General features: G+C 66.5%; 49 protein-coding genes and 1 tRNA gene (1 of these 50 running past the window's edge). 30 read left to right on the top strand and 20 right to left on the bottom strand.

Going from position 1 to position 57,671, the window contains the following annotated elements:
* Window positions 1–390 precede the first annotated feature (390 nt).
* Window positions 391–921: a dihydrofolate reductase family protein gene (locus tag D2E24_RS05520; protein ID WP_125968331.1), complete on the top strand. Its 531-nt coding sequence runs from the start codon at window positions 391–393 to the stop codon at window positions 919–921.
* 349 nt (window positions 922–1,270) lie between these two features.
* Here D2E24_RS05520 and D2E24_RS05525 read toward each other — a convergent pair whose 3' ends face one another.
* Entirely contained in the window at window positions 1,271–2,077 is an 807-nt protein-coding gene (locus tag D2E24_RS05525; protein WP_125968332.1) for an Abi family protein, read from the bottom strand.
* 258 nt (window positions 2,078–2,335) lie between these two features.
* Between D2E24_RS05525 and D2E24_RS05530 the strand changes: the two genes are divergently transcribed.
* On the top strand, window positions 2,336–2,674 hold the full coding sequence (locus D2E24_RS05530) for a hypothetical protein (protein ID WP_125968333.1): 339 nt from the start codon (window positions 2,336–2,338) through the stop codon (window positions 2,672–2,674).
* A 118-nt stretch (window positions 2,675–2,792) separates the two neighbouring features.
* On the opposite strand, the gene D2E24_RS05535 is transcribed toward D2E24_RS05530, so the two are convergent.
* The 5 genes from D2E24_RS05535 to D2E24_RS05550 all read right to left on the bottom strand — a co-directional run bounded on the left by D2E24_RS05535 (window position 2,793) and on the right by D2E24_RS05550 (window position 7,456).
* Complete coding sequence (locus D2E24_RS05535) at window positions 2,793–3,224, bottom strand: protein-(glutamine-N5) methyltransferase (protein WP_125968334.1); 432 nt, start codon at window positions 3,222–3,224, stop codon at window positions 2,793–2,795.
* A 390-nt stretch (window positions 3,225–3,614) separates the two neighbouring features.
* On the bottom strand, window positions 3,615–4,307 hold the full coding sequence (locus D2E24_RS05540; RefSeq protein WP_125968335.1) for an ATP-binding protein: 693 nt from the start codon (window positions 4,305–4,307) through the stop codon (window positions 3,615–3,617).
* The gene (locus D2E24_RS10300; RefSeq protein WP_164521030.1) at window positions 4,304–4,441 is read right to left on the bottom strand and encodes a hypothetical protein; all 138 of its coding nucleotides are present in this window, start codon (window positions 4,439–4,441) and stop codon (window positions 4,304–4,306) included. Before D2E24_RS10300 ends, D2E24_RS05540 begins: the two co-directional genes overlap by 4 nt.
* Before the next feature lie 85 nt (window positions 4,442–4,526).
* Window positions 4,527–4,600, bottom strand: a tRNA-Pro gene (locus D2E24_RS05545).
* A gap of 258 nt (window positions 4,601–4,858) precedes the next feature.
* On the bottom strand, window positions 4,859–7,456 hold the full coding sequence (locus tag D2E24_RS05550; protein ID WP_164521034.1) for an excinuclease ABC subunit UvrA: 2,598 nt from the start codon (window positions 7,454–7,456) through the stop codon (window positions 4,859–4,861).
* 203 nt (window positions 7,457–7,659) lie between these two features.
* On the opposite strand from D2E24_RS05550, the gene aroA reads away from it, so the two are divergent.
* Complete coding sequence (gene aroA, locus D2E24_RS05555) at window positions 7,660–9,054, top strand: 3-phosphoshikimate 1-carboxyvinyltransferase (RefSeq protein WP_206430934.1); 1,395 nt, start codon at window positions 7,660–7,662, stop codon at window positions 9,052–9,054.
* Between the two features lie 108 nt (window positions 9,055–9,162).
* On the opposite strand, the gene D2E24_RS05560 is transcribed toward aroA, so the two are convergent.
* The 3 genes from D2E24_RS05560 to D2E24_RS05570 form a co-directional block, all read right to left on the bottom strand.
* Window positions 9,163–10,392 (bottom strand): acetate/propionate family kinase, encoded by a 1,230-nt coding sequence (locus D2E24_RS05560; protein ID WP_125968337.1) that lies wholly within the window; start codon window positions 10,390–10,392, stop codon window positions 9,163–9,165.
* A gap of 293 nt (window positions 10,393–10,685) precedes the next feature.
* Window positions 10,686–12,365: a phosphate acetyltransferase gene (gene pta / locus D2E24_RS05565; protein WP_125968338.1), complete on the bottom strand. Its 1,680-nt coding sequence runs from the start codon at window positions 12,363–12,365 to the stop codon at window positions 10,686–10,688.
* A gap of 296 nt (window positions 12,366–12,661) precedes the next feature.
* Entirely contained in the window at window positions 12,662–14,143 is a 1,482-nt protein-coding gene (locus D2E24_RS05570; RefSeq protein ID WP_125968339.1) for a DUF1846 domain-containing protein, read from the bottom strand.
* A 133-nt stretch (window positions 14,144–14,276) separates the two neighbouring features.
* On the opposite strand from D2E24_RS05570, the gene D2E24_RS05575 reads away from it, so the two are divergent.
* Window positions 14,277–15,038, top strand: coding sequence for a class I SAM-dependent methyltransferase (locus D2E24_RS05575; protein WP_241222878.1), 762 nt, complete (start codon window positions 14,277–14,279; stop codon window positions 15,036–15,038).
* Window positions 15,039–15,059: 21 nt separating this feature from the next.
* Here the strand turns inward: D2E24_RS05575 and D2E24_RS05580 are convergent, their stop codons facing one another.
* On the bottom strand, window positions 15,060–16,010 hold the full coding sequence (locus D2E24_RS05580) for a restriction endonuclease (RefSeq protein ID WP_125968340.1): 951 nt from the start codon (window positions 16,008–16,010) through the stop codon (window positions 15,060–15,062).
* Between the two features lie 26 nt (window positions 16,011–16,036).
* Complete coding sequence (gene fic / locus D2E24_RS05585) at window positions 16,037–16,645, bottom strand: protein adenylyltransferase Fic (RefSeq protein WP_125968341.1); 609 nt, start codon at window positions 16,643–16,645, stop codon at window positions 16,037–16,039.
* Between the two features lie 118 nt (window positions 16,646–16,763).
* Between fic and D2E24_RS05590 the strand changes: the two genes are divergently transcribed.
* Window positions 16,764–17,099, top strand: a complete 336-nt coding sequence (locus tag D2E24_RS05590; protein ID WP_125968342.1) for a TfoX/Sxy family protein — start codon at window positions 16,764–16,766, stop codon at window positions 17,097–17,099.
* A gap of 63 nt (window positions 17,100–17,162) precedes the next feature.
* Here the strand turns inward: D2E24_RS05590 and D2E24_RS10810 are convergent, their stop codons facing one another.
* The 5 genes from D2E24_RS10810 to guaA all read right to left on the bottom strand — a co-directional run bounded on the left by D2E24_RS10810 (window position 17,163) and on the right by guaA (window position 20,552).
* The gene (locus D2E24_RS10810; protein WP_420897479.1) at window positions 17,163–17,519 is read right to left on the bottom strand and encodes a DUF7336 domain-containing protein; all 357 of its coding nucleotides are present in this window, start codon (window positions 17,517–17,519) and stop codon (window positions 17,163–17,165) included.
* Window positions 17,503–17,940 (bottom strand): transposase family protein, encoded by a 438-nt coding sequence (locus D2E24_RS05595; protein WP_125968343.1) that lies wholly within the window; start codon window positions 17,938–17,940, stop codon window positions 17,503–17,505. The genes D2E24_RS10810 and D2E24_RS05595 overlap by 17 nt, the downstream gene beginning before the upstream one ends.
* A 116-nt stretch (window positions 17,941–18,056) precedes the next feature.
* Window positions 18,057–18,215 (bottom strand): hypothetical protein, encoded by a 159-nt coding sequence (locus D2E24_RS10305; protein WP_164521031.1) that lies wholly within the window; start codon window positions 18,213–18,215, stop codon window positions 18,057–18,059.
* An 11-nt stretch (window positions 18,216–18,226) separates the two neighbouring features.
* Window positions 18,227–18,649: a hypothetical protein gene (locus tag D2E24_RS05600; RefSeq protein WP_125968344.1), complete on the bottom strand. Its 423-nt coding sequence runs from the start codon at window positions 18,647–18,649 to the stop codon at window positions 18,227–18,229.
* Window positions 18,650–18,989: 340 nt separating this feature from the next.
* Window positions 18,990–20,552, bottom strand: coding sequence for a glutamine-hydrolyzing GMP synthase (guaA, locus tag D2E24_RS05605; protein WP_125968345.1), 1,563 nt, complete (start codon window positions 20,550–20,552; stop codon window positions 18,990–18,992).
* A 455-nt stretch (window positions 20,553–21,007) separates the two neighbouring features.
* Between guaA and D2E24_RS05615 the strand changes: the two genes are divergently transcribed.
* Window positions 21,008–23,485, top strand: a complete 2,478-nt coding sequence (locus D2E24_RS05615; RefSeq protein WP_125968346.1) for a phosphoketolase — start codon at window positions 21,008–21,010, stop codon at window positions 23,483–23,485.
* A 178-nt stretch (window positions 23,486–23,663) separates the two neighbouring features.
* On the opposite strand, the gene D2E24_RS10590 is transcribed toward D2E24_RS05615, so the two are convergent.
* Entirely contained in the window at window positions 23,664–23,885 is a 222-nt protein-coding gene (locus tag D2E24_RS10590) for a hypothetical protein (RefSeq protein ID WP_241222884.1), read from the bottom strand.
* Here D2E24_RS10590 and D2E24_RS05620 point away from each other — a divergent pair.
* The 4 genes from D2E24_RS05620 (at window position 23,779) to D2E24_RS05635 (ending at window position 27,679) form a co-directional block, all read left to right on the top strand.
* Window positions 23,779–24,756, top strand: coding sequence for an inorganic phosphate transporter (locus D2E24_RS05620; protein ID WP_241222880.1), 978 nt, complete (start codon window positions 23,779–23,781; stop codon window positions 24,754–24,756). The two genes, D2E24_RS10590 and D2E24_RS05620, sit on opposite strands and share 107 nt — an antisense overlap.
* Window positions 24,757–24,778: 22 nt before the next feature.
* Window positions 24,779–25,402 (top strand): DUF47 domain-containing protein, encoded by a 624-nt coding sequence (locus D2E24_RS05625; RefSeq protein ID WP_125968348.1) that lies wholly within the window; start codon window positions 24,779–24,781, stop codon window positions 25,400–25,402.
* Window positions 25,403–25,676: 274 nt separating this feature from the next.
* Window positions 25,677–27,059 (top strand): Na+/H+ antiporter NhaA, encoded by a 1,383-nt coding sequence (nhaA, locus tag D2E24_RS05630; protein ID WP_125968349.1) that lies wholly within the window; start codon window positions 25,677–25,679, stop codon window positions 27,057–27,059.
* Between the two features lie 65 nt (window positions 27,060–27,124).
* Window positions 27,125–27,679, top strand: a complete 555-nt coding sequence (locus D2E24_RS05635; RefSeq protein ID WP_125968350.1) for a methylated-DNA--[protein]-cysteine S-methyltransferase — start codon at window positions 27,125–27,127, stop codon at window positions 27,677–27,679.
* 135 nt (window positions 27,680–27,814) lie between these two features.
* Here D2E24_RS05635 and D2E24_RS05640 read toward each other — a convergent pair whose 3' ends face one another.
* Complete coding sequence (locus D2E24_RS05640; protein WP_420897481.1) at window positions 27,815–29,140, bottom strand: nucleobase:cation symporter-2 family protein; 1,326 nt, start codon at window positions 29,138–29,140, stop codon at window positions 27,815–27,817.
* Between the two features lie 134 nt (window positions 29,141–29,274).
* Entirely contained in the window at window positions 29,275–29,853 is a 579-nt protein-coding gene (locus D2E24_RS05645; RefSeq protein WP_125968352.1) for a xanthine phosphoribosyltransferase, read from the bottom strand.
* Window positions 29,854–29,977: 124 nt separating this feature from the next.
* Here D2E24_RS05645 and D2E24_RS05650 point away from each other — a divergent pair, with 124 nt between their 5' ends.
* From D2E24_RS05650 to mltG, 13 genes are all read left to right on the top strand, one after another.
* The gene (locus tag D2E24_RS05650) at window positions 29,978–31,969 is read left to right on the top strand and encodes an acyltransferase family protein (protein ID WP_277594743.1); all 1,992 of its coding nucleotides are present in this window, start codon (window positions 29,978–29,980) and stop codon (window positions 31,967–31,969) included.
* Between the two features lie 55 nt (window positions 31,970–32,024).
* Window positions 32,025–35,099, top strand: coding sequence for an ATP-dependent helicase (locus D2E24_RS10595; RefSeq protein WP_420897480.1), 3,075 nt, complete (start codon window positions 32,025–32,027; stop codon window positions 35,097–35,099).
* A 191-nt stretch (window positions 35,100–35,290) separates the two neighbouring features.
* On the top strand, window positions 35,291–35,716 hold the full coding sequence (locus D2E24_RS05665; protein WP_125968353.1) for a DUF4418 family protein: 426 nt from the start codon (window positions 35,291–35,293) through the stop codon (window positions 35,714–35,716).
* Window positions 35,717–35,737: 21 nt separating this feature from the next.
* Window positions 35,738–36,949, top strand: a complete 1,212-nt coding sequence (locus D2E24_RS05670; RefSeq protein WP_125968354.1) for an ABC transporter permease — start codon at window positions 35,738–35,740, stop codon at window positions 36,947–36,949.
* Window positions 36,949–37,824, top strand: a complete 876-nt coding sequence (locus D2E24_RS05675; RefSeq protein WP_125968355.1) for an ABC transporter ATP-binding protein — start codon at window positions 36,949–36,951, stop codon at window positions 37,822–37,824. The genes D2E24_RS05670 and D2E24_RS05675 overlap by 1 nt, the downstream gene beginning before the upstream one ends.
* Window positions 37,825–38,042: 218 nt before the next feature.
* The gene (gene rpsD / locus D2E24_RS05680; RefSeq protein WP_125968356.1) at window positions 38,043–38,669 is read left to right on the top strand and encodes a 30S ribosomal protein S4; all 627 of its coding nucleotides are present in this window, start codon (window positions 38,043–38,045) and stop codon (window positions 38,667–38,669) included.
* Window positions 38,670–38,904: 235 nt separating this feature from the next.
* Window positions 38,905–42,009, top strand: coding sequence for a family 43 glycosylhydrolase (locus tag D2E24_RS05685; RefSeq protein ID WP_125968357.1), 3,105 nt, complete (start codon window positions 38,905–38,907; stop codon window positions 42,007–42,009).
* A gap of 183 nt (window positions 42,010–42,192) precedes the next feature.
* Complete coding sequence (locus D2E24_RS05690) at window positions 42,193–42,867, top strand: histidine phosphatase family protein (protein ID WP_125968358.1); 675 nt, start codon at window positions 42,193–42,195, stop codon at window positions 42,865–42,867.
* 142 nt (window positions 42,868–43,009) lie between these two features.
* Complete coding sequence (locus D2E24_RS05695) at window positions 43,010–43,393, top strand: DUF948 domain-containing protein (protein WP_125968359.1); 384 nt, start codon at window positions 43,010–43,012, stop codon at window positions 43,391–43,393.
* A complete protein-coding gene (locus D2E24_RS05700) occupies window positions 43,393–43,632 on the top strand; it encodes a hypothetical protein (protein ID WP_125968360.1) in 240 nt (79 codons plus the stop codon). Before D2E24_RS05695 ends, D2E24_RS05700 begins: the two co-directional genes overlap by 1 nt.
* Window positions 43,633–43,742: 110 nt before the next feature.
* Entirely contained in the window at window positions 43,743–46,421 is a 2,679-nt protein-coding gene (alaS, locus tag D2E24_RS05705; RefSeq protein ID WP_125968361.1) for an alanine--tRNA ligase, read from the top strand.
* A gap of 8 nt (window positions 46,422–46,429) precedes the next feature.
* Window positions 46,430–46,897: a Holliday junction resolvase RuvX gene (gene ruvX, locus D2E24_RS05710; protein WP_125968362.1), complete on the top strand. Its 468-nt coding sequence runs from the start codon at window positions 46,430–46,432 to the stop codon at window positions 46,895–46,897.
* Entirely contained in the window at window positions 46,897–48,075 is a 1,179-nt protein-coding gene (gene mltG, locus D2E24_RS05715; RefSeq protein ID WP_125968363.1) for an endolytic transglycosylase MltG, read from the top strand. Before ruvX ends, mltG begins: the two co-directional genes overlap by 1 nt.
* Before the next feature lie 36 nt (window positions 48,076–48,111).
* Here mltG and D2E24_RS05720 read toward each other — a convergent pair whose 3' ends face one another.
* A complete protein-coding gene (locus D2E24_RS05720; protein WP_125968364.1) occupies window positions 48,112–48,573 on the bottom strand; it encodes a prepilin peptidase in 462 nt (153 codons plus the stop codon).
* Window positions 48,574–48,621: 48 nt separating this feature from the next.
* Between D2E24_RS05720 and aroC the strand changes: the two genes are divergently transcribed.
* The 7 genes from aroC to sufB all read left to right on the top strand — a co-directional run.
* Window positions 48,622–49,815: a chorismate synthase gene (gene aroC / locus D2E24_RS05725; protein ID WP_125968365.1), complete on the top strand. Its 1,194-nt coding sequence runs from the start codon at window positions 48,622–48,624 to the stop codon at window positions 49,813–49,815.
* Window positions 49,794–51,440 carry a bifunctional shikimate kinase/3-dehydroquinate synthase gene (locus tag D2E24_RS05730; RefSeq protein ID WP_420897482.1) on the top strand — a complete coding sequence of 549 codons (1,647 nt, stop codon included), beginning with the start codon at window positions 49,794–49,796 and terminating at the stop codon, window positions 51,438–51,440. The genes aroC and D2E24_RS05730 overlap by 22 nt, the downstream gene beginning before the upstream one ends.
* Window positions 51,441–51,526: 86 nt before the next feature.
* Entirely contained in the window at window positions 51,527–51,976 is a 450-nt protein-coding gene (locus D2E24_RS05735) for a type II 3-dehydroquinate dehydratase (RefSeq protein ID WP_125968367.1), read from the top strand.
* Window positions 51,977–52,189: 213 nt separating this feature from the next.
* Window positions 52,190–53,686, top strand: a complete 1,497-nt coding sequence (locus D2E24_RS05740; RefSeq protein WP_125968368.1) for a DUF2142 domain-containing protein — start codon at window positions 52,190–52,192, stop codon at window positions 53,684–53,686.
* Window positions 53,687–53,768: 82 nt separating this feature from the next.
* Window positions 53,769–55,427, top strand: coding sequence for a CTP synthase (locus tag D2E24_RS05745; protein WP_125968369.1), 1,659 nt, complete (start codon window positions 53,769–53,771; stop codon window positions 55,425–55,427).
* Between the two features lie 164 nt (window positions 55,428–55,591).
* Window positions 55,592–57,268, top strand: a complete 1,677-nt coding sequence (locus D2E24_RS05750; protein ID WP_125968370.1) for a L,D-transpeptidase family protein — start codon at window positions 55,592–55,594, stop codon at window positions 57,266–57,268.
* Window positions 57,269–57,465: 197 nt separating this feature from the next.
* Window positions 57,466–57,671 carry the 5' end (the start) of a Fe-S cluster assembly protein SufB gene (sufB, locus tag D2E24_RS05755; protein WP_125968371.1) on the top strand. 1,309 nt of this gene lie beyond the right edge of the window, so 206 of the gene's 1,515 nt are visible here — the first part of the coding sequence; the start codon lies at window positions 57,466–57,468; its stop codon lies off the right edge, out of view.

A 57,671-nucleotide genomic window follows, 5' to 3' on the forward strand; every position in this document is an offset into this window, starting at 1 on the left:
TGCCGCTTCGTCGCCATGCTGATCCTGTCTTCCATAAGACAAGCCAAACAGGACCGATACCGTTCGCGCTCATTCCCGATGAGGCACCACCACACCCTACGCGCTCAAAAAACGTGAGGCACGTCGTGGGTTGACTTTCAAGACTCATAGCGGCTATACTGCCGGTGAATGCCCCGGAACGTCACTCATGCGAAACATCATGAAACCCCGGGGATTTTCTTTTTCCCTGCCATGAATCTGGCTATAGGGGTTAATAGACAAAACGTGGTGAAGTAAAGAAATGTGGGTCTTATCCGGGTGCATCGTGGGCGGGCTGTTATGCCTGTCCGGTCGTTGGGTTCCTGTATTTCCTATAGTTTCCCTGGTAGTCCGAAACCATGCGGGAGGAACATGAGGAACACGGTTCTGTTTATCGCGATGAGTCTCGACGGGTATATCGCGGATGCTGACGGCAACGTGGATTGGCTGTCCGGGCAGGATGACGACGTCGAAGGCGCCGACGGCTATGCGGATTTCATCAAGGGCATGGATACGGTGATCATGGGCTGGACGACGTACCATCAGGTCGTCACGGAGCTGTCTCCCGACCAATGGGTGTATGACGGTCTGCAAAGCTATGTGGTCACGCATCGGGAATGCGTACCGCGTGACGGGATTTCCTTCGTTTCGGAAGACCCCTGCGTCCTCGTCGATCGTCTGAGGCGGGAGCCGGGCAAAGGCATCTGGATCTGCGGTGGCGCCAGCATCATTCACCAGCTCATGCAGGGCGGTCTGATCGACGAATATCGCATCTCCATCATTCCGACGATTCTGGGGAGCGGCATTCGCCTGTTCGACACGCTGAACGAGACCAGACAGCTGCGGCTCGTCTCGTCGACGAACGACAACGGCATCGTGGAATTGACATACCGCAAGCATTGAATGAACGGTATGGGCCCCTCCTCCAAGGAACAGTCCCGGTCGGGCTGACAGGATTCGAACCTGCGACATCCTGTTAGGATTCGAGGGTTCTTGGCTCACACCAGCGGTCTTGGCTCACCTCGGAACCGTTGGAATCAAGCCATTTTCAAGTTTCGAGTTTCTTTGTTCAGACCACCCAGATTGGCGAATCGTGACGGTCATCGTTACTGGTTTGTTACTGGCTTTGAGCATCGGAACGGTGGAATAGCGCGGCGTGTCGACACACGGTCAAAACAATTTGTTACCGCTCTTTCTCCGTACCGTGCCGTCCTTCTCCGAACAGGTGATTGAAGAGAACAGCAGCGGTCGCCTACTCATTGGGTTGCGGCTCGTGTCCGAGCACGAGTTTCATCTTGCTGTTGTCCATCAGCCACGCATACAAGTCCCGGTCCAGGATCATCGCCAGATCGAAGCACGCCTGCACCGCGTCCGCCAACGTGATGCGCCGGTTCTCGCCGGGCAGCGGGATGCCGTTGACGAGAGGCTCGTGATGGGCGACACGGTTACGCAGAGCATGCACGGTCTTGACGATATCCAGCGCAAAGCATCTCGTCCACTTGGCGTTCGCGTCCGATGCGTGCTGACGCCCGCCGGGGAAGGCTTTGACGATGCCTTTGCGCCAAAGGTCGTTCTCGTAGTCGGCGCTGCCCTCGTCCGGCCAGTGCGCGTGAATAGCTCCGCCGTTCTCCAGCAGGTTGCGCCAGAACCCGAACGTCAACGCCGCGACGAGATGTCCGTGCGTGTGCCGTTTCCTCTGCTGGACGGTGAGATGGCCCCATGCCTCGCGGATCTGGCGTTGGGTGCGGTCGTCGAAACGGAGACCCGCCATATACCAGTCCTCGGTGTCGGACTGTTCCAAGGCGATGAGTGGCAACTGCCGGTCCATGTGGTTGCGTAGAGCGACTTCGAGGATGGCGATGTCGCCCATGCAGGCGCTGGCCATGTCGTGATCCCACAGGTACAGTCGCAGCGCCGGGCATGAGCGTCGCCGCGCTTCGGAATCGTAGGATGCGAGCCGTTCGTCGGTGATGTACGCGCGCAACGCCCTCTCCTGCGGGCTTCCCTTGCGAGGGGTCTGCGAGAGGAAAGCGGATACTGGGGTTGGCTGTCGGCTCATGAATCATTATCATATTCCATGAAATCCCCCAATGGGCCTCTCCGGACGGTCTTCGACTGAGCCGTGATGCACTGGGGGTTCTCTTTTATCTGGGAGTATCATCAGCGAGATATGTCACCCTAAGATGACAGATCTCGTTTATCTCTCGACTTTAGTGCTCCTTTCCATGAAGGTATAAGTCATACGTCGGAAACGGCGTAGTCAACCTTTACGGAAAGGGGCTGGCGTGGCAATCCAAAAGTATGGTTGCCGGTAGGTATGAACAAGGACGATTACAGGACCATGCTTCATGAGTTCATGGCCGATCAAGGAACCGTCGATGCCACCAGTATGCCGCAGGACTTCTGGAAGATCGTTGATTGCTTCGCTTATGACTCGAACGGCAATTGGACGATCGGCATATACGGAGCTCTCGATGGAGACACTTTCACTCCATCATGGAACGGTCCCACCTGCGTGTTCCTCTGGACATTGGAGAACGCTACGGCTGCTCAAATCCCCGAGGCGGCCTATTGCATGCAGCCTGATCAGAAACGGGAGTACGTTGAAGAGCAGGTTACGAAACTAGTACAAAACAGCTCAAACAACGGGAACTAACCGACACCCCAGTACAGCAAGAGATTGCCCTCCCCATCCGGCTACGCCGACTTTGTGGAGGGCAATCTATTTAGATTATCTTTGCGAAGCAGCTCATGCAGTAACTTGAAATCAAGAGCTAGTTCTTAGCATCGTCGATGATGATGTCAGCTGTTTCAGCGGTGACGTCTTCCGGCTTGACGAACCTCTTTTCATCGAAGTAAGCAATCGGGTTCTGGCTGCGGTTACGATTCACATGCTTGTGTAGCCACTGCTCGTAACCGGTAGCATCCTGCTTCCCGAGCAGCCAAAGACGATCTTCACCTTTAACGACACCTTCAATCCGACCGATGGCGACGACTTCACTATCATTGTTGAGCACGAGTGCCAGCTTCGCACGAATCGCGCGGCCGGGCTCAAGACGCCACCATCCTTGAGCGGCTTCCCAGCACTGGTCTTCGGTCATACCCTCTTCCCAGCCGTACTGAGAGCGCTTGGCCCCACCGCCGTAAGGAATTTCTTCTACGAAGTTCGTACGACCACCGAGCTTGATTGTCATGATCTCAGCCATTTGCGCCTCCATAATCTTTGGTTCTTAGATGCTTTTATTCTTGCATCTAAGATGGATTGTAGGCGAAAAACGTTCGCCAGGCGAGTGCCGGCGTGTCGGAGACGAGATAAACCAAGACCTCTCCCGGCGAGTTTCCTGTCACTCATCGTGAACGTCGGCTAGTTCGCGTTTAAGCCGAAGGCTCGACTACCGGGCTTCCTTTTGTACAGGGATTCCAGATGGTAGACTTGTGAATATTTGGAGGGTTGGGTACTGAGGTTTATTGCGGGTGGGCACTTCGGTTATTGCGGGTGGGTATCGGTGCGCGTGGTGGTTGCGCGCCGGTGTTTTTTTTATTGTGGTTTATCTGCCGTCCGCGTGTTCGCGCATGTTGTAGTCTCCGGTTTCGATTCAGGTGGTGTTGTGCACGATCTTGTCCATGATGGCGTCGGCGTGGGGTCCTCCGCCGAGTCTTTGGTGCCAGTCCTTCTGCGGGTATTGGGTGGCGAACAGGGTGCTGCCGGTGTCGTAACGGCGTTCCATGAGCTCGAACAGGAAGCCGAGGAACCTGTCGTCGGGCGGGTCGAACAGCCATTCGTCAAGCGCGAGGACCATGTAGCCGCTGTAGCGTTTGAGGAGCCTGGAGCGGCCTTGGGGCTTGTCGGCCCCCTGCCGCCATTCCTCCTCGAGGTCGGGGATGCGGATGTAGCGGGCGCGGTAGCGGTTTCGGCACGCCTGTCGGGCCAGCGCGCAGATGATCCAGCTTTTCCCGGATCCGCAGTAGCCCTGGCATACGATGTTGCGGTGTCGTGCGATCCATGAGCAGTCGGCGAAGGAGGCGACCAGCTCGCGGCTGATGCCGCATTCGTCGAGCATGTCGAGGGTGCGCAGGTCGGCCTGCGGGTAGCACAGGCGGGCGCGGCGGGCGAGCCCGTCGATGCGTTTGTCCACGAACGCCGTGTATGCCTCGTCCACGGCGAGTCTGACGCGCTGCTCCGTGTTCATCGCCATGCACGCGTCGTCGTCCTGATTCGCGAACGCGTCGAGCAGTTCGCCGCATCCCATGTCACGCAGCTGGCGGCGGGTCTGTTCGTCGAGCCTCATCGCGTCGCCTCCCTCGCGTAGTAGTCGGCCCCGCGCACGTAGCCGGCGGACGGTTCGATGCCGATGTCCCTGACGTCCACGTTCTCGCCTTCCGCGACCTCGTGGTCCTGACGGGTGTCGAGGATTGTCTTCAACTGCCGGTATCGGGCTTTTACTGGAGCAGTCGGCGAAAAAAAAACAAAGAAGCCCTACATCCCAAGCGGGAGTAGGGCTTACGGGTCGGGCTGACAGGATTTGAACCTGCGACATTTTGCTCCCAAAGCAAACGCGCTACCAAACTGCGCTACAGCCCGTCGTGCCCGTCGGGCACAAGCACTCATTGTACAATACCGGCGGACCACGCGGACACGCCCACGCGCCGTGGCCTCATGAGTCCGCGGCGGGGAGTGCCGGACCGGCGCCGGACGGTCGGGGAGGGGGGGCGGTCGACGCCGTGGAGTGTGCGTTCGCCGTGCGGGCGCAATCGCGGCGTGACTACGATCGCAGGCCGTTGGCCAGGCTAGGCGTTCCCGATACTCCTCCCCGAGGATGGCGCACTCCAGTTCGTCTGTTCACAGGTATCGTCCGGTGACGGATTCGGGGCAGCGGCGGATGTCGTCGGGCGTGCCGGCGGCGACGATGCGGCCGCCGGATTCGCCGCCTCCCGGGCCCATGTCGATCACCCAGTCCGCTTCGCCGATCACGTCGAGGTCGTGTTCGATGACGACGACGGTCGCGCCCGCCTGCACGAGCCGGTCGAACACGCCCAGCAGGACGCGCACGTCCGACGGGTGCAGGCCGATCGTCGGCTCGTCGAACACGAACAGTGCATCCGACTGGACGCGCCCCATCTCGCCGGCGAGCTTGAGCCGCTGCGCCTCGCCGCCCGACAGGGCCGGCGTCGGCTCGCCGAGCGTCAGATACCCCAATCCCAGATCGTGCAGCGTCTGCAGGCGCGCGTGCACCTTGCGCAGGTCCGCGGTCGCGTCCAGCGCCTCGTCGACGCTCATCGCCATCAATTGCGGCAGGGTGAGCGCGCGTCCGTCGCGGCCCGTCCGGCGGATCCGCGACGCGTCGGCCGCGTAGCGCGAACCGCGGCAGTCGGGGCAGGCGACGTCCACGTCGGGCAGGAACTGCACGTCTAGCGAGATCGACCCGGTGCCGTCGCACGTCGCGCAGCGCAGCCGACCCGTATTGTACGAGAAATCGCCTGCCTTCCAGCCGGCCGCCTTCGCCTCGTCGCAGCGGGCGAACGCGCGTCGTAGATCGTCATGCACGTCCGCGTACGTGGCGACCGTGGACCGCACGTTCGCGCCGATCGGCGTCGCGTCGATGAGATTCGCACGCACGATTCCCGCCGCGTCGACCGAGCGCACATGCGACGGCAGCGGCTCGCCGGCCGCCGCCGCACGCACGGCCGGGATCAGCGTCTCCAACACCATCGTCGTCTTGCCCGACCCGGACACGCCCGTCACCGCCACCAGCCGGCCGCGCGGAATCCGCACCGACAGCGGACGCACCGTATGCAGCGCGTCGCTTTCCAGCACGATCGCACCATAGTCGAACATATGTTCGACGGCGACCTGCTCGCGCACACGCAACACCGACACCGACACCGACACCGCAGACGACGCTGCCGTACCGTCGTTCCCACCATGCCGCCGACCTCGATACAGGAACGGCGCGATGCGACTGTCCGCCGACGCGGCGACCTCGGCCACCGTACCCTGCGCGAGTACGCGGCCGCCGCCGGCGCCGGCGACCGGACCCATCTCGACCAGATGGTCCGCGGCCTCCAGCACGCGCACGTCATGATCGACCACGACCACCGAATTGCCGTCCGCCACCAGATCGCGCATCACGCCCAGCAGACCGTCCACGTTCGCCGGATGCAGGCCGATCGACGGCTCGTCCAGCACATACAGCACGCCCGTCGTACGATTGCGCACCGCACGCGCCAACTGGACACGCTGGCGCTCGCCGGTCGACAGCGTCGCACCCGCACGATCCAACGACAGATACCCCAATCCGAGCTCCAGCAGCCGGCGCGCCACATCGAGGAACGATTCGCCGATGTTGACTGCCATCGGACGCATCGGCTCCGGCAGGCCGGCCGGCACCGCGCGCACCCAGGCGACCGCCTCATCCAACGTCATCGCCGTCGCCTGCGCCAGGTCGATGCCCGCCACCTGCGGGGCGCGCGCCCGGTCGGACAGGCGCGTGCCCGCGCACGCATGGCATGGCCCCTCCCTGAGGAAGCGGGCCACACGCTTCAGCCCCTTCTCGTCCTTCGCCTTAGCCAACGCGTTCTCCACCGTGTACACCGCGTTGAAATAGGTGAAATCCAGTTCGGCGAAATCATCGCCCGTCTTGGGCCGGTACAGGATATGCTTCTTAACCGCCGGCCCCTCGAACACGATCTGCCGCTCCTCGTCGGTCAGCTCACGGAACGGGACGTTCGTGCGCACGCCCATCGCACCGCACACCTGCTTCATCAGATCCCACATGAGCGAACCCCACGGCAGGACCGCACCGTCGTCGATCGACTTCGACTCGTCCGGCACCAACGCGGCACGATCCACCTCACGCACCACACCCGTACCCGAACACGCGGGACACGCGCCGCCCGAATTGAACGCCAGATCCTCCGCGCCCGGACCATAGAACTCCTCGCCGCAGCCCACGCAGCGGATCGGCAGCTCCGCCGCCACGTTCAACGTCGGCTCGCTGCGCGCACCGCACTTCGGACACACATGCGATCCCACGCGCGAAAACAGCAGACGCAACGCGTTCAACAGCTCGCTCATCGTACCGAACGTCGAACGGATGCCCGGCACCGCCGGACGCTGATGCAACGCCAACGCCGCCGGCACATGCCGCACGTCGTCCACCTGCGCGCGCGACGCCTGCGTCAGCCGCCGCCGCGTATACGTCGACAACGCCTCCAGATAGCGACGCGACCCCTCCGCATACAGCACCCCCAACGCCAGCGAACTCTTCCCCGACCCGGACACGCCGGCAACCCCCACCAGCTCACCCAACGGGATGTCGATATCCACATCCTTGAGATTATGCACGCGCGCGCCACGCACCTCGATATGCGACGGACGCGCCGGCTGGGACGGACGCGCCGAATGCGACGACACGGACGGACGGAACGAATCGGTCATGGACATGCCTACCCCTCACCAAACATCGAACTCAAACATCGACACGAACGGACGACACCACTCTATCGCGACTCCACCGCGACTCCACCGCGCAACCCGGCACGGATGCCCTCATCCAGACAACGCCCGACACCGCCCGCCAACGCCCCGCAAACACGGACATGCACCCATACGCCTCCCCGCGAACCGATACGATGGAACCCATGAACGACACGAACACCACGACCCACACCGACCTCTGGCCCGCGCCGACGGCGAGCGGACCGCTCCACGCGACCGTCACCATCCCCGGCAGCAAATCCCTCTCCAACCGCTACCTCATCCTCGCCGCACTCGGACGCCGGCCCGTCACTCTCATCGGCCTGCTGCGCTCACGCGACACCGAACTCATGATGGGGGCGCTCGCCGCCCTCGGCGTGCGCTGCGACGTCGACCCGGACGAGGAGACGACCGTCACCGTCACGCCGCCCGCCGACGGACGCTTCCGCGGCGACGTGGACGTGTACTGCGGACTGGCCGGCACGGTGATGCGCTTCGTACCCGGTCTGGCGTTGTTCGCCGACGGTCCGGTGCGCTTCGACGGCGACCGTCAGGCGTACGCGCGCCCGATGCAGCCGGTGCTGGACGGCCTCGAACAGCTCGGCGCGCACGTCGACTACCACGGCGAGCACGGCTACCTGCCGTTCACCATCACGCCGCCCGCCGATGCCGACGCCGGCGACGCAGCCGACGCGATCGCAGCCGCCGCGGACCCGGACGCGCCGGCGCGCGCGACCGTCGCGATCGACTCGTCCGGCTCATCCCAGTTCATCTCCGGCCTGCTGCTCGTCGGATCGCGTCTGCCGGGCGGTCTGACGCTGACGCATACGGGGGAGCGCACGCCGAGCCTGCCGCACATCCGCATGACCGTCACCGACGTGAACGGTGCCGGCGGCCATGCGACGGCCGAAGAGGCCGCGCGCGTGTGGACCGTCGACGCGGGCGGACTGCAGCTGCCGGAACGAGTCGTCGTCGAACCCGACCTGTCGAACGCGGCCCCGTTCTTGGGCGCGGCGCTCATCGCCGGAGGCACCGTGCGTGTGCCGAACTGGCCGGTCGACACCACCCAGCCGGGCGGGCTCCTGCCCGGATATCTGGAACGGATGGGCGCCACGGTGCGATTCCCCGAAGAGCACGGCACCCGCTACTGCGAGGTGACTGGCGACGGCACGATCCACGGTCTGGGCGACTTCGACCTGACCGCGGCCGGCGAGATCGCCCCCTCCCTGGCGGCGGTGCTCGCGTTCGCCGACGCGCCGACGCGCATGATCGGCATCGGGCATCTGCGCGGCCACGAGACGAACCGTCTGGAGGCGCTGGTCACGGAGATCCGACGCATCGGGGGAGAGGCGCGCGAACTGGACGACGGCATCGAGATCACGCCGGTGCCGCGCGAACGGATGCACGGCGCGGTGATGGAATCGTACGCGGACCACCGCATGGCCACGTTCGCCGCGATGATCGGCCTGATTGTGCCGGGCGTCGAGATCGTGAACGTCGCCACCACACGCAAGACCCTGCCCGATTTCGTCGGCATGTGGACCGGCATGCTGGCCTGACTGGCCGTACCGCACGACCGGCTGGTACGGCCGGATATACGGGAAGAGCCCCGCCGAAACCGGCGGGGCTCTTCCCGTTCACTGACTCAAGCGAAGGTCAGCGTGGACTCACTTGGCGAACTTGTTGCCGTAGGTGTCCTCGCCGGCCTCGGCGATCGCCGCGGACTTGCGGGCGATGGCCAGCTCCTCGTTCGTCGGGATGATGGCGATGACGATGGAGGAATCCGGGGTGGAGATGATGCGCGGCTGCTTGGAGCGCGTGTTGTTCTTCTCCTCGTCGATCTTGACGCCGAACGGGGCGAGCTTGTCGCACACCATCTTGCGCACGATCTCGTCGTTCTCGCCGACGCCGGCGGTGAACGTGATCACGTCCACGCCGCCCATCTGGGCGGTGTAGTTGCCGATGTAGCCGACGATGCGGTGCACGTAGACGTCGAGCGCCAGCTTGGCGTCCTCGTTGCCCTCGGCGATCTCGCGATGGACCTCGCGCAGGTCGCCGTAGCCGGTCATGCCCATCATGCCGGAACGCTTGTTGAACAGGGCGTCCAGCTCGTCCACGTTCATGTGGGCGTTGCGGATGAGATGGAAGACGACGGCCGGGTCGATGTCGCCGGTACGGCCGCCCATCATCAGGCCCTCGAGCGGGGTCAGACCCATGGAGGTCTCGACCGGCTTGCCGGACACCTCGGCGGACGCGGACGCGCCGTTGCCGATGTGCAGGACGATCTGCTTGAGGCCCTCGGCCGGCTTGCCGACGACCTCCGGCACCACGGAGGAGATGAACTCGTGGGAGGTGCCGTGGGCGCCGTAGCGGCGGATGTGGTACTGCTCGGCGATCTCCTTGTTCAGCGCGTAGGTGCTGGCGGCCTTCGGCAGCTGGAAGAAGAAGGAGGAGTCGAACACGAAGACCTGCGGCACGTCCGGCAGCAGCTCGCGCATGACCTCGGCGCCCTTGGCCTCCGGGCCGTTGTGCAGCGGGGCGAGCACGGCCAGGTCCTTGACGGCGTTGATGGTCTTGTCGTTGACGAGGGCCGGGTTCGGGAAGAGGGAGCCGCCCTGGACGACGCGGTGGCCGACGGCCACGATGCCGGCCTCGTCGAGCTTCGGGCCGTACTCGTCGAAGAAGCCGAGCACGCGCTTCAGGCCCTGCTCGTGGTCGTGGATGGGCTCCTCAAGCTCGTGCTTCTCGCCGTTGAACTCGTGCTTGTAGTGGCCGTCGACCGGCTCGCCGATCTTCTCGACCAGACCGGAGGCGAGACCTTCGCCGGTCTCGAGGTCGACCAGCTGATACTTGATCGAGCTGGAACCGGAATTGATGACAAGGACGGTTTTCGCCATTGTGGGCATCCTCCATGATTGATTGTCGTACCGCGAAAACGCGGCTTTCCAAAACCCTAGACTACTCGCTGCTTGCTACAAATCACAACAGTGACGACACCGGATACGACGGTCGTCGCCGTCGCGTCGGTGACCGCTTACGCGAGATCGTCCACGAAACGAGCGTGGGGCCGGATGTCCCGTTCCCGACCGTAAGGACTCGGCCAGAGCGGCCCGGAGCGTGTCGGGAACTGGACATCCGGCCCCACGCGGTCACCACGGACTTTTCCGCGGGAACGGGACGAAATCGCGGACTACTGCGCGGTGACGGCCGTCAGGGCGACGGTGTTGATGATGTCCTGCACCAGCGCGCCGCGCGACAGGTCGTTGACCGGCTTGTTCAGACCCTGCAGCACCGGGCCGATGGCCAGCGCGCCCGAGGAGCGCTGCACGGCCTTGTAGCCGATGTTGCCGGCGCACAGGTCCGGGAACACGAACACGTTGACGTGGCCGGCCACGTCGCTGCCCTTGGCCTTGGTGGCGGCCACGGTGGGCGACCAGGCGGCGTCGAACTGGATGGAGCCGACGACGGCCAGATCCGGATCCTTCTCCTTGAGCAGCGCGGTGGCCTCCTCGACCAGGTCCACGTCCGGGCCCTTACCGGAGCCGAGCGTGGAGTAGGAGAGCATGCCGACCTTCGGCTCGATACCGAACGCCTTGGCGGTCTCGGCCGACTGCAGCGCGATCTCGGCGAGCTGCTCGGCGTTCGGGTTGAGGTTGATCGCGCAGTCGGCGAACACGGCCACATGGTCCTTGAAGCACATGAGGAACGCGCCGGAGACGAGCTTCTGACCGGGCTTGGTCTTGATGACCTGGAGGGCCGGGCGCACGGTGTTGGCGGTGGAGTTGACCGAGCCGGAGACGAGGCCGTCGGCCTTGCCGAGCACGACGAGCATCGTGCCGAAGTAGCTGGCGTCGGCCAGGGTCTTGCGGGCCTGCTCCTCGGTCATGCCCTTCTTGGCGCGCAGCTCGCACAGCTTGGCGACCATCGGCTGCAGCACCTCCTCGTCGTCCATCGCCTGGAAGACGGCCTTGTCGAGGGACTTGAGGCCCAGCTCCTCGCCGCGGGCGAGGATGGCGTCCTTGTCGCCCACGATGATGAGGTTCACGATGTCGCGTTCGAGCAGGTAGTCGGCCGCCTTGATGATGCGGTCCTCCTCGCCTTCGGGGAGCACGATGGTCTTCTTGTTCGCCTTGGCCTTGCCCAGCAGGCTGTACTGGAACGCGTACGGGGTGGTGGGCGCGTCGAACGGCGCGTCGAGCGCGGCGACGACCTGCTCGGCCGGCGCGTTCTGTGCGAACGCGGCGTCGGCCTTGGCGGCGGCGTCCGCATCCTCGTCGGACGGGAATTCGACGGCCGGGATGGTCCACACCGGCACGGCCGAATCGGACAGCGCCTCGCGGGCCGCGGCGGCCTTCTCGTCGTCGCAGCCGGTGACGAACACGCCGGCGACCTTGGAGCCGGCCTTCTCGACGGCGGTGGTGCAGGCGTCGACGGTGGCGCGCACCTGCTCGCCGTCGCGCGGGATCGCGCACACGGCGAGGAAGACGGGGGCCTTGAGGTCGGCGGCCACGTCGGCGTTGAACGTGAAGCCTTCCGGATCGTAGACCTTGGAGCCGTCGGTGCCGACGATCACCATCGCCTCGGCGCCGCTCGCTTCGACGGACTCGTGGTAGGCGGCCACGATGTCGCCGCGGGAGGTGTCCTTGTCCTCACGGGCGCGCTTGGGGCACACGCCGCGCACGCCGGCCGGATCCTGGCCTGCGGTGGCGGCGGCGAGCAGCACGTCGGTGAACGTCTCCTTACGGCAGCAGGCGGGACGGAACACGCCCGTCTTCGACTGCGCGGCGAGGGCCTTGAGCACGCCGTAGGCGACGACGTTGCGGCCGTTGCCGCCTTCCGGGCTTGCGATGTAGACGCTGGTAAGACTCACGATGTCTCCTCCATGGTTCGGTTATGCATTGCGTGTGACTGCTTCGTTCGCACTCAACGCACCATTCTAATGCGTGACCGTTCACAGCCGCGCACGGGCGCAAACGGCGTCGGATGTGAGTTCGCTCACATCGTTCCGGAATATGGGCCGTCGGCGGACGGTGGAGGAGAGTGCGGCAGCGGCGGAGGGGGCCTGCGGATACGGGTCGGCCCCGCAGGACGGGGTATCATCCTGCGGGGCCGTATCCGATTATTGCCGCATCAGGGCGCCGTTTCGGCGCGCCCTCCGGCAGGCGCTCACTTGTGGTAGAGGCTGACGCGCTCGTACTTGGGTTCGCAGCACACGTTGATGCCGAGCTTGCGGTACAGCGCCTCGTCGGTGGCGGAGATGATCACCGAGAAGAACGCGTCGCAGCCGCGCAGCTTCTCCAGACCTTCGATGACGCGCGCGGCGACGGGGCTCTGCGCGCTGGTGAGCGACAGGGCGATCAGCGTCTCGTCGGAATGCAGACGCGGGTTGACGCTCGACAGATGCTCGGTCTTGAGACGGCAGATCGGCTCGATGGCGGTGTCGGCGATGACGAGCTTGTCGTCCTCGACACCGGTGACGGCCTTGAGCGCGTTCATGAGCAGCGCGCTGGCCGCGCCGAGCAGGTCGCCGGTCTTGCCGGTGATGACGCGGCCGTCGGGCAGCACCATCGCGCCGGCCGGGGCGCCGGTGGTCTCCTCCTTGAGGAGCGCGGCGGAACGGGCGGGGGAGAGGTCCTTGTCGACGCCGGCCTTCTTCATGATGGAGCGCAGACGCTCCACCTGGTCCTCGCCGGTGCCGGTGCGCTTGAGGTTGACGGCGGCGGTGAAGTAGCGGCGCACGATCTCCATGCGCGCGGCGTCGCGGCACGCCTCGTCGTCGACGATTGCGTAGCCGGCCATGTTGACGCCCATGTCGGTGGGGCTCTGGTAGGGGCTCTCGCCCATGATCTTCTCCATCATGGCCTTGAGCACGGGGAACGCCTCGACGTCGCGGTTGTAGTTGACGGTGGTCTCGCCGTACGCCTCCAGATGGAAGGAGTCGATGATGTTCGCGTCGTCCAGATCGGCCGTGGCGGCCTCGTAGGCGATGTTGACCGGGTGGTTGAGCGGCAGGTTCCAGATCGGGAACGTCTCATACTTGGCGTAGCCGGCGTCGATGCCGCGCTTGTTCTCGTGGTACAGCTGCGACAGGCAGGTGGCGAGCTTGCCGGAGCCGGGGCCGGGCGCGGTCACGACGACGAGCGGACGCGACGTGACGATGTAGTCGTTGCGGCCGTAGCCGTCATCGGAGACGATGTGCTCGATGTCGTGCGGGTAGCCGGCGATCGGGTAGTGCAGGTAGCAGGTGATGCCCAGCTGGTCGAGACGGTGGCGGTACGCGTCGGCGGCGGGCTGGCCGGCGTACTGGGTGAGCACGACCGAGCCGACGTAGAAGCCGCGCGAGCGGAAGATGTCGATGAGGCGCAGCACGTCCTCGTCGTAGGTGATGCCCAGATCGCCGCGCATCTTGGCCTTCTCGATGTGGTTGGCGTTGATGGCCACGACGATCTCCACGTCGTCCACGAGGCTCTTGAGCATGCGGAACTTGGAATCGGGTTCGAAGCCGGGCAGCACGCGGGAGGCGTGGTAGTCGTCGAACAGCTTGCCGCCGAATTCGAGGTACAGCTTGCCGCCGAACTGCGCGATGCGCTTCTTGATGTTGGCTGCCTGCAGCTCGATGTACTTGTCGTTGTCGAATCCCTGACGCATGTGGTGGAAACCCCTTCCGTACGGCGTACGATGACCTAGGGATTATAGCGGACCGCCCCGAAGTAGACGAACACGCCCGCTCCGTCCAGATCGCCGCTGATCGCTGGACGGGGGTGCGGAGAGGAGAACGAACATGGCGATGGATTACGTGGAGCATAACGCCACGGTGATCGACCGGTGGGTCGACGAAGGCTGGGAGTGGGGCAGGCCCATATCCCATGACGAATACGAGCGCGCCCGCTCGGGGGAGTGGTCGATCCTGCTCACGCCGACGCACGCCGTCCCGCGCGACTGGTTCCCCGAGGATCTGACCGGCGTGCGCGTGCTGGGCCTCGCCTCGGGCGGCGGCCAGCAGATGCCGCTGCTCAGCGCCGCGGGCGCCCGCTGCACGGTGCTCGACTACTCGCAGCGCCAGCTCGATTCGGAGCGTCTGGTGGCCGAGCGGGAGGGGTATCCGATCGAACTCGTGCGCGCGGACATGACGAAGCCGCTGCCGTTCGCGGATGGCTCCTTCGATCTCATCGTGCACCCGGTGTCGAACTGCTACGTGCGCGAGGTGCTGCCCATCTGGCGCGAATGCTTCCGCGTGCTCGCCCCTGGCGGACGCCTGCTGTCGGGACTCGACAACGGCATCAACTACGTGGTCGATGACGCGGAGGAGCGGATCGTAGACGGTCTGCCGTTCGACCCGGTGGCGAACCCGCGGCAGCGCGAACGGTTCGACATCGACGAGGACGGCATGCAGTTCTCCCACTCGTTCAACGAGCAGATCCGCGGCCAGCTGCAGGCGGGCTTCACGCTCCTCGACTGCTACGACGACACCAACGGCGTCGGCCGCCTCCACGAACTTGGCATCCCCAGCTACTGGGCCACCTGCGCCCAGAAACCACGGTAGCGAATGCGGATTCGTGCTGGTTCATTCGTTGTCGAAGAAGTCGTTGTCCACGGCCTTGATCTCATACACGGTTTTGACGCTCACGCCCACGTTGTATTCGATCATGAGATTGGCCAGCGTCATGCCGTCGACGAGCACCACGCTGACGTGGCTTGAGCGCATGCTTTCCTCCGCATAGGTTCGGGCTTCTTTGGAGAACCGTGATGTGGTGATGAACACGCCCTTGCTTGCGCCGTTGCCTACGAGCGCGCCGACGAATCCCTGGATGTCGGGCCGTCCGACGACATGGTCCCTGTCCCAACGCTTGGCTTGGATGTAGACCGAGTCCAGGCCGAGTCGATCGAGTCTGACGACTCCGTCGATGCCGCCGTCCCCGCTTGCCCGCGTGACTTCGCCGGAGCGTCGGGACAGATCGCCGTAGCCGAGTGCGAGCACGAGCCGTGTCACCAGTCGCTCGAAGAAGTAGGGGTCGTTCGACAGGATGAGGTCGAGCAGTTCGACGGCGAGCGCCTCGTTCAATTGCGCGGACGCGCTTTCCATCAGATCCTCCGGAGTGGATTCCTCCGTGTCCTGAGCCGGATTGGGCAACGCATCGCGAACGCTTTCGCTCGCCTTGCCCTTCTTCAGATAATTGTTCTTCCACGCATTGAACGCATCCACGGTCGCCAATTCGATGCGGTTGAATCCCTTAGCATGTTGGTTCAGGAAGTTCCTGCCCGCTTCCGTAATGCGGTATGTTCCGCGTTTCTCTCCGTTTTCGATGAGTTCGGCTTTGCGGAGGTCGGTGATGCCCCACCCCACTCGGTTGACGATGCGTGACTGGCCGCTTTTCAGCATCTCGTTACGTTCGTCCGCCGTCATATCGAACGCTTCCATGACGACGAGGCGAAGATGCCGGCTGTCTTTCACCGACCCGTCGGCGAGTTCCTGCAGGATCGGGAACATCGTCTGGTCCCAAGTGGGCATGGTCATGATTCGCTCCTTTGTCTGATGGCGTCCTACTTGTCCAGCCCGTCCATGGTGTAGGTGGTGTAGCCTTCGTAACGGTAGCTGGCGTCGATGCCCTTCATGTAGACCTGACGGTCGTCCACAGCGTCCGTCAGGGCGGCCTTGAGCAGGATCTTGATTTCGGTGTCGCGCACGGGACTGCGTTCCATGGCGAGGAGATAATCCTCCTTGTCCACGAGGCTCCAGTCGACCACCCTGCCCAGTTCCTTGCGCAGGATGCAGTCGAGCCAGATGCGGGTGCTGCGCCCGTTACCCTCTCTGAAGGGATGGGCGACGTTTATCTCGACGTATTTCTCTACGATCTGGTCGAAATCGTTCTGCGGCATCCGTCCGATGGCATCAAGCGCTGCACCCAGATACATGACTGCGGCGAAGCGGAAGCCGCCCTTGGCGATGTTCACCTCTCGCATCTGACCTGCGAACTCGGATATGTCCTGAAACAGGTAGGCGTGGATCTTGGAAAGCCCGTCGAAAGTACCAACCTCGAACGTATTGAGCAGTCCGGTCTCGAACAGTTCGAGGGCGCGTCGCTTGGTGAGCAGCTCCTCCTGCCGGGCCAGTTCGATCTCATTGGTGATTCCAAGCTTGTTGCTGAGCATGAATGCCTTTCCTGTGGACGATGAGAGAAGTTCCACTCGTTCTGCCACGATTGTACCGTGGGCATCCTGGACGAGGGATGTTCTGGATTGAATCGCCGACGAAGGAGAGCGTGGCATTATGGGTTCCAGCAAAGAGTATCTGGGCTATGTATTGGAACAGTTGTCGGATCTGAATGATGTGACCTATCGCGCGATGATGGGCGAGTACATCCTCTATTTCCGCGGTAGGATCGTCGGCGGCATCTACGACGACCGTCTGCTCGTCAAACCCGTTCCTTCCGCGATCTCCCGTATGACTGACGCCGTCTATGAGTCGCCATATGAGGGTGCCAAAGCGATGCTCCTCGTCGACGATGTCGACGACAAGGAATCCCTCTGCGATCTGTTGCTCGCCATGGTGGATGAACTTCCCGCACCGAAGAACACTTCATCCCGGAGGAAACCAGCGGCCTGATTCATCGATGACTCGGTTGCTCTGACACCTCCAGGATTGGGAATCGGGATGAGACACGCATCCTTAGTCCGATTGACGAAGCGTGGTGAAACCGTCGGTCCAGCCTAGGCGGTCGACCCGGGAGCGGTGTATCTCAAAGCAGTTTATCGGATGCTCTCTGAACCCTTCCTTCACCTTGAGCTGCTCGATCGCATCATGCGCCTTCGCTTCGGAGGAGAAGACGCCGATCAGTTTCTCCTCCTCCCGTGCGCCGTCATCATCCGCCAGATCATATACATGCCATAGCAGAAAAAACGTCCATCGTCGTCCTTCTCGGTTGATTCGCAGTTCCGGTACTATTCTGCCATGCAAAAGGGGGCCGGACGAAGTGGAAGAACCAAAAGAAACGCCGAAACGGCCTACTTCAACTTGACAAAACACACACGCTCTTCGATTTGAGCACGACCTCGGCCGCGGCCCACCATACCGCCGCGGCCGTCAGACGTCTGCCCTCGTCGGCTATGCGGGTCAGATCGTCGGTCCACGAGCGCGCGCACGACGCACACTCGTATCGCCTGACCCGCACCATCAAATGCACCGCGTGCTGGCCGACGGGTGTGTGCGCGAACCGACGCCGCCACGAGGAACGCACACGCCCCATGGCACCGCAATCGCGGCAGTAACGGGCCGCGTCGTCCGCCGGCTCGCAGCCGATCAGCCACACGCCGGCACGCGAGCCCGCGGTCACGTGCCTCTGCGAGACGGGATTCAGACCCAGCCTGTCCAGGCCGAGCAGGACCCGACCGTCGAACGCGCTAGACTCAATACCAAGCCGCGCGGTTTCATTCACTTTTTCAATCACACACCGAATCAAACCGCACGGCCCTTACACACCAAAATGCGAAGAGCCAATAAAGAACTGTGCTGCCATGTCTAATCCTTTCACACGTGTGTTTACTTGCTATCTATAACGCCGCGTCAGAAACCAAATACCTCCTCCTCAATCTCGGCGGCGCTCTCGGCGTTAGGGAACATATCGGCAAGGGTCGCGGAAGCGTCCTCGCGGGTCATGTAGGCATCGTCCCAGCCGAAGGCAGATGCCAGTTCCTCGTAGAAATCTAAATCTCTGTCGCTCATGTCGGTTCCTCCTACAAGTGATGGACAGAGCCTCGCGCCACGTCTATGGCTACCCGGAATATGATTGCTACCACCCAGTTACGGTTGATTTTGCCAGAGCCAGATAAGGCTTCCTGCATGTCGTCCTTCACCTTATCAAGACGCTCGATAAGAGCGGGTGAGGCGTTGAATTGCACACGATAGCGAATGTCCGGGCAATCAATGGTTTCATCCGTCGCGCCGAACATGGACGCGGGGGCTTTCCTGTAGAAATCAAAGTCCACAGGGCCGTTCTTGGAGACTTCGGCCTCGTAGACTTCAAGCGCATAGGCCAAGCAGGTCGCGAACGTAACGCGCACATCGGCCCCACCCAGCACATTTTCACGGTACAAATCTGCCACCGCATCACGGGTAAAGGCCACCTCCCGCCTGCAATCCATGTCCCATTTCTTCATGTTGTGCCTCCTTTTCTTTAGTAGTCACTCCCTCTGGAAGGAGGGAGTCGTTAGCCGTATTGTAGCCAGCGAGGCGGACGGACGCAACCCAAAACCACCAAATAAAACAAAGCGAGCGAAACGCGCCCAATCAGAGCCAATCAGAGCCAAGGCGAAGCCGTTTCAACACTCCCCATGGCCTACGGGTCGGGTGTAGAACCCTCCGGCCATGGGGAGCATTGAAACGGCTCGCAAGCTTGATTTCATGGGTAAATCCTCGGTCGGTACCATGTGGGTACCACGACAAGGACGCAAAACAAAAACGCCCCTGATAAACAGGGGCGCTCAGGCTTCTATATCTTTACTCCCACTCGATGGTTGCCGGCGGCTTGGAGGTGCAGTCGAGGACGACTCGGTTGATCTGACGGCATTCGTTGGTGATGCGCGTGGAGATCGTGGCGAGCACGTCGTACGGCAGGCGCGACCAGTCGGCGGTCATCGCGTCCTCGGAGGAGACGGGACGCAGCACGATCGGCATGCCGTAGGTGCGCTCGTCGCCCTGAACGCCCACGGAGTGGACGTCGGCGAGGAGGACGACCGGGCACTGCCAGATCTCGCGGTCGAGGCCGGCGCGGGACAGCTCCTCGCGGGCGATGGCGTCGGCGTCGCGCAGCAGGTCGAGGCGCTCCTTGGTGACCTCGCCGATGATGCGGATGCCCAGGCCCGGGCCCGGGAACGGCTGGCGCCAGACCATCTCGTCGGGCAGGCCCAGCTCGGTGCCGATGGCGCGCACCTCGTCCTTGAACAGGGTGCGCAGCGGCTCGACGAGCTCGAACTTGAGGTCGTCGGGCAGGCCGCCGACGTTGTGGTGGCTCTTGATGTTGGCCGCACCGTCGCCGCCGCCGGATTCGACGACGTCGGGGTAGAGGGTGCCCTGCACGAGGAACTTGACTTCCTTGCCTTCGGCGCCGGCCTCTTCGATGACCTGGCGCTGGGCCTTCTCGAACGTGCGGATGAACTTCTCGCCGATGATCTTGCGCTTGCGCTCCGGCTCGGACACGCCGGCCAGGGCGGTCAGGAAGTCGTCGGCCGCGTCGACGGCGATGAGCTTGATGCCGGTGGCCTCGACGAAGTCGTGCTTGACCTGCTCGACCTCGCCCTTGCGCAGCAGGCCGTGGTCGACGAACACGCAGGTGAGCTGGTCGCCGACGGCCTTGTGCACGAGGGCCGCGGCGACGGCGGAGTCGACGCCGCCGGACAGGCCGCAGATGACCTGGGCGTCGCCCACCTGGGCGCGGATCTTGGCGACCTGGTCCTCGATGATGCTGGAGGCGTCCCAGTCATTGGGCAGGCCGGCGCATTCGTGCAGGAAGGTCTCGATGAGGGCCTGGCCCATCGGGGTGTGCTTGACCTCGGGGTGCCACTGCACGCCGTAGAGCTTGCGGCTCTCGTCCTGCATGGCGGCGACGGGCGCGCCTTCGGTGTGGGCGAGGACCTCGAAGCCCTCCGGCGCGGTCTTGACGGCGACGCCGTGGCTCATCCAGGTGTTCTGGCGGTCGGGGGAGCCGGCCAGCAGGCCTTCGGCCTTGTCGATGGCGGTGTCGGTCTTGCCGTATTCGCCGAGGGCGGCCTTGTCGACGTCCGCGCCGAGCGCGTACGCCATCGCCTGGAAGCCGTAGCAGATGCCGAGCACCGGGACGCCGGCCTCGAACAGCTTGGCGTCGACGCGCGGGGCGCCGGGCTCGAACACGGAGGCGGGGCCGCCGGACAGGATGATGGCCTTGGGATCCTTGGCGAGGATCTCCTCGACGGGCATGGAGTGGGGCACGAGTTCCGAATAGACTCCGGCCTCACGCACGCGGCGGGCGATGAGCTGGGCGTACTGGGCGCCGAAGTCGACGACGAGCACAGGACCTGTTGCCATGTATTCTCCCTTATATAGAGGTAGCCGAGTTGGACGGAATAACACGACCATTGTGGCGTTGCGCGGCGACATCGGGCCGTTCTGACGCGCCGTGGCGGCGGACCCGGGGAATGTGACATATCGTTACGTTCGATTGAACAACACGCCGCGGCACCTGATGGCGAAACGAACGTGGCGAACCCGTTCAAAACGTTGATTCGGCGCGGAATTGAGCCGTTTTCGGCGTTTCTGCGAACCATTGTCGTGTTCACAAAACGGCCACCAAAACCGCACAAAAGATGAGATTTTTAGAACATTTACGAACAGACATGCAAAAAAACAGCCAAAAGTCGAACGTAGTACGTAATATACCGAAGTGATTGGGAGCGGGCTTGCGCGCGATCGCAAGGTCACGTCGGTTCGCGACCTAGACAATAATCAATCGCACAACACAGTGCAGGAGTACAGGAGTACATATGACGAGTCCTGTTATTGGCACCCCTTGGAAGAAGCTTGACGCTCCGGTTTCCGAGGAAGCCCTCGAAGGCGTTGACAAGTACTGGCGCGCTTCCAACTACCTTTCCATCGGCCAGATCTATCTGCGCTCGAACCCGCTGATGAAGGAGCCCTTCACTCGTGACGACGTGAAGCACCGCCTCGTCGGCCACTGGGGCACCACTCCGGGCCTGAACTTCCTGATCGGCCACATCAACCGCTTCATCGCGGACCACGGCCAGAACACCGTGATCATCATGGGCCCGGGCCACGGCGGCCCGGCCGGTACCTCCCAGTCCTACCTGGACGGCACCTACACCGAGACCTTCCCGGCGATCACCAAGGATGAGGCCGGCCTGCAGAAGTTCTTCCGCCAGTTCTCCTACCCGGGCGGCATTCCGTCCCACTTCGCTCCGGAGACCCCGGGCTCCATCCACGAGGGTGGCGAGCTGGGCTACGCCCTGTCCCACGCCTTCGGCGCCGTGATGAACAACCCGAGCCTGTTCGTGCCGGCCATCGTCGGCGACGGCGAGGCCGAGACCGGCCCGCTGGCCACCGGCTGGCAGTCCAACAAGCTGATCAACCCGCGCACCGACGGCATCGTGCTGCCGATCCTGCACCTGAACGGCTACAAGATCGCCAACCCGACCATCCTGGCCCGCATCTCCGACGAAGAGCTGCATGACTTCTTCCACGGCATGGGCTACGAGCCGTACGAGTTCGTCGCCGGCTTCGACGACGAGTCCAACGCCTCGATCCACCGTCGCTTCGCCGAGCTGTTCGAGTCCATCTGGGACGAGATCTGCGACATCAAGGCCGCCGCGAACACCGACGATGTGCATCGTCCGTTCTACCCGATGCTGATCTTCCGCACCCCGAAGGGCTGGACCTGCCCGAAGTTCATCGACGGCAAGAAGACCGAGGGCTCCTGGCGTTCGCACCAGGTCCCGCTGGCTTCCGCCCGCGACACCGAGGCCCACTTCGAGGTCCTCAAGAACTGGCTCGAGTCCTACAAGCCGGAGGAGCTGTTCGACGAGAACGGCGCCGTCCGTCCTGAGGTCACCGCGTTCATGCCGGAAGGCGAGCTGCGCATCGGCGCCAACCCGAACGCCAACGGCGGCGTGATCCGCGAGGATCTGAAGCTCCCGGCGCTCGAGGACTACGAGGTCAAGGAAGTCAAGGAGTTCGGCCACGGCTGGGGCCAGCTCGAGGCCACCCGCGCCCTGGGCACCTACACCCGCGACATCATCAAGCTGAACCCGGATTCGTTCCGCATCTTCGGACCGGACGAGACCGCCTCCAACCGTCTGCAGGCCGCCTACGACGTCACCAACAAGCAGTGGGACGCCGGCTACCTGTCGGAGCAGGTCGATGAGCACATGGCCGTCACCGGCCAGGTCACCGAGCAGCTCTCCGAGCACCAGATGGAAGGCTTCCTCGAGGCCTACCTGCTGACCGGCCGTCACGGCATCTGGAGCTCCTACGAGTCCTTCGTGCACGTGATCGACTCCATGCTCAACCAGCATGCGAAGTGGCTCGAGGCCACCGTCCGTGAGATCCCGTGGCGCAAGCCGATCTCCTCGATGAACCTGCTGGTCTCCTCGCACGTCTGGCGTCAGGACCACAACGGCTTCTCGCACCAGGATCCGGGCGTCACCTCCGTCCTGCTGAACAAGTGCTTCAACAACGACCACGTCATCGGCATCTACTTCCCGGTGGATTCCAACATGCTGCTGGCCGTGGCCGAGAAGTGCTACAAGTCCACCAACATGATCAACGCCATCGTCGCCGGCAAGCAGCCGGCCGCCACCTGGCTGACCCTGGACGAGGCTCGCGCCGAGCTCGAGAAGGGTGCCGCCGAGTGGAAGTGGGCCTCCAACGTGGAGTCCAACGACGAGGCCGACATCGTGCTGGCCGCCGCCGGTGACGTCCCGCAGCAGGAGCTCATGGCCGCCGCCGACAAGCTGGCCGCCCTGGGCATCAAGTTCAAGGTCGTCAACGTGGTGGATCTGGTCAAGCTGCAGTCCGCCAAGGAGAACAACGAGGCCCTGTCCGACGAGGAGTTCGCCGAGATCTTCACCGAGGACAAGCCGGTTCTGTTCGCCTACCACTCCTACGCCCGCGACATCCGTGGTCTGATCTACGATCGCCCGAACCACGACAACTTCAACGTCCACGGCTACGAGGAGCAGGGCTCCACCACCACCCCGTACGACATGGTCCGCGTGAACAACATCGACCGCTATGAGCTGACCGCCGAGGCCCTGCGCATGGTCGACGCCGAGAAGTTCGCCGACAAGATCGCCGAGCTCGAGGCCTTCCGTCAGGAAGCCTTCCAGTTCGCGGTCGACAACGGCTACGATCACCCGGATTACACCGACTGGATCTACTCCGGTGTGAAGACCGACGTCCAGGGTGCCGTCACCGCCACCGCCGCCACCGCCGGCGACAACGAGTGATGACGCTTCTGCCGTAACCACGGTCTGAGCTGATCGAACCCCCGGGAGCAATCCCGGGGGTTCCTTCATATCCAAGGACGGTATGAGGTCGGTTCAGGGCCGATCCGGGGAGCGCTTCGGGACGACTCGCCGCAGCGGCTCGCACATCCGGTAGCACGGTTCCGCTACAATCAGTGTGTCAGTTTGCCCACCCCTCGAAGAAGAAGGAACCAACCCCCTTGGATGTGTCCTTTTCCCATTTCATCCAACAGGTGCTCTCGAATCCGGCGTTGACCGTCACGACGTTGCTGACGCTGGGAGTCATCTTCGTCAACGGATGGACCGACGCCCCCAATGCGATCGCCACCTGCGTGACCACGCGGTGCATGCGCGTGCGGTCGGCCGTCATCATGGCCGCCATATTCAACTTCCTCGGCGTCTTCCTGATGACCCAGTTCAACGCGTCCGTCGCCTCCACGATCTCCAACATGGTCGACTTCGGCGGTGACACCAACTCGGCCCTCATCGCCCTGTGCGCGGCCCTGTTCTCCATCGTCGTCTACAGCGTCGGCGCATCCCTGCTCGGCATCCCCACGTCGGAGAGCCACAGCCTCATCGCCGGCCTGTCGGGCGCTGCCATCGCCATCCAGGGCGGCATCGGCGGCATCAACATGGGCGAATGGGTCAAGGTGCTCTACGGTCTGGTCGCCAGCATCGTCATCGGATTCGGCATGGGCTGGATCGTCTGCAAGCTCGTGACGATCATCTGCGCCGGCATGGACCGCCGCCGCGCGAACGGCGTCTTCACGTACGCGCAGATCGTCGGCGCCGCCGCCATGAGCTTCATGCACGGCGCACAGGACGGCCAGAAGTTCATCGGCGTGCTGTTCCTCGGCATGGCGTTCTGCAACGGCCAGTCCAGCGTCGCCGGCGTCGTCATCCCCGTATGGCTGATGATCCTGTGCAGCACCATCATGGGCGTCGGCACGTCCGTCGGCGGCGAGCGCATCATCAAATCCGTCGGCCAGGACATGGTCAAGCTCGAGAAGTACCAGGGCTTCGCCGCCGACCTGTCCAGCGCGCTGTGCCTGCTGCTCATGACCGTGCTCGGCATCCCCGTGTCCACCACGCACACCAAGACCAGCGCCATCATGGGCGTCGGCTCGGTGCGCCGCCTGTCGGCCATCAACTTCGGCGTCGTGCGCGACATGATGCTCACCTGGGTGTTCACGTTCCCCGGCTGCGGCCTGATCAGCTTCCTCATGGCCAAGCTGTTCATGTTCGTGTTCTAAGAGTTTCAGGAAAGGACCCATAATGGCGAAAAAGAACGACTCCTTCTACTTCGACGCGTTCCGGGAGAGCGCCGACTGCGCGTGCCGTGCGGCGAAGCTGCTGTCGGACGTGATGCACGACTACGATCCGGAGCGTCTGCGCGAGCACATGGCCGCGATGCACGAGATCGAGCAGGCCGCCGACGACGTGCGCCACGGCGTCATGGACGAGCTGGTCTCCGCGTTCATCACCCCATTCGAACGCGAGGACATCGCCGAGCTCAGCCACATCCTCGACGACGTGACCGACCGCATCGACGGCACGCTCCAGCGCCTCTACTACGACAACGTGACCGAGATCCGCCCCGACGCGCTCGAGATGGTCGACATGGTCGCCAAGTCGTGCAAGCGCATGGCGAAGCTCATCGACGAACTGCCGCGCTTCAAGCGCTCCAAGAAGCTGCGCAAGCTGGTGTTCGACGTCAACAACATCGAGTCGGACGCCGACACGCTGTACGTGGACGCGATGCGCGCCCTGCACACCGACGGCACCGACGCGCTGCAGGTGTTCGCCTGGCATGAGGTGTACGCCAACCTCGAGCTGTGCACCGACGACTGCGAGCACGTGGCCGACGCAGTGGACCACATCGTCATGAAGAACAGCTGACGACGGCGGCACGACGGTAGCAGCACGCGAGCCCCGATTCCGGGGAGCGGAGGGGACCAATCCTCCGTTCCCCGGAATCGGGGCTCTCTGTTATCCGCCGGCCGGGCACGTCCGACGCGCCCGATGTACGCGCTTCGGAAAATTCCGTCCCGGAATATAGACGCTCTGATACGCTGGAACACGTTGAATCCTCGCGGCCCCGCGCCATCCGGCGGCATCTCGCCCGCCGTGCGCGCCACGGCCGACTCCCTTCACGGTAAAACCAAGGAGCATCATGCCGCAGACCCCGCCCATCCACGAAAGCATCCTGCGCCCGGGCGCCGCCAAGGTGCACCGGCGCAAGCAGCGTCTCATCGAATTCACCCATTCCTCCACCCGTGCCACCATGCTCATGGTGGGTGCGGCACTGCTGGCGTTCCTCATCGAGAACACGCCGGCGCTGCCGTACTTCAACGAGTTCTGGCATTCCGTGCACCTCTCGTTCGCGATCGGATCGTTCAGCGCCGACATCAGCCTCGAGCATTTCATCAACGACTTCCTGATGTCGCTGTTCTTCCTCATGGTCGGCCTGGAGATCAAGCACGAGATCCGCGCCGGCGAACTCACCGAGCCGCGCAAGGCGGTGCTGCCGATCGTCGCCGCCGCCGGCGGCGCGATCATGCCGGCGCTCGTCTACCTCGCCGTCAACGCCGGCGGCCAGTACGCGGGCGGCTGGGGCGTGCCGATGGCCAACGACATCGCGTTCTGCCTCGGCCTGCTCGCCCTGCTCGGCCGGCGTGTGCCGTCGGGGCTGCGCGCCTACCTGTCGACGATGACCATCGCCGACGACATGATCGCGATCGGCGTGATCGCCCTGTTCTACACGCAGGACCTGAGCGTGCCGTGGCTGCTGGCCGCGCTGGTGCCGCTCGCGGTGCTGGTCGCGTTCAACCGCTGCCACATCTACGACCTGACGCCCTACCTGGTGGTCGGATTCGCCCTGTGGGTGTGCGTCCTGTTCTCCGGCGTGCACGCCACGCTCGCCGGCGTGCTGCTCGCCCTGACCATCCCCGCCCGCTCCGAGATCGAACTCGACCGGGTGAGCCGCTGGTTCTCCAACCATGCGCTGTCGATCGAGGACCGCTACGATCCGGGCGAACCCGACGTGGCGCAGAAGGAGTACCTGCGCGAGGTGTATTCGATCCGCCGCGTCTCCAGCGCGTCCATTCCGCCCACGATCCGTCTCGAGAAGGCGCTGCACACGTTCGTGTACTTCTTCGTGCTGCCCCTGTTCGCGTTCTCCAACGCGGGCGTGGTGCTCGGCGGCATGTCCGTGGGGCAGATCGTCACCAGCCCGGTCGCGATCGGCGTGTTCTTCGGACTGCTCGTCGGCAAGCCGCTGGGCATCTTCCTCGCCACATGGATCACGGTGAAGACGGGCGTCTCGACGCTGCCGCGCGGCGTCAAGTGGGGGCATGTCGTCGGCGTGTCCGCGCTGGGCGGCGTCGGCTTCACGATGGCGATCTTCGTGACGAACCTCTCGTTCGCCGACCCGCAGATCGCCGCGATCGCCAAGACGTCGATCCTCGCCGCGTCGATCGTCGCCGGCGCGATCGGCTTCATGATCCTGCGCCACGAGGCGCTCGACGCGGCGCGCGACGAGCCGGCGGGGGAGTAGCGTCGGCGTGCGCCGACGTACGATGGTCGTCGACGGACGATGCAATCGGACGGAAGGGCGCGCATATGGACATGACGACATGGGTCGACTCGCCGCTGGGCCGCATCCTGCTCGCCTGCGACGGCGTCGGGCTGACCGGACTGTGGTTCGACGGGCAGCGGCATTTCGCACGCGGCCTCGACCCGGAATCCGAACGCCGCGACGACGCGCCCGCGTTCGCGGCGGCGAAGGCGTGGCTGGACGCCTACTTCGCGGGGGAGCGGCCCGACCCGTCGTCGGTGCCGCTGCACCCGCGCGGCACGCCGTTCCAGCGTGAGGTGTGGGACCGGCTGTCCGCCATTTCGTACGGGGAGACGACCACGTACGGCGCGATTGCGGCTTCGATCGCTGACGAATCGAACATCAGCGTCACCGCCGCCGACGCGCCACGCCGCGTGTCGGCGCGCGCGGTCGGCGGAGCCGTCGGACGCAATCCGATCTCGCTGATCGTGCCCTGCCATCGCGTCGTCGCCGCATCCGGCGCGCTCACCGGCTACGCGGGCGGCGTCGACCGCAAGCGACGGCTGCTCGCCTGGGAGGGCGGCGATGCGGACGCGTTCGCAGGAGCGGCCGTCATCTGAGCGGAGCCGGACCGGATCATCTGAAGAACGACGAAGGGCGGGACCGTGTACGATACACGGTCCCGCCCTTCGTCATCCGGGTCGGTGTACGGCTGTGCCGCTCATGTCGGCGGCGGACCGTCCATCACTCGCACATCACTCGGCGTCCTTGGCCTCGGCCGGAGCGGACAGGAAGTGGTCCTCGCTCGGCAGTACCGCGTTGAGGATCACGGCCACGACGAACGCGACGGCGATGCAGTTCGAGGCGAAGATCTGCTGGAACAGGGCCGGGAAGTGCACGAAGATGTCGCTCACCTGCGTGAAGCCGATGCCCACGGTCAGGCTCAGCGCGGCGATCGTGATGTTGCGCTGCGTGTAGCCCGCCTCGGAGATCATCTGGAAGCCGGAGAGGATGATGTTGCCGAACATCATGATCGTGCAGCCGCCCAGCACCGCCTGCGGCAGCGAGTTGAACACCTCGGCGATGGCCGGCACGAAGCTGGCGACCACGAGGATCAGACCGCCGGAGAGGATGACCTTGCGGTTGACGACCTTGGTCATCGCCACGAGGCCGATGTTCTGCGCGAACGAGGTGAGCGGCAGGCAGCCGAACAGGCCGGAGACGGTCGAGATCAGACCGTCGCCCGCGATCGCGCCGGCGGTCTCCTTCTCGGTGGGCAGACGGTTGAGGCCCACCTTGGTCAGCGCGGCCGTGTCGCCCAGCACCTCGACGGAGGAGACGACGTACAGCAGGCCGAGCGAGATGATCGCGCCCCAGTCGAACACCGGCTTGACCGGCATGATCTGCGGCACGGACACGATCGCCAGATCCTGGAATCCGGAGAAGTCGACCTTGCCCATGCAGATGGCCACCACATAGCCGACGACCAGGCCGAACAGCACCGACAGCTGCTTGGCGGTGCCCTTCATGAGCAGCTGGAACGCGAGGCAGGCGATCAGCGAGATCAGGCCGAGCGTCAGGTTCTGCCAGGAGCCGAAGTCGGCCGCGCCCGAGCCGCCGCCGAAGCTCTCGGCGCCGACGGTCAGCAGGGAGAAGCCGATCGAGGTGACGACGATCGCGGAGACGATCGGCGGGACGAAGCGGCGCCAGTACTTGGCGGTCAGGCCCAGCACCAGCTCGAGCAGGCCGCCGACGATGACCGCGCCGATCACGGCGCCGTAGCCCTTGTCGGCGCAGATCGCGCACGCGGCCGCCACGTAGGTGAACGAGATGCCGGTCACCATCGGCAGACGCGAGCCGATCAGCCACGCGCCGTACAGCTGCAGGCAGGTGCCCAGACCGGCCACGAGCAGACCCGCCTGGATGATGACGGCCGACTGGGCGGCGTCCATCTTCGCCGCGGACGCGACGATGAAGATCGGGGCGAGGTTCGCCACGAACATGGCCATGACATGCTGCAGGCCGAAGGGGATGCCGCGCCAGAACGAGACGGGCGCGTCGAGGGAGGTCAGCGCCTCCATCGAGATGCCGTTGGACTTCTTCTCAGTGCTCAACGTTCTTCCTCTCTTGTATGAGCTCTCTCAAACACCATCGAAAGGCGGCGGCGCGGACTCGGCCTCATAAAGGCCGTATCCGCACCGCCGCCGGAACGCATTCAGCGGAAGGTGATCTCGCCGGTCTCGGGGTCCATCGCCTCGACGATGGCCAGGGACTCGACGTCGTAGCCCTCCTCGCGCAGCTTGTCGCCGCCGCCCTGGAAGCCCTTCTCCACGGCGATGCCGATGCCCTCGACGGTCGCGCCCGCATGGTCGCAGATGTCGATCAGGCCGCGCAGCGCCTTGCCGTTGGCCAGGAAGTCGTCGATGAGCAGGACGTGGTCCTCGGGACCCAGGTACTTGCGCGAGACGATGACCGGGAACTCGCGCTGCTTGGTGAACGAGTAGACGGTGGTGACGTACTGGTCGCCGTCGAGGTTGATCGACTGGGCCTTCTTGGCGAACACGACCGGCACGTTGCCGAAATGACGGGAGGCCATGCAGGCGATGCCGATGCCGGACGCCTCGATGGTGAGGATCTTGGTGATCTGCTTGCCGGCGAAATGCTCCGCCCACGCGGCGCCCATGGCGTCGAACAGGGCCACGTCGCACTGGTGGTTCAGGAAGGCGTCGACCTTCAGCACATTGCCGACCTTGACCGTGCCCTCCTGGCGGATGCGCTCCTCGAGTTCCTTCATAACACCCTTTCGATCGGTGTGGTTTCGGATGGTTGCAAACGGCCAGTCTACGCGCTCTCGCTGACCTCGCCGCGGCCGGTGTCGCGCCGCGCCGGTTGGTCCTGCCGTGTCGTAGCATGGCAGGGTGATCGAAGCGACAAAAGAGGGGGCGCGGGGGAGGTCCGCCGCGCGGTTCATCGGACTTGACGGCATCAAAGGTCTGGCATTGGCCGGCATCATCTGGTACCACCTGTCCCAGCGGACGATGCCCGGCGGTTTCATCGGCGTGGACGTGTTCTTCGCCATCTCCGGATTCCTGCTCGGACTGAGCCTGCTGCGCGAGGCGGAGCGGGACGGGCGCATCGCGCTCGGATGGTTCTATCTGCGTCGTCTGGCCCGACTGTGGCCGGCGATGGTCGTGATGATCGGCGCGGTCGTCTCGTTCGCATGGCTCGTGGGGCGCGAGGCGCTCGTCGGCGTGGGAGGCAAAAGCCTTGCCGCGGCGCTGTTCGCGACGAACTGGTACGAGATCGCCACCGGCGGCAGCTATTTCGCATCCACGTCGCCCCAGCCGCTGCGCCACCTGTGGTTCGTGGCGCTGCTGGCGCAGGTCACGCTCGTCCTGCCGCTGCTGATCGGCCTGCTGCAGCGCTTCATCGCCCCCAAATGGGCGCGCGTCGCCATCGTCGTCGCCCTCGCCGCATGCTCGGCGGGCGGCATGGCGCTGCTGTACCGTCCCGACGCCGACCCGACGCGCGTGTACTTCGGCACCGACACGCACTGCTTCGCGCTGCTGCTGGGCGTCGCGTTCGCGATGGCCGTCCACTGGTACGGCGGGCCGCTCGTCGGCGACGGCGCGCGTCACCGCGTCGCCGGGACCGTCGCCCCGTGGCTGGCCACGGCGGCGCTGATCGTCCTGGGATACCTCGCCCTGCACGTCGGACAGGACGCAAGCGCATTCCGCGGCGGACTGGTCGCCGCCGCGCTGTGCGCGATCGTGTTCATCGCCGGATCGGTGTTCCCCGGATCGTGGATGACGTCGCTGCTCACCTGGCGTCCGCTGGCGCTGATGGGCCGCTATTCGTACGGCATCTACCTGTGGCACTGGCCGCTGTTCGTGCTCATCCAGATGCTGCTGCCCGGCTGGCGCGGCAAGGGCATGTGGCTGATCTGGCTGCTCACGCTGGTCTCCACCGTCGCGATGACGGCGCTGTCGTGGTGGATGGTCGAACGCCCGCTCGCCCGCCGCATCGACATAATGCGACGCCGTCGCGCCGACGCCGCCCGGAGCGTCGGATCGGCGCCCGTGGCCGGAGGCCCGGTGCCGGAGCCGCCGACTGCGTTCGCCCCGCCGGCCGACGTGTCGCAGGCGCGTGCGCGCGTCGTGGACGACGTCATCGAACGGCTGCGCCCGTTCGTCACGGCGCTGCTGTGCGCGCTGTTCGCCGTCGGATTCGTGTTCGGCGTCAAGGACGCGCCCGCCAAATCGCGCGTCCAGGAGATGCTGGAGGCCAATCAGTCGTCCCTCGACGCGCAGAACGAGAAGCGCGAGCATGACGCCAAGGCCGCCGAGGAGGCGAAGAGGCAGGCCGAGGAGCAGGCGAAGCGCCGCGAGCAGGCGCGCGCCGACGCCGAGCAGAACCTCACCGGCGACGACATCACCGTGATCGGCGACTCGGTCACGGTCGGCGCGTCCCCGGCCCTGGAGGAGCTGCTGCCCGGCATCGTCATCGACGCGCAGACGTCCCGCCACATCGCCACCGGCCCCGACCTGGTGTCCAACCTCAAGGCGCAGGGACAGCTGCGCCAGTACGTGGTCGTCTCGCTCAATACGAACGGCACGGTCACGCCGGACGACTACGCGAACATCGCCGCCGCGGCCGGCGACGGGCATGTGCTCGTCATCGTCAACGGCTACGGCGACCGCAGCTGGATGCCCGGCGGCAACGAGGCGGCCGCCGAATACGTGCGCACCCACTCGTCCACGGCCACGCTGGCCGACTGGAACGCGGCCATCGGCGCCCACACCGACATGCTGACCGCCGACGGCATCCACCCGGAGGTGCCCGGCCAGCAGCTGTACGCGCAGACCGTCAAGGACGCCATCGTCGACTGGATCGCCGACCACGCGCAGTGACGCCGCCGCGTGATACGCTGATCGGCCCGATCCCCGGACCCGCATCGCATCCACGATGCGGGTCCGGCACCACCATGGCGCAACCACGCCGCAACCACGCCGTAACCATGACGCAACCATGAAGGGAAGCACCGTGCAGCACGATCCCGACCTCATCGTCAGAACCGCCCAGGAGCTCGTGGGCGACCTCAACCCGCAGCAGGCCGAAGCCGTGCAGTACCGTGGTCCGGCGCTGCTGATCGGCGCGGGCGCCGGCTCGGGCAAGACGCGCGTGCTCACCCGCCGCATCGCCTACATCCTCAGTCAGATGAACGCATGGCCCAGCCAGGTGCTCGCCATCACGTTCACCAACAAGGCCGCCGCCGAGATGCGCGAACGTCTCGAAGGGCTGATCGGCCCGGTCGCCAGACGCATGTGGGTGTCGACGTTCCATTCGGCGTGCGTGCGCATCCTGCGCCGCGACGGCCGCTCGATCGGCCTCGACCCCGGCTTCTCGATCTACGACACGGCCGATTGCGAGCGTCTCATCAAGATGATCGCCGCCGACCTGAACGTGGACGTCAAGCGCTACACGCCGCGCGTGATCCTGACGCGCATCTCCGACTACAAGAACAACCTGGAGGACTGGCGCGACCGTCTGCGCAAGCACGCGCCCGACTACCGCCCCGGACAGAAGGGATACACGGTGACCGCCGGCGGCGACGTCGAGGCGCTGTACGCGGTGATGTACGCCGAATACCAGCATCGCCTCGCCGCGGCGAACGCGGTCGACTTCGACGACCTCATCGGCCGCACCGTCGAGCTGCTGCGCACCGACGCGGACGTCGCCCGGTACTACCGGAGCAAGTTCCGCTACATCCTCGTCGACGAGTACCAGGACACCAACCACGCCCAGTACGTGCTCGTGCGCGAGCTGGCCGGCGTCGACGCCGCGAAGGCGGGCGCCGGTGCCGCCGGCGTGCAGCCGGGGGAGACGGCTGCGGCTCCGGCGTTCCCGTCCGCCGCGGCGATGCCCGGCGCGGCGTCGCCGATGGCGGCGTTCCCGGCGGCCGCGCCCGTTCCGGCCGCTTCCGCGGCGCCGACGTTCGACTTCGGCTGGGGCGAGGACGAGTGGGGCGGCTGGGACGAGCCGTCGCCGTCGTTCGCGCCGTCCCCGGCCGCACCCGCGTCGGCGGGCATGGCCGGCGGACTGCCGTTCGGCGTCCCCGGCGCGGCCGCCGCGTCCGCATCCGTCGCGCCGGCCGCGTCGTCGACGGCGACCGCCGGCCGCGAGGGACAGGCGTGGATCACCGTCGTGGGCGACTCCGACCAGTCGATCTACGCGTTCCGCGGCGCCGACATCCGCAACATCCAGGACTTCGAGCAGGACTTCCCGAACGCGAAGACGATCATGCTCGAACAGAACTACCGGTCCACGCAGACCATCCTCGACGCGGCCAACGCGGTGATCGCGCTCAACGAGGGCCGCAAGCCCAAGCGCCTGTGGACCGCGCTCGGCAAGGGCGAGCCGATCGTCGGCTACGCGGCCGACAACCCGCAGCAGGAGGCGCGCTGGATCGCCGGCGAGATCGCCCGACTGCACGGCGAGGAGGGCATCGCGTACACGGACATGGCGATCATGTACCGCGCCAACGCCCAGTCGCGTTCGCTCGAGGAGGCGCTCATCAACGCGGGGCTCCCGTACCAGCTGGTCGGCGGCACGCGCTTCTACGAGCGCCGCGAGATCAAGGACGCGATCGCCTACCTGCAGGCGATCGTCAATCCGGCCGACGACGTGAACATGCGCCGCATCCTCAACGTGCCCAAGCGCGGTCTGGGCGCCAGGGCCGAGGAGGTCGTGGCCGGCCACGCCGACGCGCACGCGCTCACGTTCTACGGCGCGATCGAACGGCTCGACGAGATCGAAGGCGCGCCCACGCGCACCGCGAAGCAGCTGCGCGTCTTCCGCGACCTGATGGCCGGTCTGCGCGACTTCGCCGCCGACCCGGCCAACCGGCCCTCGCAGATCGTCGCCGAAGTGCTCGCCCGCACCGGCATGCTCGACGAACTGCGCGCCTCCGAGGACCCGCAGGACGCGTCGCGCGTGGAGAACCTCTCCCAGCTGCAGTCCGTCGCCGCCGAATTCGAGCAGAACACGCCCGACGCGACGCTCGCCGGATTCCTCGAGACGACCGCGCTCGTGGCCGACTCCGACCAGCTGCCCTCCGAAGGCGAGGACAGCGGTAAGGTCACGCTCATGACCCTGCACACCGCCAAGGGCCTCGAATACCCGGTCGTGTTCCTCACCGGCATGGAACAGGGCACGTTCCCGCATTCGCGCGCGATGGAGGATGCGAGCGAACTGTCCGAGGAGCGTCGCCTCGCATACGTGGGCATCACCCGCGCCAAGCGCCGGCTGTACGTGACCCGCGCCGCCGTGCGCGCCCAGTGGGGGCAGGCCGCCGACATGACGCCCAGCCAGTTCCTCGACGAGATCCCCGCCGAGCTCATCGACTGGAAGCGCCGTGAGGCCGGCATGGAACGCATGCGCGCCTCGTGGGGGAGCGGCGACGACGAATTCGGCGGATGGGGCGACGACGACTTCGGCTCGTCGTACGGCAGCTCGTCGTACGGAGGCTCGTCCTACGGAGGCTCGTACGGGTCGCGCGGCGGTTCCGCGTACGGGTCCCGCTCCTACGGATCGTCGGAATCGTACGGTTCCTCCTACGGCGGCTCGTCGTACGGATCGTTGTACGGCGGTTCCCGTTCGCGCGGCGGATCGCGCTCCTACGGCTCGTCCGGCTCGTCGTACGGCGGTTCGTCCTACGGATCCCGGTCCGGCTCGTACGGTTCGTCCGGCTCGTCCGGCACGTCGCGCAACGGCAAGGTGACGCCCCGCCGCGCCGCGCCCAAGACCGGCGCCGGCGCATCGGGCGCCGGAACGGCCGCGGCTGCGTCTTCGCTGCGCAAGGACAACGGGCTCGACATCGCCGACTTCCACATCGGCGACCGCATCACCCACGACCAGTACGGTCTGGGCAAGGTCGTCGACGCGCAGGACAAGGGACGCAACTCGGTCATCACCGTCGACTTCGGTTCCGCCGGCGTCAAACGGCTCATGCTGCGCGTCGCCCCCATCGAAAAGCTCTGAATCGGCGCGGCCGCCGGTCGGACGGCGGCCGGCCGGCGGACAACCGGGCCTCCTTCACGACTCCCCGCCGGGAGCCGTGAAGGAGGCCCGCATTATATCCACGTCCGTCTCAAAGTCAAGGCTTGTATTCGGACGCATCGCGGCGGATAATCGCGTACGGTCACCAGGGAAGCAACAAGAGAGGAAGACCCATGACCCGCATCCCGTTCACCGCGCTGCCCGCCGTCGCATTCGGCGCGCTCGCCGCCATCGCGCCCCAGACCTTCGCCCACGCCTGCCAGGGCCACGACACGCCGGGCGCCTGCCACTACGCCCAGCAGGCCGCCACCGGCATCGGCGTCGCGATGCTGGCCATCGGCGTCATCGCCCTGTTCGCACGTCCCGCCATGCGCGCCGGACTCAACGCGGCCGCCGCCGTCATCGCGCTGCTGCTCATCGCCGTGCCGACCGTGCTCATCGGCGTCTGCCCGGGAGCGATGATGCACTGCCGCATGGTCATGCTGCCCACGCTCATCGTCGTCGGCGCGCTCGCCGCCATCTGCTGCCTCATCGCCGCCTGGGCCGACCTGCGCGCCGACAGGGCCGACCGCGCCCGCACGGCCCTCGCCGCCGCCTGACCGGCATCGGAGGAACCGCCCATGCCGCACATCACCCTCGCCCGGCTGCCGTTGGAGAACCTGCGCCGCCGGCCGCTGCGCACCGCGATGCTGATCGTCGTCGTCACCATGCTCACCGTCGCCGTCTACGGCGGCGCACTGCTCGCCGCGAACCTGGGCGACGGGATCGACAGCATGAGCGAACGCATGGGCGCCGACCTCATGGTCACGCCCCAGAACACCGGCACGCAGGCCGAGGCGCTCCTCACCGGAAGCTCGTCCGGCACGTTCTACTTCACCAACGACATCGCCGCGCTCGTATCCAAGGCCGACGGCGTGGCCCGCGCCACCGCCCAGACCTACATCGCCTCCCTGTCCGCCGACTGCTGCGACGGCAAGGTGCAGATCATCGGCTTCGACCCGTCCACCGACTTCGTCATCGAACCGTGGATCGTCTCCCAGTACGACGGCGCGCTCGCCACCGGCGAGGCCATCGCCGGATCGGGCATCAACGTGTCCGCCGACGGCACGATCCGCCTCTACGGCCACGAATTCCCCGTCGTCGCCCAGCTGGCCGCCACCGGCACCGGACTCGACAACGCCGTGTTCGTCGACTCGTCCACCGTGCCGCAGGTCATCGGCTACTCCGCCGAGGTCGGCCACGCCGCCATCCCCGCCGCATACGCCGACAAGGCCGTCTCCGCCGTGCTCGTCAAGGTCGCCGACGGCTACGACGCGCACAAGGTCGCCGACAACATCGCCGCCGCCAGCGGCCTCGACGGACTCGGATACGTCTATCCGGGCGGCCTGACCGCCACCACGCGCGCCGGCCTCGATACGATCGTCTCCTACGCGGCCGCGTTCCTCGCCGTGTTCTGGACCATGGGCCTGATCGTCCTCGTCGCCGTGTTCACATCGGCCACGAACGAACGCAAGCGCGAGTTCGCCGCCTACCGGATCATGGGCGCCACCCGCGGCACGCTCGTCTCGCTGGTCGTGCGCGAATCCGCCGCGATCGGACTCGCCGGCGGACTGGCCGGCGTGACGCTCGCCTCGCTGGCGATCCTGCCGTTCTCCACGCTCATCGCCAGCCGTCTGCAGCTGCCGTACCTGCAGACGGGCGCGCTGCGCGTGGCGGCGATGATGCTGCTCGCCCTGGCGTTCGCCGTGGCGACCGGCGTGCTCGCCTGCCTGGCGAGCGCGGTGCGCCTGAGCGCGCCGGAGACGTACCTGACGCTGAGGGAGGGGGAGTGATGGCGCTGCTGGAGATTCGGGACGTGACGAGGACGTTCCGACGCCGCGGCCGCGAGTTCGCCGCCGTCGACCACGTGTCGCTGTCCGTCGAACCGGGCGGGTTCGTCGCGATCGTGGGACGCTCGGGCAACGGCAAGAGCACGCTGCTCAACCTGATCGCCGGGCTGCTGCGCCCCACGTCCGGTTCGGTCGTGTTCGACGGACGCGACCTCGCGTCACTCGACGACCGGGTGATGTCGGCGGTGCGCTCGCGCGGCATCGGATTCGTCACCCAGTCCCACACGCTGATGCCGAACCTGACCGTGCTCGACAACGTGATCCTGCCGTCCGTGATGCCCGGCGCGGCGGGGGACGGTCCGGTCGTGCCGGACATGTTCGATGCGGACGGTTGCGACGGCGTCCGCCCGTCCGACGGCGACACGCCGGACACGCCGACGGCGCCGGCTCCATCCGCCGGCGATCCGGATGCGGGCGACGGAGTCCCGGCCGCCGTCCCCGGACTGCCCGACGTGATCGCGCCGATGCCGGCGGCCGTCGTCGCCGACATGCCGTCGGACGGCGCCGCACGCCGCGCGATGCGGCTGCTGACGGCGCTGCAGGTGGGCGACCTCGCCGGATGCCGCCCGCGGGAGCTGTCGGGCGGGGAGATGCGGCGCGTCGCCATCGCACGCGCGCTGATGAACCGGCCTCGCCTGCTCATCGCCGACGAGCCGACCGGCGACCTGGACGCCGACAGCACCGCGACCGTGATGCGCCTGCTGCGCGGCGTGGCCGACGCCGGGACCGCGGTGCTCATGGTCACGCACGACCCCGACGCGCTCGGATACGCCGACCGCGTGCTGAGGATGGACCGCGGCGTGCTGACGGAGGCGTGACTGTCCGCCCCCGGTGTGTATAGTTGGCGATTGGTGTGCGCCGCCGGGTGCATGCCGTCTGGAGTCTTAGCCCATCAGCGGGTCGGCGACCGGGACCGCAGGGTCCCAGCCGTTCGCGTCTTGCGCGACTAGCGCTGGAGAGGCCGACTCAGCGCGGGGCGCACTGCGTTCCCCGCGTTCCGTTCAGACAACGACAGAACAACCAAAGGATCAAACCAATGACGAACGTTCAGCGTTCCCGCCGTCAGGTGCGCCTTTCCCGCGCCCTCGGCATCGCCCTGACCCCGAAGGCCCAGCGCATCTTCGAGAAGCGCCCGTACGCTCCGGGTGAGCACGGCCGCACCCGCCGTCGCACCGAGTCCGATTACGCGGTGCGTCTGCGCGAGAAGCAGCGTCTGCGCGCCCAGTACGGCGTCTCCGAGAAGCAGCTGCGCGCCTCCTACGAGAAGGCCACCCGCACCGCCGGCCAGACCGGCAACGCGATGCTGACCGATCTCGAGACCCGCCTCGACAACCTGGTCCTGCGTGCCGGCATCGCCCGCACCACCGCTCAGGCCCGTCAGTTCGTGGTCCACCGCCACATCCTCGTCGACGGCAACATCGTCGACCGCCCGTCCTACCGCGTGAAGCCGGGCCAGACCATCCAGGTCCGCGCCAAGAGCCAGACGATGGTCCCGTTCCAGATCGCCGCCGAAGGCGTGCACCGCGACGTGCTGCCGCAGGTCCCGGGCTACCTGGACGTGAACATCGCCTCCCTGAAGGCGACCCTCACCCGCAAGCCGGAGGCCGAAGAGGTGCCGGTGCAGGTCAACATCCAGTACGTCGTCGAGTTCTACGCTCGCTGATCTGGATCAACACACTGTAAATATTTACAGCTTAAGGACATACATACGCATGAGCGCCCCGGCTTCGCCCGGGGCGTTCGTGTTTTTCCGGACGACGTGCTTTACATCGATGCAAACGGTGCTACGATAAGAACCGCCGGCGAGGGAGTCGGCGTTTTCCGAGAACAGAATCACGGGCGACGACGGACGTCGCCGTCTTTTTCCATATCGGCAATGAAGAAGGGTGGGTACCCGTATGTATGATTTACATCGATGGAAACGAGGTGTCGCATCGGTCGCGGCGGCCTCGATGCTGCTGTGCGGCCTCGGCGCGAGTCTGACCGCATCGGCCGTCGCCGACGAGGTGACGGTGCCGGCGCCGATCGTCGACTACGACTTCACCTCGGCCCAGGGCGACGGCACGGCCGTACGCAACGACGTGTCCGGCTCGACGTTCGGCGACGCCCGCATCGTGGCCGCCGACGGCACGTCCGCCGAGGGGACCTGGCAGGACGACGCGCTGCAGATGGAGGGCGACCGCTACGTGAGGCTGCCCGACGGCATCCTCAAGGGCAAGGCGTCGGCCACCGTGTCGGTGACGGTGCGCAACGACCAGTTCAACAGCTCCGGCGCATGGACGTACCTGTGGCAGCTCGGCGGCACCGGCCAGACCGCCAAGGGCTCCTGGACCGCCTCCACGCACACCTCGCTGTACTCGTCCATCACCTCGAAGGCCAACGGCGACGGGGAGACGTACTTCTCCGCCAGCGAGAACCTGTCCATGTCGAAGTTCCAGACCCTGACTGCCACCATCGACGGCACGACCCGCGAGACGAAGCTCTACATCGACGGCCGCCTCGTCGGCTCGACCGTCGCCTCCGCGACGCCGGCCGACTTCCAGGCGCACGACTGGAACGTCATCGGCGAATCCCGCTACCCGGGCGTGGGCGACGCGCTCTTCCACGGCGCGATCCGATCCTTCGCCGTGTACGACGAGACGCTGACCCAGGACCAGATCGCCCGCACGCTCGACGCCGACGGCGTGTCCGCATTGCTCGACGCCCAGGCCGACGCCCTCGACGTGCCGTCCTCGGCCAACGCCGACTTCACGCTGGCGACCCGTACGACGAACGCGTCCGTGTCCTGGACCAGCTCCGACGCGACGACCATCGAAGTCGCCGACGACGGCACCGCCGCGGTGACGCTGCCGTCCGAGGACACGACGGTGACGCTGACCGCCACGCTCACGCCCGACTCCGGCATCGCCGACCCGTCCGAGCCGGTCGTCAGGACCTTCGACGTGCTCGTGCCCAAGGCGCTCGACCGCGACGCCCTGCGCGAGGCGATGGCCGCCGCGCTCACCGTCGACGGATCCGAGAACGTCAAGGGCGATCTGCTGCTGCCGCGCACCGTCAGCCTCGACGCCTACGGCATCAGCGGCGACGTGACGTGGACCTCGTCCGACGACAAGGTCGTGTCCATCGTCGCCCCGGCCCCCGGCGACGGTTCCGTCGCCGCCAAGGTGACCCGCCCCGCCTCCGGCGCCGCCGAGGTCACCCTGACCGCGACCATCGCATCCGAGGCGCTGGGCGAACCGGTCGTCAAGACCATCGACCTGCTCGTCCAGGCAGAGTCCGCGGGCGACGACGCCGGCCACGCGCGCGTCACCGTCCACGACCCGTCGATCATCAAGTCCGACGGCGTGTACTACTCGTTTGGCTCCCACCGCGCGTGGGCCAAGAGCACCGACCTGCAGCACTGGCAGTACTTCGAGAACAACCTGAGCCGCGACTACGAGGAGATCTTCGCCGACATCTGGAACGCCTGGCCCAAGCAGGACTCCAACCCGGACGTCGCCGGCAACATGTGGGCCCCCGAGATCATCTGGAACCCCACGATGAACAAGTGGTGCATGTACATGAGCATCAACGGCGGCGGCTTCCCGTACCAGAAGTCCGTGATGACGCTGCTGACCGCCGACTCGCTCGACGGCGACTGGACGTACGTCGGACCGGTCATCTACTCCGGCTTCTCCGCGGCGAACGCGTCGGCGACCGACGTGTACCGCGTGCTGGGCGAAGGCGCCGACCTGACCCGCTACGCCAGCCTGCAGGACACCGGTCTGAACATGATCGACGCGAGCGTCCACTACGACGGCGATGAGCTGTGGATGGCGTTCGGATCGTGGTTCGGCGGCATCTGGATGGTCCGCCTCGACCCGTCCACCGGCCTGCGCGACTACGCCACGACCTACCCGACCGTCGAGAACGTATCCGACGGCTACTACGGCCACAAGCTCGCCGGCGGCCACGGCAACTCCGGCGAGGGCGCCACGATGATCCACCAGGGCGACTACTGGTATCTGTTCCTGTCCTACGGCGGGCTGTCGCAGACCGGCGGCTACCAGATCCGCGAGTTCCGCTCCAAGGACATCGAGGGCCCCTACGTCGACCAGAACGGCAACCCGGCCGTGTACACGTCGTCGTTCGACGACACCAAGGTGAACCGCGGCCTGCGCATCCTGAGCTCCTACGACCAGCCGGGATCGGAGAACGTCAAGACCGCCCAGGGCGGCAACTCGGTCTTCGCCGACGAGGACGGCACCGTGTACAACGTGTTCCACACCCGCTTCGTGCGCACCGAAGGCAACCTCGAGGAGCATCAGGTGCGCGTCCAGCAGCTGGTCATGTCTCCCGACGGATGGCTCGTCAGCGCTCCGTACGAGAAGTCCGGCGCCGTGCGTCAGGGCGCGTACGATGCGGCCGACATCGCCGGTGAGTTCGACGTCGTCGTGCACGACCCGACCTCCTACTACGCCGGCGGCGACGCCGACGCGGCCGGCATCTACCACGCCCGCAAGGTGACGCTCGCCGCCGACGGCACCGTCACCGGAGCCGCCCGCGGCACCTGGACGCTCGACGGCGACGCCGTGACGATCCACATCGAGGAGAGCGACGAGGGCGTGCTCATGCACGGCGACTACACCGCCGCCGTGGGCGAGCAGACCGCCGAGGACGGCACGAACCGCCTGTTCCTGACCGGCGTCGGCGGCGACGTGTTCACCGCCGTCGGCTCCGACGTCGAATCGAACGGCAACGGCGCCGCGGCCTTCTGGGCCACCCGCGCGTACGCCGCGTCCGACGACGGCAAGGACGACGGCTCCGACGACGGCAAGGACGATGGCAAGGACGACGAAGGCGCGGCGGACAAGGGCGACGGCCAGTCCGCCCGTCCCGGCGCCACGGCAGACGGCGGCAAGTCCGCGCTGTCGGCGACCGGCGCGCCCATCGCCGGCATCGCGATGACCGGCCTCGCGCTGGCGGGCATCGGCCTGACGCTCATGCGTCGCCGCCGCGCCTGACGGCACGCCCCCGACCGCGGCCGGCCGTCGGGACGGACCCACCCGGATCCCGTCCCGACGGCCGGCCGCCGTCGTTCCGCGCCATGAACGCGTCCACGCCGATCCGCGGCGGACGCGAAACCCCGAGGGACGCAGGGCGGATCGCGGCGCGACATGGCACGGGCCGGTGCCATAATCGGGACCATGATCCTTCATCTGCATCTGGTCCGCCACGGGCAGACCGTGTTCAACCGCTACAACCGGCTCCAGGGCTGGTGCGACTCGCCGCTGACCGAATCCGGCCTGGCCGACGCCGACAAGGCCGGCCGCAAGCTCGCCGACATCGACTTCGCCGCCGCCTACTGCTCCGACACGTCGCGCGCCCGCATCACCGCGGCGCGCATCCTCGACGTCAACGAGGCCGCCGGGCACCGCCGCCCCGCACTCGTCGACGACATGCACTTCCGCGAGCAGTGCTACGGCTACTTCGAAGGCCAGGACATGTCGCTGGCGTGGACCGCCGCCGGCGGCCCCCACGGCGCGCCCTCGTACAACGCGATCGTGGCGCGCTACGGCCTGTCCGCCACCCGCGACCTGCTCAAGGCCGCCGACCCGTTCCACGACGCCGAATCCGACGCCGAATACTGGGCGCGCGTCGAAGGCGCGTTCGCGCTGATCGCCGCGAACCCGACGCTGCGCGACGGCGACCACGTGCTGCAGATCTCGCACGGCAACACGCTGCTGAGCCTCGCCCACCGCTTCGGCGGCGACGGCCTCGACCTGAGCGAACGCCCCGCCAACGGCTCGGTCACCGTCGTCGACTTCGACACCGAGCGGCCGTTCGAGAACGCGCTGACGATCGTCTCCTACAACGGCTGACGCGAAGGCGTCCGTCGGGCGTACGCCCCTGCGGCCGCCGGCGGAGCCCGCCTTCCCGGCTTGCGCGCGTCGCGGCCGTTGGCTAGGCTTGTGCGGGTATTGTGTGCGACCTGCGGGCCGCCAGACAGGAAAGAGGTCCAGGATGGGTGTTGGAGAAATCGCCGGTCTGATCGCCGCGATCGCGTTCGCGATCCTCGCGGGATTCATGATCTACCCGCTGATCCGACTCGGCAAGCTGTTCGACCAGATCGCCGAAACGGTGCGCGAATCCGGCGAGCACGCGATCCCCGCCATCGACGAGGGCGTGACCACCGTCCGGCAGGTCAACCGGTCCCTGGAGGACGTCAACCGCATCTCCGCGGCGGCGTCCGCGACCGCGACCAACGTGGGCGCGCTGACCGACCTGTACGGCTCGTTCCTCGGCAAGCCCGTCATCAAGATCGCCTCGGCCGTGTACGCGGCCCAGTCCACCGCGCGCTCCTTCCTCGCGAAGCAGGGCATGCACGCCACGACCAAGGGGGAGTGATGTTCAGACGACTGTTCTGGTTCGGCGTGGGATTCGCCGCCGGCGTGATCGCCGTGTCCAAGGCCAACGCCTACGTGAAGGCGAACACGCCCGACGCGATGCGCCAGTTCGTGCTCGGTCCCGACCAGGACCACGTGGCCGTCCGCACGCTCGAAGGACTGGTCAACGAGTTCAACGCGACGCGCCGAGCCCGCGAGGCTGAGCTCAACAGGACGTACGCCGAGCGCTCGGCCCGATAGCCCGCTCGCCGGCCAGTCCATCCGGCAAAGCCTATCGAACCATCGAAGACACACAGGATTTCCGGGCGCAGCCACCACGGCCGCCCAAAACCAAGGAGTTCAACACATACATGCGCACCTCAGAAATCGCGAAGCGCTATCTTGACTACTTCGGCAACCACGACCACCTCGTGGTGCCCTCGTCGTCGCTGATCTCGCCGAACCCGACCACCCTGTTCACCATCGCCGGCATGGTGCCGTTCATCCCGTACCTGATGGGCGAGCAGACCCCGCCGAGCCCGCGCATGGCCTCCAACCAGAAGTGCGTGCGCACCCTCGACATCGACGAGGTCGGCAAGACCACCCGCCACGGCACCTTCTTCCAGATGCTCGGCAACTTCTCCTTCGGCGACTACTTCAAGGAGGAGGCGATCCACTACGCGTGGGAGCTGCTGACCACCCCGCAGGACAAGGGCGGCTACGGCTTCGACCCGGAGAAGCTGTGGATGACGACCTTCACCGACGACGAAGAGGCCCGCTCGATGTGGCGCAACGAGGGCGTCGACCCCGAGCACATCCAGATCATGGGCATGGAGGACAACTTCTGGACCACCGGCGGCCCCGGCCCCGGCGGCCCCTGCTCCGAGATCTACGTCGACCGCGGCCCCGAATACGGCATCGAGGGAGGCCCGATCGCCGACGAGAACCGCTACATCGAGATCTGGGACCTCGTGTTCGAGAACTACGAGGTCGACAACGTCAAGTCCAAGACCGACCTGCACATCGTGGGCGAGCTGGAGAACAAGAACATCGACACCGGCGCCGGCCTGGAGCGCCTCGCCTACCTGATGCAGGGCAAGCAGAACATCTACGAGACCGACGAGGTCTTCCCGGTCATCGAGGCCGCCCAGATGCTCTCCGGCCTCAAGTACGGCGACGACGCGGCCATGGACGTCAAGTTCCGCGTGGTCGCCGACCACGTGCGCTCCGCCCTCATGATCATGTCCGACGGCGTGCGCCCGGCCAACAACGGCCGCGGCTACGTGCTGCGCCGACTGCTGCGCCGCACCGTCAAGGCCATGCGCGCCCTGGGCGTCACCGAGCCCGTGCTGCCGACCCTGTTCCCGACCTCCAAGGACGCGATGGTCGCCAGCTATCCGGAGCTGGAGAACACCTTCCATGAGGTCACCGAATCCGCGTACGGCGAGGAGGACGCGTTCCGCCGCACCCTCGAGGCCGGCACCGAGATCTTCGACATGGCCGTGAGCAAGGCCAAGGAGGCCGGCGAGACCACCGTCTCCGGCGCCGACGCGTTCAAGCTGCACGACACCTACGGCTTCCCGATCGAGCTGACCCTCGAGATGGCCGCCGAGCAGGGCGTGAAGGTCGACGAGGCCAAGTTCCGCGAGCTCATGGACGAGCAGAAGTCCCGCGCCCGCGCCGACGCGCTCAAGAAGCGCCACAACGTGGACCTGTCCGTCTACGACGACTTCAAGAAGACCCTCGCCAAGCCGATCGACTTCCTCGGCTACGAGGACTTCTCCGCGCGCGCCACCGTCCTGGGCATCATGCAGGAGGGCAAGGGCTCCGTGCCGGCCGTCACCGCGCCCGCCACCGTCGAGGTCATCCTCGACCGCACCCCGTTCTACGCGGAGGCCGGCGGCCAGCTGGCCGACCAGGGCGAGATCCTGTCCGACGACGGCGCGGTCCTCGAGGTCGACGACGTGCAGAAGCCGATCAAGGACCTCATCGTCCACCAGTGCCGTCTGACCGAGGGCACGCTCGTCGTGGGCACCCCGGTCAACGCGAACATCGACCTCGACCGCCGCGGCGCGATCGCCCGCTCGCACACCGCCACGCACATGGTGCACAAGGCGTTGCGCGAGGAGCTCGGCCCGCAGGCCACCCAGCGCGGCTCCGAGGACGCCCCGAACCGTCTGCGCTTCGACTTCCAGTGGTCCAAGGCCCCGGCGAAGTCGGTGATGAACGCCGTCGAGGCGCGCGTCAACGAGAAGCTGCGCGAGAACCTCGCCGTCACCACCCGCGAGATGAAGTTCGACGACGCGATCGCCCTGGGCGCCATGCACCTGTTCGGCGAGAAGTACGGCGACGTCGTGCGCGTCGTGTCCATCGGCGAGGACGGCTGGAGCCGCGAGCTGTGCGGCGGCACGCACATCGACCACATCGGCAAGATCGGCGCGATCAACATCATGTCCGAGGCCTCCATCGGCTCCGGCGTGCGCCGCGTCGACGCGCTCGTCGGCCAGAGCGCCTACGAGTTCAACGCCCGCGAGCACGCGCTGGTCTCCCAGCTGAGCGACAAGCTCAACGCCCGTCCGGACGAGCTGGCCGAGCGCGTCAACACGCTGCTCGCCAAGCTCAAGGAGTCCGACCGCCGACTCGCGGCCATGTACGAGGGCCAGCTGGCCGCGTCCGTGCCGCAGCTGGTCGCCGACGCCCGCGAGTCCGCCGCGCCGGTCAAGGTCGCCGCGAAGAACGTGGGCCACTTCGGCTCCTTCGACGCGCTGCGCAAGACCGTGCTCGACATCCGCGGCCAGCTCGGCGACGACGCGCCCGTCGTGGTCGCGCTCGCCGGCGTGTCCGAGGACGACAAGCCGATGGTCGCCGTGGCCACCAACGACGCCGCCCGCAAGGCCGGTATCAAGGCCGGCGATCTGGTGCGCGGCGCCTCCAAGATCCTCGGCGGCGGTGGCGGCGGCAAGCCGGACTTCGCCCAGGGCGGCGGTCAGGACGCCTCCCGCATCGACGAGGCGGTCGCCGCGCTCAAGAACGAGGCGATGAAGGGCTGAACCACCCCGTGGTGTGGCTCGGTATCGATCTCGGTGACGCCCGGGTCGGACTCGCTCTGTCCGACCCGGAGCTCACCTTCGCGCACCCTGCCGGCAACATCAGGGTGTACGGCGACTCATTCCAGGCCCTGGACGAGGTCATCGACGTCATCGAGGACGAATCGGTGGACCACGTCGTGGTCGGCCTTCCGCTGCAGCTGGACGGCACGGAAGGCAAAAGCGCGAAGAAGGCGCGCCGCTGGGCGGCGAATCTCGACAAGCGCATCCGGAACCTGATCGACGCGCATGAATGCGCCATCGAACAGACCCCCACCATCGCACTGGTCGATGAGCGGCTGACGACGGTCAGCGCGCATCGGCAGCTGTCGCAGGCGAACGTATCGGGCAGACGGCACCGTCCCGTAGTGGACCAGCAGGCCGCCGTCGTGATACTGCAATCCGCGCTCGACGGCGCAGACAACGAGGGAGCAGCGTAGTGGCCGACGAATTCGAGGAGTTCTTCTCCGAAGGGACCCAGTGGGTCAATGGCACCGGAACGCCCGCGCCGGAACCGGCGCCCGAGACGGCGCAGTCCCGTCGCGAGCTGCGTCGCCGGCGCGAACGTCGCCGGCGCAACGGCATGATGAAGATCGTCGCCGTCGTGGCGACGGTCGCGATCGTCGCCGTCGGCGCGGTCTTCGCCTACCGTGCGATCCTGTCGTGGCGCGAGGCGCGCCTGTCGGGCGGCGTCAGCGACGTTCAGGACTACGCGGGTCCCGGCAGCGGCGAGGCGGTCTTCACCGTCGAATCCGGACAGGGTGCGCAGGAGATCGGCGAGAACCTCGTCGACGCCGGCATCGTCAAATCCGTCGGCGCGTTCACCAGCGCCGTGACCGCCGCCGACGCGACCCTCTACCCGGGCACGTACACGCTCAAGCTGCAGATGCGCTCGGTCGACGTCGTGAAGATCCTGTCCGACCCCTCCCAGGCCGGAGGATTCCTCGAAGTGCGCCCCGGCGAACGGCTCAGCGACGTGATCGCCGCGGCCGTGCAGGTCAGCGGACTGGCCGAGGACGAGTTCACCGCGATCACCAGCGGCGGCGGCAGCGGCATTCTGCCCGCCGAAGCCGGCGGCAGCTTCGAGGGATGGCTCGAACCGGGCACCTACGACGTGCAGAACCGCACCGCCGAGGAGATCCTCAGGCAGATGGTCGACGCCCGCATCGCCAAGCTCGACGAGCTCGGCGCGCCCAGCGGCGACGAACGCGAGCGCATCCTCAAGATCGCCTCGATCGCCGAGGCCGAGGTGAACCGCGACGACTACTACGGCAAGGTCGCACGCGTCATCGAGAACCGCCTGACCCAAGGCATGAACCTCGGCATGGACACGTCGCTCGCGTACGGTCTGGGCACCACGGCGGCCAAGATCACCGACGCGGACATCGCCGACGCCTCCAACCCGTACAACCTGCACCAGAATCCGGGGCTGCCGCCCACGCCGATCTCCAACCCGGGCGACTCGGCCATCAAGGCCGCCATCAGCCCCGAGGAAGGCGACTGGATGTACTTCGTGACCGTCGACCTGGAGACCGGCGAGACGAAGTTCGTCGCCACCGAGGACGAGTTCTGGCAGATTCGCGACGAATACAAGAACAACAACGAGAACGCGAACTGACCTGCCGCGCCGCCGCCGTCCATGACGGCAGGCGGCTCAGGTCAGCACCGCGGCGAGCAGACCCGCAGCCACGATCACCGGAGCGAACGGCACCTTGCCGGCGAACCGGGTATCGGACTGCGGGTCGAACCGTATCCAGAGGGCCATCCACGCCAGACCGAGCAGACCCATCGCCAGCCACCAGACCAGCATCGCCGTGAACCCGGCCAGACCGACGCCCAATCCCGTCATCAGCGTGCACGTCACATCGCCCAGTCCCAGCGCGCCGGGGCGCACCAGCGCGAGCGCGCACTGCAGCGCCGCCGCGAGCAGCGCGAACAGCAGCGCCTGCGGCACCAGGAACAGGTCGTTCTCCAGCAGCGCTACCACGAGGTCGGCCGCCAGCTGGGCGGCGCAGCCGAGCGCGATCCAGGCGCGCGGCACCCGCCGGCGGCGCACATCCTCGGCGGCCACGGCGATTCCACAGATCAGACTCGGCGTCAACGCAAGGCAGGACATACCGCTATGCTAGTGCGAAGTTGACGACGACAGGCAAAAGGAGCAGATATGTTGCGCTGGCAGACCGCTGGTGAATCGCATGGCGAGGCGTTGGTCGCGATGATCGAAGGGGTGCCGGCCGGCGTGCGGGTCACCACCGACGACATCGTGGACGCGCTGGCGCGGCGGCGTATGGGATACGGACGCGGCGCGCGCATGAAGTTCGAGCAGGACAAGGTGCGACTCCTGACCGGCGTGCGCCACGGCGTCACGCTCGGCTCGCCCATCGCCATCGAGATCGCGAACACCGAATGGCCCAAGTGGACTGAGGTGATGAGCGCCGACCCGCTCGACCACGAGCTCGAACGCGAAGGCCGCAACGCGCCGCTGAGCCGCCCGCGCCCCGGCCACGCCGACCTGACCGGCATGCGCAAGTACGGCTTCGACGACGCCCGACCGGTGCTCGAACGCTCCAGCGCCCGCGAGACCGCCTCGCGCGTCGCCCTCGGCCGCGTCGCCGCCCAGTTCCTCGAGCAGACGCTCGGCATCCGCACCGTCGCGCACGTGCTGTCCGTCGGCGGCGCCGGCGTGGACCAGAACGCCGACCGCACGCTGCCCACCCCCGACGACGTCGCCGCGCTCGACGCGTCGCCGGTGCGCACCCTCGACAAGGACGCCGAAGCGCGCATGGTGGCGCGCATCGACGAGATTAAGGCGTCCGCCGACACCGTGGGCGGCGTCGTCGAGGTCATCGCCTACGGCGTGCCCGCCGGCATCGGCACGTACGTCGAATCCGACCGCCGTCTCGACGCGGCCCTCGCCTCGGCGCTCATGGGCATCCAGGCGATCAAGGGCGTGGCCATCGGCGACGGCTTCCTCGAGGCGGTGCGCCCCGGCTCCGAAGCCCACGACGAGATGGTGCCCGGCGAGGACGGCCGCATCACGCGACTGACCAACCGCGCCGGCGGCATCGAAGGCGGCATGTCCAACGGCGAGCCGATCCGCATCTGCGCCGCGATGAAGCCGATCCCGTCGATCCCGCGCGCGCTGCGCACCGTCGACGTGCTCACCGGCGAAGGCGCCCAGGCCATCAACCAGCGTTCCGACTCGACCGCCGTGCCGGCGTGCGCCGTCGTCGCCGAGGCCATGGTGCGCCTGACGCTCGCCAGGTACGTCATCGAGAAGTTCGGCGGCGACAGCGTCGAGGAGACGCGCCGCAACGCGGAGAGCTACCTCGCCGCCTGGCCGGAGCACATGCGGTGAGCGGGCGTCACCCGGTCGCCGTCATCATCGGCATGATGGGCGCAGGCAAGACGCGCGTCGGCCGCGAGGTCGCGCAGATGCTCCGCCTGCCGTTCCTCGACGCCGACATCGAAATCGAACGCGAGGTCGGCATGAGCATCCCCGACTACTTCGCGCAGTACGGTGAGCCAGCGTTCCGACGCGTCGAAAGCGAGCTGATCGCCCGCACCCTGTCCGACTTCGACGGCATCTTCGCCCTCGGCGGCGGCGCGCCGATGACCCCGGCCGTGCAGGACGCGCTGGCCGGCTACATGGACGAGGGCGGCCGCGTCATCTACCTGCAGGCCGACCCCAAGGAGGCGATGGAGCGCGCCAACCGCGGCGGCGGACGCCCCATGCTCGACGGCGGCGACGCCAACGCACGTTGGATGCGCCTGTACGAGCAGCGCGACCCGGTGTTCACCGCACTGGCGAACGTGCACGTGCGCACGCACGGATCCACGCCGCAGATGGCGGCGAGAAAGGTGATGAACATGATCGAGGAGCGCGTCGTCCACGTCGACGTCGCCGGCGGCGACGACTACAACGTGCGCATCGGCGAAGGTGCGATGAACCATCTCGCCGGCGTGCTGGGACCGGGGGCGCACCGCATCGCCCTCATCCACACCCAGCCGGTGCAGCGCCACTCCGACCGCGCCCGCGCCCTGCTGCGCCAGGCCGGCTACGAGGTGTCCGACATCGTCATCCCCGACGCTGAGGCCGGCAAGACCGTCACCGTCGCCAACGGCATCTGGGAGCGGCTTGGCCGTGAGGGCTTCACCCGCTCCGACGCGGTCGTCGGCGTCGGCGGGGGAGCGGCCACCGACCTGGCCGGCTTCATCGCCGCGACCTGGATGCGCGGCGTGCACTACGTGAACTGCCCGACCTCGCTGCTGGCGATGGTCGACGCGTCCACCGGCGGCAAGACCGGCATCAACACGACCGGCGGCAAGAACCTCGCCGGCTCGTTCTACACGCCCGCCGGCGTGCTCGCCGACACGACCACGCTCGCGTCGCTGCCCAACGACATCTTCATCGAAGGCCTGGGCGAAGTCGCCAAATCCGGCTTCATCTCGGATCCGGAGATCCTGCGCATCCTCAGGGAGCATGCGGCCGAACTGCGAGCCTTCGACGGCGCGTCCCTGCTCGGCTCGCCGCTCGAGGACGTCGTCGACGAGCTCATCGAACGCACCGTGCGCGTCAAGGCGCGCCACGTGTCCGCCGACCTCAAGGAGGCCGGTCTGCGCGAGTTCCTCAACTACGGCCATACGATGGGCCACGCGATCGAGAAGATCGAACACTTCCGCTGGCGTCACGGCAACGCCGTCGCCGTCGGCATGGTGTACGCGGCCGAACTGGCGTCGATCCTCGGCATCATCGACGACGACCTGGTGGTCGAACACCGGACGCTGCTCGACTCGCTGGGACTGCCGACCTCCTGGAACGGCGGATCCTACGAGGACGTGCTCGCGCTCATGCACCGCGACAAGAAGGCGCGCGGCAACCGGCTGCGCTTCGTCGTGCTCGACGCGATCGGCCATCCGATCCACCTGGACGACCCGCCGGCGGACGCCGTCGAGGAGGCGTTCCGGCGCATCGCCGGCTGAACGGCCCGTCGGCATCGCCGGCGGACGGAACCAACGACAACGGCGGCCTCCCGAACGGGAGGCCGTCTTGGGAAAGCGAGGGAATCATGACCAGAGTCATCGTCGTCAACGGACCGAACCTCGGACGGCTCGGCGTACGCCAGCCGGACGTGTACGGGCGCCAGGACCTGGAGGAGCTGCGCCGCCTGTGCACCGCATGGGGTGAGGAGCTGGGACTCGACGTCGAGGTGCGCCAGACCGACGACGAGGCCGAGATGATCGGCTGGATGCACCGCGCCGCCGACGAGAAGACGCCCGTGGTGATGAACCCCGCCGCGTTCACCCACTACTCGTACGGCCTGTCCGACGCGGCGCACATGGTCGGCGACGCCGGCCTGCCCCTGATCGAGGTGCACATCTCCAACCCGTCGGCGCGCGACGAGTTCCGCAAGCGCTCGGTGATCTCCCCGGTCGCCACCGGCACCATCACCGGCATGGGCTTCTACGGCTACAAGCTCGCCCTCGAGGCCGTCGCCCACCTGATCAAAGGGGAGTAGGAGCGGCGGTCAGGCCCGACCGGGGCCGGCGGCGGGGCAGGTGTCATCCGGCCGTCTTTGATCACCTTGCGCGCGGACGGATACTCCCATTCGGTGAGACCGGAAGGCACACTGCGATCGCCCCAATCTGTATGCTCCTCGCTCCGACCCGCCCAAACGCTTGGTTGTGGAAAAACTCTGGTAACGGAGACCGATACGACGAAAGGACATTGCATGAGCAGCCAAGGAGCGAGCCATCGACGCGCCACCGGCAGGCACCTGGTCGACCGTGTGTCCGACCGTGCGTCCGGCGGCGCGGCATTCGACAGGTATCTGTCGGTGTTCCGCCGGTTGATGCCGTTGATCGTGGTGCTGGGGACGCTGATCATGGGCGGCGGGTTCATGGCGCTGACCCAGCCCGGCCACATCCCCGATGTGTGGGCGCATGTCTACCGCGTCGACGGTATGCTGCATGGCGACGTTCTCGCGCATCCGGTGGAGTCGCGCTCGCGGCTGCACGGCGGCGAGGGGAACGTGGGCGGCCACGTTTCCTGGCAGTGGATCGACTATTCGCAGGAGCATTACGACGGCTACGACCCGACCGTCATCCTGCCCGACACGATCACCGTGTCCGATTCGAATGGCGCCGACGTGCCGTACAACAACACCGCCACGAACTCGCCGCTGGTCTACCTGCCGCAACTGGCGGGTTTCGCGTTGGGCGATGCGCTCGGCCTGTCCGCCGGCGCGACCTACTATCTGACCGAAACGATCACGCTGGTCGCGTATGCGCTGTGCATGGCGCTGGCCGTCTTCCTGCTGCCGCGCTGGCGCATCCTCGCCGCCCTGGTGATGCTGTTCCCGCTGACCATCCACCGTTACTCATACGCAATCTCGGCCGACTCGATGACGCAGGCGCTCGCGTTCCTGCTCACCTGCATGCTCGTGCGGGCGACGGTCCGGCGGGTGACGACCGGGTACTGCGCGGCGTTGGCTGTGCTGTGCGTCGCATTGTCGATGTGCAAGTTCGTGTATGCCCCGATGAGCGCGCTCACCCTGCTCGTCCCCTGGGTGCAGCGCGGTCTGGCGGACGGCGGGCCGTCGTCCGGCACACTCGCCGGCGCATCGCCGGAGGTCGCAACGTCCGGCGCGCACGCCGCCATCGGAAAACGGTCCGTCACCGCCCGTGCCGCGTCGTTCCGCGCCCAACTGGGCATCCTCGCCTCGGGCGTCGCGTTGTCGGCCGTCTGGCTCATGGTCTGGATGCGTCTGACCGGATGGTTCGTGACGACGCCGATGCTGGTGTCGCATGCCGAGATGACCGCACGCAAGCAGGCGCTGCTCTCCGACCCCTCCTCGCTGTTGGCTGCGTTGAAGGCCATCGTCATGGCGATCGTGACCGCGCGCTCCAACATGGGCCGACGGCTGGACTCGCTGGTGATCGGCGCCTGCTGGCTGATGATCGCGGCGCTGCTGGTCGTGCTTGTCGTCGCCACGATCCGCCGTGCGATGCCGGCGCGTCTGCTGGTCTTCTGGTGGGGATCGGCCGTGGTGATGATCGGTATCCTGCTGCTGACCTATCTTGCGTTGTGGCTGCAGTATACGCCGGCCGGCGCGGGCGTGGTCGACGGGGTGCAGCACCGCTATTTCCTGCCGCTGGCGCTTATCGGCGTGATATGCGCGGCGGAATGCCTCCGTGCCGTGGGAACGTCCCGTCGGCGCCTTGACTGACCCGACGCCGAGCCGACCATGACTTCAAACGGACATATGCCGTTAACATGACACGTGATTGACGGTGTTATGTTGAAATTCCATGGTCAGAAGAACACATGGGAATTCCCAGGAACACATCACCAAGCACATCTTCGTCACCGGCGGCGTCGTGTCGTCGCTGGGCAAGGGACTCACCGCATCATCCCTGGGCCGACTGTTGCGCAGCCGCGGACTGCACGTGCTGCAGCAGAAGCTCGACCCGTACATCAACGTCGACCCCGGCACGATGAACCCGTTCCAGCACGGCGAGGTCTACGTGACCGAGGACGGCGCCGAAACCGACCTCGACATCGGCCACTACGAGCGCTTCCTCGACGTGTACCTCAGCCAGAAGGCGAACGTCACCACCGGACAGATCTACCAGGAGGTGCTGCGCAAGGAGCGCGCCGGCGAATACCTCGGCCAGTGCGTGCAGGTCATCCCGCACATCACCAACGAGATCAAGGCGCGCATGCGCGCCCAGGCCGCCGACGACGTGGACGTGATCATCACCGAGATCGGCGGCACCGTCGGCGACATCGAATCGCAGCCGTTCCTCGAGGCGGCACGCGAGGTGCGCCGCGAGCTCGGCCCCGACAACTGCATGTTCGTGCACGTCTCCCTCGTGCCGTACATCTCCGCCGCGCACGAGCTCAAGACCAAGCCCACCCAGCATTCCGTCATGATGCTGCGCCAGCTGGGCATCACGCCCGACGCGCTGGTCCTGCGCTCCGACCGCCCGCTCAACCAGTCCATCAAGGACAAGATCTCGCTCATGTGCGACGTCGACGCCGAAGGCGTCGTCAACTGTGTGGACGCGCCCAGCATCTACGACGTGCCGAAGATCCTGTTCGACGAAGGCCTCGACGCGTACGTCGTGCGCGAGCTCGGCCTGCCGTTCCACGACGTCGACTGGGACGAATGGGCCGACCTGCTCGAACGCGTCCACCATCCCAAGCACGAGGTGAACATCGCGATCGTCGGCAAGTACATCGACCTGCCCGACGCGTACCTGTCCGTCACCGAGGCCATCAAGGCCGGCGGCTTCGCCAACTGGGCGAAGGTCAACGTCAAATGGGTGGCCGCCGACCGGTGCGCCACCGAGGAGGGCGCGGCCGCCGCGCTCGACCAGGTCGACGGCATCGTCGTGCCCGGCGGCTTCGGCATCCGCGGCATCGACGGCAAGATCGGCGCGCTGCGCTACGCCCGCGAGAACCGACTGCCCGCACTCGGCCTGTGTCTGGGACTCCAGTCGATGGTCATCGAATACGCGCGCGACGTGATGGGCATCGAGGACGCCGGATCCACCGAATTCGACGAGCACTGCCCGAACCCCGTCATCGCCACGATGGAGGAGCAGAAGGCCATCGTCGCCGGCCACGGCGACATGGGCCACACGATGCGCCTCGGATCCTACCCGGCCGAACTCGAAGAGGACTCGATCGTGGCCGAACTGTACGGCACCACGCACGTGACCGAACGCCACCGCCACCGCTACGAGGTGAACGTCGCCTACAAGGACCGTCTGCGCGAGGCCGGCCTGCGGATCAGCGGCCAGAGCCCCGACGGCGAGCTCACCGAATTCGTCGAGCTGCCGCGCGACGTGCACCCGTTCTACGTGTCCACGCAGGCGCACCCCGAATTCAAGTCCCGCCCCACCAAGCCGCACCCGCTGTTCGCCGGCCTCGTCAAGGCCGCCCTCGACCACCAGCGCGGCTGAGCCCGCCCCGTGTCAGTGTGCGGTTCCGGCCGTTCCCGGACGTAGCCGCACACTGACACGCGGGAAGGCGAGTGCCGGCCGCCGCAGCTCAAGGGCGTGGGGCATAATGGGATGGGGTGCAACGGCACCCGCAGCATTCCATGAAGAGAACGACAAGAGTGCACATGAACGAAGACAGCAACCAGTTCAACGGCAACGGCTACGGCCAAGGCGACGATGCATGGGACGCCGGCGCGCGCAGGACGGGACGCGGAGGCGCGTTCGCCGACCATGAGGACACGACGGTGTTCGCCCCGCTGCAGGCCGGCGACATCCCCCTTCCTCCGATCGAGGACCTGAGCGCCATCGCGGAACCGGCCGCGCCCGCCCGCCGCCGCATGATATGGCCGTGGATCATCCTGGCCGTCGTCCTCGCATTCGCCGCCGGCATCGGCGGAGGACTCTGGTTCTTCCAATCGCACGCCCTGCCCGGCGTCACCCTCTGGGGGAGCCCTGTCACCGGCAAGACCCGCGCGCAGATCGCCGCGATGGTCGACGACGCCGTCGACGGCGCCCGCGCCAAGGTCACCTACGAGGACCGCACCACCGCCGTGAGCATGGACGACCTCGGCCTGAGCGTCGACTCCACCGCCATCGCCGACAAGGCGTTCGACGCCAAGCGCGACGGCGCCTGGTGGACCCGCTACGCGTTCTGGATCGGCCAGGACGTCACCGACGCGCCCGCCGAAGCCAACGCCGCCGACGGCACCACGCTCAACGAGAAGCTCTCCATCGAGGAGACCACGCCCGTCGACGCAGGCGTCCAGCTCAACGCCGACGGCACCGGATTCGACGTCGTGCCCGGCCAGACCGGACAGGGCGCCGACGTCACGCCCGTCGCCAAGGCCGTCATCGAAGCCGTCGAAACGCTCGACCCGACCGCCACCCGCGACGTGACCGTCGACATGAGCCCCATCGAACCAGCCGTCACCGACCAGATCGCCGGCGAAGCCAAGACGACGCTCGACACGCTCGCCGCCAACCCGGTGGCGATCAAGGTCGGCGACCATCAGATCGCCTCCATCGACGCGGCGGCGCTCGCCGCGTCCAGCCGCATCGACGCGAACCGCAGCGGCAAGCTCGCCGACGGCGAGAGCCGCAGCGGATACGTCGTGTTCGACGCGGCCAAGCTGCAGTCCTACTACGACGAGCACATCAAGCCGAACCTGCAGACCGGCCGCGAGGACCGCGAGGTCATCGTCAACAACAACGGCACCGAACTGAGCGTGCTGACCGAAGGCCATGACGGCGTGACCGTCGCCGACGGCGCCGACAAGGCGATCGGCGAGCAGGCGGCCGCGCAGCTCGTCAAGGGCGGCGGCGCGGTCGAGGTCGAAGGCACCGTCGACCCGATGCAGACGAAGACCACGAAGCGCCACATCGTCGTCGACCTGTCCGACCACAAGGTCTATGCATACGAGAACGACAAGCTCATCCGCTCGATGACCATGTCCGCCGGCATGGGCAACGACTACGCGACCGGCGCGTGCGTGAGCGACCTGTGCACGCCGACCGGCGACTTCGAGATCTGGCTGAAGTACGAGTCGCAGGACATGAGCGGCAACCTGACCCTGTCCGACGGCTCCGTGTCGAAGTGGGACGTCAAGGGCGTCGGCTTCGTCAACTACTTCTCCCGCTCCGGCTGTGCGATCCACCGCATCGCCACGTCCGGCTACACGAGCGACGCGGCGATCGCCGGCATGGGCAACACGTCGCACGGCTGCGTGGGCATCGGCTGGGACCAGGCCGAATGGTTCTACGGATGGGCCCTGATGGGCACCAGCGTGCACGTCCAGCAGTAGCGGACGCCGAAGCGGATCCCGGGATTCCGGATACGGGCCCGTCGCCACGAGCGGCGGGCCCGTCCGCATATCCGGGGGAGAGCGCACGCACCGGCGCGAATGTAACGAACGTCACTTCGCGCGCGGCGGATATTTCGATCGGACTCTGGTGTTTGGCCCCGCGTTCTGTTAGGTTTGCGTAGGTACTGTTCAAGTCGATGGGAGGCACGCGCACGGTGAGTGAAAACCAGACGCCAAACGCCGCGGCTGACGTGGAGATGAGCCAGTATGTGGCTGATCGCGGCCGCGTCAACGAGGAGAAGATCAGACAGGACGACGAGATCATCAGCCAGTTCGGCGAATACGGCTACGGCTGGCATGATTCCGACGCCGCCGGCGAGGCCGCCAAGCGCGGCATCGACGA

The organism is Bifidobacterium samirii, assembly GCF_003952945.1.
Classification (GTDB): domain Bacteria; phylum Actinomycetota; class Actinomycetes; order Actinomycetales; family Bifidobacteriaceae; genus Bifidobacterium; species Bifidobacterium samirii.

Bases quoted from the DNA above. Each gene is read 5' to 3' on its own strand.
- D2E24_RS05520 (WP_125968331.1), top strand. From the start codon at position 391: ATGAGGAACACGGTTCTGTTTATCGCGATGAGTCTCGACGGGTATATC.
- D2E24_RS05525 (WP_125968332.1), bottom strand. From the start codon at position 2,077: ATGAGCCGACAGCCAACCCCAGTATCCGCTTTCCTCTCGCAGACCCCT.
- D2E24_RS05530 (WP_125968333.1), top strand. From the start codon at position 2,336: ATGAACAAGGACGATTACAGGACCATGCTTCATGAGTTCATGGCCGAT.
- D2E24_RS05535 (WP_125968334.1), bottom strand. From the start codon at position 3,224: ATGGCTGAGATCATGACAATCAAGCTCGGTGGTCGTACGAACTTCGTA.
- D2E24_RS05540 (WP_125968335.1), bottom strand. From the start codon at position 4,307: ATGAGGCTCGACGAACAGACCCGCCGCCAGCTGCGTGACATGGGATGC.
- D2E24_RS05550 (WP_164521034.1), bottom strand. From the start codon at position 7,456: ATGACCGATTCGTTCCGTCCGTCCGTGTCGTCGCATTCGGCGCGTCCG.
- aroA (WP_206430934.1), top strand. From the start codon at position 7,660: ATGAACGACACGAACACCACGACCCACACCGACCTCTGGCCCGCGCCG.
- D2E24_RS05560 (WP_125968337.1), bottom strand. From the start codon at position 10,392: ATGGCGAAAACCGTCCTTGTCATCAATTCCGGTTCCAGCTCGATCAAG.
- D2E24_RS05570 (WP_125968339.1), bottom strand. From the start codon at position 14,143: ATGCGTCAGGGATTCGACAACGACAAGTACATCGAGCTGCAGGCAGCC.
- D2E24_RS05575 (WP_241222878.1), top strand. From the start codon at position 14,277: ATGGCGATGGATTACGTGGAGCATAACGCCACGGTGATCGACCGGTGG.
- D2E24_RS05580 (WP_125968340.1), bottom strand. From the start codon at position 16,010: ATGACCATGCCCACTTGGGACCAGACGATGTTCCCGATCCTGCAGGAA.
- fic (WP_125968341.1), bottom strand. From the start codon at position 16,645: ATGCTCAGCAACAAGCTTGGAATCACCAATGAGATCGAACTGGCCCGG.
- D2E24_RS05590 (WP_125968342.1), top strand. From the start codon at position 16,764: ATGGGTTCCAGCAAAGAGTATCTGGGCTATGTATTGGAACAGTTGTCG.
- D2E24_RS10305 (WP_164521031.1), bottom strand. From the start codon at position 18,215: ATGAGCGACAGAGATTTAGATTTCTACGAGGAACTGGCATCTGCCTTC.
- D2E24_RS05600 (WP_125968344.1), bottom strand. From the start codon at position 18,649: ATGAAGAAATGGGACATGGATTGCAGGCGGGAGGTGGCCTTTACCCGT.
- guaA (WP_125968345.1), bottom strand. From the start codon at position 20,552: ATGGCAACAGGTCCTGTGCTCGTCGTCGACTTCGGCGCCCAGTACGCC.
- D2E24_RS05615 (WP_125968346.1), top strand. From the start codon at position 21,008: ATGACGAGTCCTGTTATTGGCACCCCTTGGAAGAAGCTTGACGCTCCG.
- D2E24_RS10590 (WP_241222884.1), bottom strand. From the start codon at position 23,885: ATGGCGGCCATGATGACGGCCGACCGCACGCGCATGCACCGCGTGGTC.
- D2E24_RS05625 (WP_125968348.1), top strand. From the start codon at position 24,779: ATGGCGAAAAAGAACGACTCCTTCTACTTCGACGCGTTCCGGGAGAGC.
- nhaA (WP_125968349.1), top strand. From the start codon at position 25,677: ATGCCGCAGACCCCGCCCATCCACGAAAGCATCCTGCGCCCGGGCGCC.
- D2E24_RS05635 (WP_125968350.1), top strand. From the start codon at position 27,125: ATGGACATGACGACATGGGTCGACTCGCCGCTGGGCCGCATCCTGCTC.
- D2E24_RS05640 (WP_420897481.1), bottom strand. From the start codon at position 29,140: ATGGAGGCGCTGACCTCCCTCGACGCGCCCGTCTCGTTCTGGCGCGGC.
- D2E24_RS05645 (WP_125968352.1), bottom strand. From the start codon at position 29,853: ATGAAGGAACTCGAGGAGCGCATCCGCCAGGAGGGCACGGTCAAGGTC.
- D2E24_RS10595 (WP_420897480.1), top strand. From the start codon at position 32,025: ATGCGGGTCCGGCACCACCATGGCGCAACCACGCCGCAACCACGCCGT.
- D2E24_RS05665 (WP_125968353.1), top strand. From the start codon at position 35,291: ATGACCCGCATCCCGTTCACCGCGCTGCCCGCCGTCGCATTCGGCGCG.
- D2E24_RS05670 (WP_125968354.1), top strand. From the start codon at position 35,738: ATGCCGCACATCACCCTCGCCCGGCTGCCGTTGGAGAACCTGCGCCGC.
- D2E24_RS05675 (WP_125968355.1), top strand. From the start codon at position 36,949: ATGGCGCTGCTGGAGATTCGGGACGTGACGAGGACGTTCCGACGCCGC.
- rpsD (WP_125968356.1), top strand. From the start codon at position 38,043: ATGACGAACGTTCAGCGTTCCCGCCGTCAGGTGCGCCTTTCCCGCGCC.
- D2E24_RS05685 (WP_125968357.1), top strand. From the start codon at position 38,905: ATGTATGATTTACATCGATGGAAACGAGGTGTCGCATCGGTCGCGGCG.
- D2E24_RS05690 (WP_125968358.1), top strand. From the start codon at position 42,193: ATGATCCTTCATCTGCATCTGGTCCGCCACGGGCAGACCGTGTTCAAC.
- D2E24_RS05695 (WP_125968359.1), top strand. From the start codon at position 43,010: ATGGGTGTTGGAGAAATCGCCGGTCTGATCGCCGCGATCGCGTTCGCG.
- D2E24_RS05700 (WP_125968360.1), top strand. From the start codon at position 43,393: ATGTTCAGACGACTGTTCTGGTTCGGCGTGGGATTCGCCGCCGGCGTG.
- alaS (WP_125968361.1), top strand. From the start codon at position 43,743: ATGCGCACCTCAGAAATCGCGAAGCGCTATCTTGACTACTTCGGCAAC.
- D2E24_RS05720 (WP_125968364.1), bottom strand. From the start codon at position 48,573: ATGTCCTGCCTTGCGTTGACGCCGAGTCTGATCTGTGGAATCGCCGTG.
- aroC (WP_125968365.1), top strand. From the start codon at position 48,622: ATGTTGCGCTGGCAGACCGCTGGTGAATCGCATGGCGAGGCGTTGGTC.
- D2E24_RS05735 (WP_125968367.1), top strand. From the start codon at position 51,527: ATGACCAGAGTCATCGTCGTCAACGGACCGAACCTCGGACGGCTCGGC.
- D2E24_RS05740 (WP_125968368.1), top strand. From the start codon at position 52,190: ATGAGCAGCCAAGGAGCGAGCCATCGACGCGCCACCGGCAGGCACCTG.
- D2E24_RS05745 (WP_125968369.1), top strand. From the start codon at position 53,769: ATGGTCAGAAGAACACATGGGAATTCCCAGGAACACATCACCAAGCAC.
- D2E24_RS05750 (WP_125968370.1), top strand. From the start codon at position 55,592: ATGAACGAAGACAGCAACCAGTTCAACGGCAACGGCTACGGCCAAGGC.